Annotated in this window: 60 protein-coding genes, 4 tRNA genes and 1 rRNA gene (1 of these 65 running past the window's edge); 23 read left to right on the top strand and 42 right to left on the bottom strand. The window is 53.2% G+C overall.

The window, feature by feature from the left end; genetic code table 11:
* The 7 genes from MVK60_RS03515 to MVK60_RS03485 all read right to left on the bottom strand — a co-directional run.
* Positions 1–429, bottom strand: the 5' portion of a protein-coding gene (locus tag MVK60_RS03515) for a signal peptidase I (RefSeq protein ID WP_297436486.1). It extends 630 nt beyond the left edge of the window; 429 of the gene's 1,059 nt are visible here — the first part of the coding sequence; its start codon is at positions 427–429; its stop codon lies off the left edge, out of view.
* A gap of 46 nt (positions 430–475) precedes the next feature.
* Positions 476–1,012, bottom strand: a complete 537-nt coding sequence (locus MVK60_RS03510; RefSeq protein WP_297436484.1) for a DUF1102 domain-containing protein — start codon at positions 1,010–1,012, stop codon at positions 476–478.
* A gap of 11 nt (positions 1,013–1,023) precedes the next feature.
* On the bottom strand, positions 1,024–1,617 hold the full coding sequence (locus MVK60_RS03505) for a DUF1102 domain-containing protein (protein ID WP_297436481.1): 594 nt from the start codon (positions 1,615–1,617) through the stop codon (positions 1,024–1,026).
* Positions 1,618–1,838: 221 nt separating this feature from the next.
* Positions 1,839–2,270: a hypothetical protein gene (locus tag MVK60_RS03500; protein WP_297436479.1), complete on the bottom strand. Its 432-nt coding sequence runs from the start codon at positions 2,268–2,270 to the stop codon at positions 1,839–1,841.
* 5 nt (positions 2,271–2,275) lie between these two features.
* Positions 2,276–2,482, bottom strand: coding sequence for a hypothetical protein (locus MVK60_RS03495; RefSeq protein WP_297436477.1), 207 nt, complete (start codon positions 2,480–2,482; stop codon positions 2,276–2,278).
* Between the two features lie 378 nt (positions 2,483–2,860).
* Positions 2,861–2,936, bottom strand: a tRNA-Gln gene (locus MVK60_RS03490).
* Between the two features lie 333 nt (positions 2,937–3,269).
* Positions 3,270–3,347, bottom strand: a tRNA-Pro gene (locus MVK60_RS03485).
* Positions 3,348–3,421: 74 nt separating this feature from the next.
* On the opposite strand from MVK60_RS03485, the gene MVK60_RS03480 reads away from it, so the two are divergent.
* The 4 genes from MVK60_RS03480 (at position 3,422) to MVK60_RS03465 (ending at position 7,507) form a co-directional block, all read left to right on the top strand.
* Positions 3,422–4,480, top strand: a complete 1,059-nt coding sequence (locus tag MVK60_RS03480; RefSeq protein ID WP_297436475.1) for a glycosyltransferase — start codon at positions 3,422–3,424, stop codon at positions 4,478–4,480.
* 127 nt (positions 4,481–4,607) lie between these two features.
* Complete coding sequence (locus tag MVK60_RS03475) at positions 4,608–5,321, top strand: ATPase domain-containing protein (protein ID WP_297436473.1); 714 nt, start codon at positions 4,608–4,610, stop codon at positions 5,319–5,321.
* A 9-nt stretch (positions 5,322–5,330) separates the two neighbouring features.
* The gene (locus MVK60_RS03470) at positions 5,331–5,744 is read left to right on the top strand and encodes a hypothetical protein (RefSeq protein ID WP_297436472.1); all 414 of its coding nucleotides are present in this window, start codon (positions 5,331–5,333) and stop codon (positions 5,742–5,744) included.
* Between the two features lie 65 nt (positions 5,745–5,809).
* On the top strand, positions 5,810–7,507 hold the full coding sequence (locus tag MVK60_RS03465; protein ID WP_297436470.1) for a DUF4910 domain-containing protein: 1,698 nt from the start codon (positions 5,810–5,812) through the stop codon (positions 7,505–7,507).
* Here the strand turns inward: MVK60_RS03465 and MVK60_RS03460 are convergent.
* Positions 7,485–7,832, bottom strand: coding sequence for a transcriptional regulator (locus MVK60_RS03460; RefSeq protein WP_297436531.1), 348 nt, complete (start codon positions 7,830–7,832; stop codon positions 7,485–7,487). The two genes, MVK60_RS03465 and MVK60_RS03460, sit on opposite strands and share 23 nt — an antisense overlap.
* A 643-nt stretch (positions 7,833–8,475) precedes the next feature.
* Positions 8,476–9,195: a metallophosphoesterase gene (locus MVK60_RS03455; RefSeq protein ID WP_297436468.1), complete on the bottom strand. Its 720-nt coding sequence runs from the start codon at positions 9,193–9,195 to the stop codon at positions 8,476–8,478.
* Positions 9,196–9,694: 499 nt separating this feature from the next.
* Between MVK60_RS03455 and MVK60_RS03450 the strand changes: the two genes are divergently transcribed.
* Positions 9,695–10,489 (top strand): nitrilase, encoded by a 795-nt coding sequence (locus MVK60_RS03450; RefSeq protein WP_297436466.1) that lies wholly within the window; start codon positions 9,695–9,697, stop codon positions 10,487–10,489.
* A gap of 210 nt (positions 10,490–10,699) precedes the next feature.
* Here MVK60_RS03450 and MVK60_RS03445 read toward each other — a convergent pair whose 3' ends face one another.
* The 7 genes from MVK60_RS03445 to MVK60_RS03415 all read right to left on the bottom strand — a co-directional run bounded on the left by MVK60_RS03445 (position 10,700) and on the right by MVK60_RS03415 (position 15,467).
* Complete coding sequence (locus MVK60_RS03445) at positions 10,700–11,494, bottom strand: class I SAM-dependent methyltransferase (RefSeq protein WP_297436464.1); 795 nt, start codon at positions 11,492–11,494, stop codon at positions 10,700–10,702.
* 75 nt (positions 11,495–11,569) lie between these two features.
* Positions 11,570–12,160 carry a hypothetical protein gene (locus MVK60_RS03440; protein WP_297436462.1) on the bottom strand — a complete coding sequence of 197 codons (591 nt, stop codon included), beginning with the start codon at positions 12,158–12,160 and terminating at the stop codon, positions 11,570–11,572.
* Between the two features lie 134 nt (positions 12,161–12,294).
* Entirely contained in the window at positions 12,295–12,654 is a 360-nt protein-coding gene (locus tag MVK60_RS03435; RefSeq protein ID WP_297436460.1) for a PadR family transcriptional regulator, read from the bottom strand.
* Between the two features lie 27 nt (positions 12,655–12,681).
* Complete coding sequence (locus tag MVK60_RS03430; RefSeq protein WP_297436458.1) at positions 12,682–13,671, bottom strand: DUF3887 domain-containing protein; 990 nt, start codon at positions 13,669–13,671, stop codon at positions 12,682–12,684.
* Position 13,672: 1 nt separating this feature from the next.
* Positions 13,673–13,990, bottom strand: coding sequence for a heavy metal-binding domain-containing protein (locus tag MVK60_RS03425; RefSeq protein WP_297436456.1), 318 nt, complete (start codon positions 13,988–13,990; stop codon positions 13,673–13,675).
* 173 nt (positions 13,991–14,163) lie between these two features.
* Positions 14,164–14,778: a YiiX/YebB-like N1pC/P60 family cysteine hydrolase gene (locus tag MVK60_RS03420; RefSeq protein WP_297436454.1), complete on the bottom strand. Its 615-nt coding sequence runs from the start codon at positions 14,776–14,778 to the stop codon at positions 14,164–14,166.
* 101 nt (positions 14,779–14,879) lie between these two features.
* Positions 14,880–15,467 (bottom strand): YiiX/YebB-like N1pC/P60 family cysteine hydrolase, encoded by a 588-nt coding sequence (locus MVK60_RS03415; protein WP_297436452.1) that lies wholly within the window; start codon positions 15,465–15,467, stop codon positions 14,880–14,882.
* 202 nt (positions 15,468–15,669) lie between these two features.
* On the opposite strand from MVK60_RS03415, the gene dph2 reads away from it, so the two are divergent.
* The 6 genes from dph2 to MVK60_RS03385 are packed head-to-tail and all read left to right on the top strand — an operon-like array spanning position 15,670 to position 20,834.
* Positions 15,670–16,710: a diphthamide biosynthesis enzyme Dph2 gene (gene dph2, locus MVK60_RS03410; RefSeq protein WP_297436450.1), complete on the top strand. Its 1,041-nt coding sequence runs from the start codon at positions 15,670–15,672 to the stop codon at positions 16,708–16,710.
* Positions 16,688–17,068 (top strand): hypothetical protein, encoded by a 381-nt coding sequence (locus MVK60_RS03405; protein ID WP_297436448.1) that lies wholly within the window; start codon positions 16,688–16,690, stop codon positions 17,066–17,068. Before dph2 ends, MVK60_RS03405 begins: the two co-directional genes overlap by 23 nt.
* A 5-nt stretch (positions 17,069–17,073) precedes the next feature.
* Positions 17,074–17,706 (top strand): METTL5 family protein, encoded by a 633-nt coding sequence (locus MVK60_RS03400; protein WP_297436447.1) that lies wholly within the window; start codon positions 17,074–17,076, stop codon positions 17,704–17,706.
* A gap of 44 nt (positions 17,707–17,750) precedes the next feature.
* Positions 17,751–18,221: a hypothetical protein gene (locus tag MVK60_RS03395; RefSeq protein ID WP_297436445.1), complete on the top strand. Its 471-nt coding sequence runs from the start codon at positions 17,751–17,753 to the stop codon at positions 18,219–18,221.
* Positions 18,222–18,256: 35 nt separating this feature from the next.
* Entirely contained in the window at positions 18,257–19,468 is a 1,212-nt protein-coding gene (locus tag MVK60_RS03390; protein WP_297436443.1) for a hypothetical protein, read from the top strand.
* A gap of 43 nt (positions 19,469–19,511) precedes the next feature.
* Positions 19,512–20,834: an RsmB/NOP family class I SAM-dependent RNA methyltransferase gene (locus tag MVK60_RS03385; RefSeq protein WP_297436441.1), complete on the top strand. Its 1,323-nt coding sequence runs from the start codon at positions 19,512–19,514 to the stop codon at positions 20,832–20,834.
* 84 nt (positions 20,835–20,918) lie between these two features.
* Here the strand turns inward: MVK60_RS03385 and MVK60_RS03380 are convergent, their stop codons facing one another.
* The 9 genes from MVK60_RS03380 to MVK60_RS03340 form a co-directional block, all read right to left on the bottom strand.
* A complete protein-coding gene (locus MVK60_RS03380; protein WP_297436439.1) occupies positions 20,919–22,790 on the bottom strand; it encodes a hypothetical protein in 1,872 nt (623 codons plus the stop codon).
* Positions 22,791–23,001: 211 nt separating this feature from the next.
* Positions 23,002–24,174, bottom strand: coding sequence for a hypothetical protein (locus MVK60_RS03375; RefSeq protein WP_297436437.1), 1,173 nt, complete (start codon positions 24,172–24,174; stop codon positions 23,002–23,004).
* Between the two features lie 153 nt (positions 24,175–24,327).
* Positions 24,328–24,969: a DUF434 domain-containing protein gene (locus MVK60_RS03370; protein WP_297436435.1), complete on the bottom strand. Its 642-nt coding sequence runs from the start codon at positions 24,967–24,969 to the stop codon at positions 24,328–24,330.
* Positions 24,970–25,003: 34 nt separating this feature from the next.
* Positions 25,004–25,774: a metal-dependent phosphohydrolase gene (locus MVK60_RS03365; protein WP_297436529.1), complete on the bottom strand. Its 771-nt coding sequence runs from the start codon at positions 25,772–25,774 to the stop codon at positions 25,004–25,006.
* Positions 25,775–25,846: 72 nt separating this feature from the next.
* Entirely contained in the window at positions 25,847–26,266 is a 420-nt protein-coding gene (locus MVK60_RS03360) for a PIN domain-containing protein (protein ID WP_297436433.1), read from the bottom strand.
* Positions 26,267–26,288: 22 nt separating this feature from the next.
* Positions 26,289–27,521, bottom strand: coding sequence for a translation initiation factor IF-2 subunit gamma (eif2g, locus tag MVK60_RS03355; RefSeq protein WP_297436431.1), 1,233 nt, complete (start codon positions 27,519–27,521; stop codon positions 26,289–26,291).
* A 472-nt stretch (positions 27,522–27,993) separates the two neighbouring features.
* Positions 27,994–28,404 carry a hypothetical protein gene (locus MVK60_RS03350; RefSeq protein WP_297436429.1) on the bottom strand — a complete coding sequence of 137 codons (411 nt, stop codon included), beginning with the start codon at positions 28,402–28,404 and terminating at the stop codon, positions 27,994–27,996.
* A 19-nt stretch (positions 28,405–28,423) separates the two neighbouring features.
* Positions 28,424–28,642 carry a hypothetical protein gene (locus MVK60_RS03345; protein WP_297436427.1) on the bottom strand — a complete coding sequence of 73 codons (219 nt, stop codon included), beginning with the start codon at positions 28,640–28,642 and terminating at the stop codon, positions 28,424–28,426.
* 228 nt (positions 28,643–28,870) lie between these two features.
* Entirely contained in the window at positions 28,871–29,248 is a 378-nt protein-coding gene (locus MVK60_RS03340; RefSeq protein ID WP_297436425.1) for a 30S ribosomal protein S6e, read from the bottom strand.
* Positions 29,249–29,486: 238 nt separating this feature from the next.
* Between MVK60_RS03340 and MVK60_RS03335 the strand changes: the two genes are divergently transcribed.
* The gene (locus MVK60_RS03335; RefSeq protein ID WP_297436423.1) at positions 29,487–29,657 is read left to right on the top strand and encodes a preprotein translocase subunit Sec61beta; all 171 of its coding nucleotides are present in this window, start codon (positions 29,487–29,489) and stop codon (positions 29,655–29,657) included.
* Here MVK60_RS03335 and MVK60_RS03330 read toward each other — a convergent pair.
* Positions 29,654–30,316: a hypothetical protein gene (locus tag MVK60_RS03330; RefSeq protein WP_297436527.1), complete on the bottom strand. Its 663-nt coding sequence runs from the start codon at positions 30,314–30,316 to the stop codon at positions 29,654–29,656. The two genes, MVK60_RS03335 and MVK60_RS03330, sit on opposite strands and share 4 nt — an antisense overlap.
* A gap of 90 nt (positions 30,317–30,406) precedes the next feature.
* Here MVK60_RS03330 and engB point away from each other — a divergent pair, with 90 nt between their 5' ends.
* Positions 30,407–31,015 (top strand): GTP-binding protein EngB, encoded by a 609-nt coding sequence (engB, locus tag MVK60_RS03325; RefSeq protein ID WP_297436421.1) that lies wholly within the window; start codon positions 30,407–30,409, stop codon positions 31,013–31,015.
* Here engB and MVK60_RS03320 read toward each other — a convergent pair.
* Positions 30,962–31,426: an Lrp/AsnC family transcriptional regulator gene (locus MVK60_RS03320; RefSeq protein WP_297436419.1), complete on the bottom strand. Its 465-nt coding sequence runs from the start codon at positions 31,424–31,426 to the stop codon at positions 30,962–30,964. The genes engB and MVK60_RS03320 overlap by 54 nt on opposite strands.
* Before the next feature lie 197 nt (positions 31,427–31,623).
* Between MVK60_RS03320 and MVK60_RS03315 the strand changes: the two genes are divergently transcribed.
* Genes MVK60_RS03315 through MVK60_RS03305 form a run of 3 tightly spaced genes read left to right on the top strand, consistent with a single transcriptional unit; the run spans position 31,624 to position 33,958 of the window.
* Positions 31,624–32,691 (top strand): Clp1/GlmU family protein, encoded by a 1,068-nt coding sequence (locus MVK60_RS03315; protein WP_297436416.1) that lies wholly within the window; start codon positions 31,624–31,626, stop codon positions 32,689–32,691.
* 44 nt (positions 32,692–32,735) lie between these two features.
* Positions 32,736–33,566, top strand: a complete 831-nt coding sequence (locus MVK60_RS03310; RefSeq protein WP_297436525.1) for a geranylgeranylglycerol-phosphate geranylgeranyltransferase — start codon at positions 32,736–32,738, stop codon at positions 33,564–33,566.
* Between the two features lie 11 nt (positions 33,567–33,577).
* A complete protein-coding gene (locus MVK60_RS03305; protein WP_297436414.1) occupies positions 33,578–33,958 on the top strand; it encodes a ribonucleoside-triphosphate reductase in 381 nt (126 codons plus the stop codon).
* 70 nt (positions 33,959–34,028) lie between these two features.
* Here the strand turns inward: MVK60_RS03305 and MVK60_RS03300 are convergent, their stop codons facing one another.
* The 4 genes from MVK60_RS03300 to scpB form a co-directional block, all read right to left on the bottom strand.
* The gene (locus MVK60_RS03300; RefSeq protein ID WP_297436412.1) at positions 34,029–34,832 is read right to left on the bottom strand and encodes an OB-fold nucleic acid binding domain-containing protein; all 804 of its coding nucleotides are present in this window, start codon (positions 34,830–34,832) and stop codon (positions 34,029–34,031) included.
* Positions 34,829–35,197, bottom strand: coding sequence for a replication protein RepA (locus MVK60_RS03295; protein ID WP_297436409.1), 369 nt, complete (start codon positions 35,195–35,197; stop codon positions 34,829–34,831). The genes MVK60_RS03300 and MVK60_RS03295 overlap by 4 nt, the downstream gene beginning before the upstream one ends.
* Positions 35,198–36,262, bottom strand: a complete 1,065-nt coding sequence (locus tag MVK60_RS03290) for an OB-fold nucleic acid binding domain-containing protein (protein WP_297436523.1) — start codon at positions 36,260–36,262, stop codon at positions 35,198–35,200.
* 124 nt (positions 36,263–36,386) lie between these two features.
* Complete coding sequence (gene scpB / locus MVK60_RS03285; RefSeq protein ID WP_297436521.1) at positions 36,387–36,962, bottom strand: SMC-Scp complex subunit ScpB; 576 nt, start codon at positions 36,960–36,962, stop codon at positions 36,387–36,389.
* A gap of 123 nt (positions 36,963–37,085) precedes the next feature.
* Between scpB and rrf the strand changes: the two genes are divergently transcribed.
* The 4 genes from rrf (at position 37,086) to MVK60_RS03265 (ending at position 38,669) form a co-directional block, all read left to right on the top strand.
* Positions 37,086–37,207 (top strand): 5S ribosomal RNA (rrf, locus tag MVK60_RS03280).
* An 11-nt stretch (positions 37,208–37,218) separates the two neighbouring features.
* Positions 37,219–37,296: transfer RNA gene (locus tag MVK60_RS03275), tRNA-Asp, on the top strand.
* A gap of 342 nt (positions 37,297–37,638) precedes the next feature.
* A tRNA-Lys gene (locus MVK60_RS03270) sits at positions 37,639–37,716 on the top strand.
* A 518-nt stretch (positions 37,717–38,234) separates the two neighbouring features.
* Positions 38,235–38,669: a metal-dependent transcriptional regulator gene (locus MVK60_RS03265; RefSeq protein ID WP_297436407.1), complete on the top strand. Its 435-nt coding sequence runs from the start codon at positions 38,235–38,237 to the stop codon at positions 38,667–38,669.
* Between the two features lie 71 nt (positions 38,670–38,740).
* Here MVK60_RS03265 and MVK60_RS03260 read toward each other — a convergent pair whose 3' ends face one another.
* From MVK60_RS03260 to MVK60_RS03250, 3 genes are all read right to left on the bottom strand, one after another.
* Positions 38,741–40,066: an NCS2 family permease gene (locus tag MVK60_RS03260; protein WP_297436405.1), complete on the bottom strand. Its 1,326-nt coding sequence runs from the start codon at positions 40,064–40,066 to the stop codon at positions 38,741–38,743.
* An 88-nt stretch (positions 40,067–40,154) separates the two neighbouring features.
* A complete protein-coding gene (locus tag MVK60_RS03255) occupies positions 40,155–41,156 on the bottom strand; it encodes an ABC transporter ATP-binding protein (protein ID WP_297436403.1) in 1,002 nt (333 codons plus the stop codon).
* Complete coding sequence (locus MVK60_RS03250; protein WP_297436401.1) at positions 41,150–42,775, bottom strand: iron ABC transporter permease; 1,626 nt, start codon at positions 42,773–42,775, stop codon at positions 41,150–41,152. The genes MVK60_RS03255 and MVK60_RS03250 overlap by 7 nt, the downstream gene beginning before the upstream one ends.
* A 413-nt stretch (positions 42,776–43,188) precedes the next feature.
* Between MVK60_RS03250 and MVK60_RS03245 the strand changes: the two genes are divergently transcribed.
* Positions 43,189–44,796 carry a radical SAM protein gene (locus MVK60_RS03245; protein WP_297436520.1) on the top strand — a complete coding sequence of 536 codons (1,608 nt, stop codon included), beginning with the start codon at positions 43,189–43,191 and terminating at the stop codon, positions 44,794–44,796.
* Here the strand turns inward: MVK60_RS03245 and MVK60_RS03240 are convergent.
* Genes MVK60_RS03240 through MVK60_RS03225 form a run of 4 tightly spaced genes read right to left on the bottom strand, consistent with a single transcriptional unit; the run spans position 44,793 to position 48,159 of the window.
* Complete coding sequence (locus MVK60_RS03240) at positions 44,793–45,638, bottom strand: deoxyribonuclease IV (protein WP_297436517.1); 846 nt, start codon at positions 45,636–45,638, stop codon at positions 44,793–44,795. The two genes, MVK60_RS03245 and MVK60_RS03240, sit on opposite strands and share 4 nt — an antisense overlap.
* A 41-nt stretch (positions 45,639–45,679) precedes the next feature.
* Positions 45,680–46,738 (bottom strand): hypothetical protein, encoded by a 1,059-nt coding sequence (locus MVK60_RS03235; RefSeq protein WP_297436399.1) that lies wholly within the window; start codon positions 46,736–46,738, stop codon positions 45,680–45,682.
* Positions 46,716–47,840 carry a DUF373 family protein gene (locus MVK60_RS03230; RefSeq protein WP_297436397.1) on the bottom strand — a complete coding sequence of 375 codons (1,125 nt, stop codon included), beginning with the start codon at positions 47,838–47,840 and terminating at the stop codon, positions 46,716–46,718. The genes MVK60_RS03235 and MVK60_RS03230 overlap by 23 nt, the downstream gene beginning before the upstream one ends.
* A 7-nt stretch (positions 47,841–47,847) precedes the next feature.
* The gene (locus tag MVK60_RS03225; protein WP_297436515.1) at positions 47,848–48,159 is read right to left on the bottom strand and encodes an MTH1187 family thiamine-binding protein; all 312 of its coding nucleotides are present in this window, start codon (positions 48,157–48,159) and stop codon (positions 47,848–47,850) included.
* A 93-nt stretch (positions 48,160–48,252) separates the two neighbouring features.
* Between MVK60_RS03225 and MVK60_RS03220 the strand changes: the two genes are divergently transcribed.
* The gene (locus MVK60_RS03220; RefSeq protein WP_297436395.1) at positions 48,253–48,870 is read left to right on the top strand and encodes a TIGR00296 family protein; all 618 of its coding nucleotides are present in this window, start codon (positions 48,253–48,255) and stop codon (positions 48,868–48,870) included.
* Positions 48,871–48,881: 11 nt separating this feature from the next.
* Here MVK60_RS03220 and MVK60_RS03215 read toward each other — a convergent pair whose 3' ends face one another.
* A complete protein-coding gene (locus MVK60_RS03215; RefSeq protein WP_297436392.1) occupies positions 48,882–49,403 on the bottom strand; it encodes a hypothetical protein in 522 nt (173 codons plus the stop codon).
* A 276-nt stretch (positions 49,404–49,679) separates the two neighbouring features.
* The gene (locus MVK60_RS03210; protein ID WP_297436390.1) at positions 49,680–51,035 is read right to left on the bottom strand and encodes an RsmB/NOP family class I SAM-dependent RNA methyltransferase; all 1,356 of its coding nucleotides are present in this window, start codon (positions 51,033–51,035) and stop codon (positions 49,680–49,682) included.
* Between the two features lie 93 nt (positions 51,036–51,128).
* On the opposite strand from MVK60_RS03210, the gene MVK60_RS03205 reads away from it, so the two are divergent.
* Complete coding sequence (locus MVK60_RS03205) at positions 51,129–53,456, top strand: DNA polymerase (protein WP_297436513.1); 2,328 nt, start codon at positions 51,129–51,131, stop codon at positions 53,454–53,456.
* Positions 53,457–53,459: 3 nt separating this feature from the next.
* Here the strand turns inward: MVK60_RS03205 and MVK60_RS03200 are convergent, their stop codons facing one another.
* Positions 53,460–54,173, bottom strand: a complete 714-nt coding sequence (locus tag MVK60_RS03200) for an HAD family hydrolase (RefSeq protein ID WP_297436511.1) — start codon at positions 54,171–54,173, stop codon at positions 53,460–53,462.
* 41 nt (positions 54,174–54,214) lie between these two features.
* On the bottom strand, positions 54,215–54,950 hold a 736-nt coding region (locus MVK60_RS03195), incomplete at its 5' end, for a DUF3226 domain-containing protein (RefSeq protein WP_297436388.1).

The raw sequence follows: 54,950 nt of genomic DNA, 5'->3' as shown, positions 1-54,950 counted from the left end.
GTAGACGTTGCTTAGCTTTGCCCTGGCGGATTGAATAAACGCTCCACCACCGCGGATGACGAGGGGTTTTCTAAAGAGAACAACGACTTTTCCGGCTATATCCGGTCTCTTAACCGGGGGATAAAGCCCATCCTGCTGATCGGTGGCTACGTTGTTATCTCCCTTGGTTATGAAGCCATCATCGGTGACCGCGAAGATCCTGTGAACGGTCCAGCCCCCGTGCCTGTGAAATACGATGATGTCACCAACGTCGAAGTTTCTGGCTAAGGGATTCATGATGAAGAGGTCGCCCTTATCTATAGTGGGGGTCATGCTCTTGGAATAAGCGTACGACAGAAAAACCGGTCTGTTGAGGAGGAAGCCCGCTAATGAGCCTATAATGAAAACCAAGATGATGACCGCAAGGATGAGTTCGATTAGTTTTTTCATGGGCACCCCCCCTCAAAGGGTTTGGGGCAAAGGCCCCGGAAAGAAATCACTGTTCACAGGCCCCGGCATGGGCTTCTATGCTCATCTGGAACTGATAGTTTCCGAGGGTTGCGTTTGTGTTGTCGAATATCATTCCAATGGGCACGGGGTTTCCGTGGTAGACCGTGAACTCCAGGTTGTTGGCCGGTCCTGCAATCGGGTTGGTGTAGTTCCCGGCGAAGAGCAGGACACCCTCATGGTTGGTCTTTATGTCGACGCATATCGGGTACTCGGTCTGGTTGTTCTCCCAGAGCTCATTGCTTACCTCAAACATCTCCTCAAAGACGTACGTTGTGTTCGGGCTCATGCCCTGGCCTGCACCCTCCGGGTAGTTCGGGTTGTACTGGGTTATGTCCACGTAGAGCTTTCCAGCGTCGTAGGTCACGTAAGGCTGAAGGGCCGTCAGGTCGATGAGCTCGTTGTCATCCGCGACGACGTCGAAGCTCGCCTGCCTGTCGGCGGAGTAGTACCTGAAGTTGGCCCCGGCTCCAACTGCCAGGAGCATTCCAACCATCAGTAAAGCCAGTCCAAATAGCTTGTTCATCTTTCTTCACCTCACTGCCCACACTTTCCGGCCAGTTCTGCGGGTTCGGTGCCGAGCCTGTAGGCCTCTATATGTATGTTGCTGCTCTCTGTGGTGTTCAGAGCTGCGTTGCCAACTGTAAAGTCCATGCCGACCTTAACGGCCTCTCCTGGACCAACGACGAAGCAGACGTCGTTTTTCGCCATGTCACTGGCGTAGACGATGTTGCCGGTGCTGGCATCGTGGATGTCGTGGTCTGCGCCGTAGAACTGTATCGCGGTGTTGGCGTTGGTAATCCTGACAACTATACTCATGTTGTTCTCCCAGAGGTCGTTGCTTACCTCAAAGACCTCGTCGAAGTTGTACTCCGAGTTCGGGCTAAGACCCTGGCCGTAACCTGGGTAGTTCGGATTGTCCGGGCTTATGTCAACCACCAGAACGCCACCCTCGTTTATGTATGCGTAGGGCTGAATGGGCGTCAGGTCGATGAGCTCGTTGTCATCGCTGACGATGTCCCAGTGGACACTCCTGTCAGCGTTGTAGTCCCTGAAGTTGGCTCCGGCCCCCAATACAAGGCCAAAGGCCACCAGCAGGCCAAAAATTCCAAGGGCAATATTCTTTCTCATCTTTTTCGCCTCCGAATCAGGAGGCACTGTGGAGAAGGAAGCGAGCGGTGAAGTGGGGTTCATCCCTAAACCTTGTATACACTCACAACCACTGCAACGGTGAAATCAACGCAGTGCCTCGTGCAACCGCGTGGGTTGCCTGTCCATTACTTGGGCCGTTGGGGTATATATGAAATGGCAGGTTAACGGCCGGTAACGGGGGATTACCCTGGGGATGGCGGTCAGATACGTCTCATCTTTCTGTGGTGGACAACGCCAACGCCGGCGTAGATAATTGAGGCCAGCGCAAGGTGGAGGTTGTTCAGGTAGATTGCCGTTATAAAGAATATCAGGGAGAGACCTATGTAGAAGGAACTCCAGCTTATATCGTTCTTCTTTACGGTCTCCATATAAACTGTAACGTCGTTGGGGACCCTGACAAGGGTTATCACCCCATGCTTCAGGGCTATGACACCCTCCCGTTCCAGCTTGGGGATATGTGTTTGAACGAGGCTCACGTAGACACTCTTTCGGTGCTTTCGGTCGGTGTTACCCTCGTTCTTGGCTATGAACTCGACCACGTCCCTCAGCTCGGCCTTTCCTTCGCAACTGCGGAGGTACTCTATGAGCAGCATCCTCCTGCTGTTGCCAAGTATGACCGAGGAGGCCCCCATGGCGATCACCGTGCCAACCTGTAGTGCTTTCTGCCGTTGTTTCCGATTCTGGCCTCGACGATGCCCGTGTTGACCAGTCGTCTCAGTGTCCTCTCCACCTTCTGTCTGGTGATCTCAAAACCCCTCTCCATCAGAAAGCGGGTGATAAACGCAACTGTGAGTTCTCTCCCTCGAAGCATATCCACAATCTCACTCTCAAAGTCCCTACCCATGACTACGACCTCCCGACTGGAGTAAGGTCCAGTCTTAAACTATGTAATGTAAAGGGGTATTTAAACCTGCTCTAAAAGTTCGAAAACAGGAATCTGGTGGATAACTCCGTTTATAAGGCGTTTTTCGTGTGAACCGGGTTGTATGTTCCATAGCGGCGCCGGGGAACTAGCCTGTCCCCATGCTTAATTTAGCAAGATATTGGATATTTTACAACACAACTCGAGAGAGGAGGATTTAAAATGCACGTCCCAACTAACGTGGGAGCATAACCCGCAAAAATCACATAGCTGGGGCAAGTCCCAAGATCAAATAGTACTAAATGAAGTATAACATGCGGTTTGAAATTCGAGAATGTACATGTTATGAATTTGGGGCTTTGGTAGCCCCGCGGGGATTCGAACCCCGGTCCAGGGATCCAGAGTCCCCGATGCTTGGCCGCTACACCACGGGGCTATACCCGTTGGTAGGTTCAGGGCGGTATTTATAAATTTTATCCCTCGAAACTTTGCGGGGCAAAGTTTTGAAATGAACCCCTAGTTGTATCTGGGACAATATCTGTTAAATTGACTGGAGCTAACGTATGTAAACTCTTGCCCGTATGACGGGCCCCCTGGCTCTGAAAATGCGGTTAAACGGGTTTCGCTTTTTGTTCTGGCATTTTTTCGGACGCCTTGTGGAGAGTGAAACGCTGTAGATGTGCAACTGGGGAGTAAACCACCTAAAAACAAGCATTTTTAGAATCGCACGCGCTCTTCCCGTCACTGCTTTCTTCAGAAAAGGCTGTTATGGTGGGGCCGCCGAGATTCGAACTCGGGTCCCCGGCTCCCGAAGCCGGAAGGATAGGCCAAGCTACCCCACGGCCCCATACCCGCCCTTAGAGAATTTGTAAAACTTATAAAGTTTGCGGCGTTATCAGTCCCACCCTGGGGAGGATAGGCATGAAGGTATCCGTAATCATTCCGACTTACAATGAAAGGGACAACCTTGGAGAACTCTTTGAGAGGATCGACCGGGCACTCAATGGACGTGACTACGAGATCATCGTTGTGGATGATGATTCCCCCGATGGAACCTGGGAGCTGGCCTTGGAACTTGGAGAGAGGTATCCGGTTAGGGTTATCAGAAGGGTTGGTGAGAAGGGCCTTTCCTCTGCGGTGATAAGGGGATTTAAAGAGGCATCTGGAGACGTTTTTGTTGTCATGGACGCCGATCTTCAGCACCCTCCCGAGAAGATTCCCGAACTCGTGGGGGCGATTGAGGGAGGGGCTGATGTGGCCATAGGATCGCGGTACGTTCATGGGGGGCGGGTAAGGAACTGGTACTGGTACCGGAAGCTGATCTCCAAAGGGGCCATCCTCATCGGGAGACTGGCCCTGCCAAAGATAAGGGACGTTAAAGATCCCGTGAGCGGCTTCTTTGCCCTCAGGCGGGAGGTTATCGCGGGGGCCGAGCTCAATCCCGTTGGTTTTAAGATACTGATGGAGGTTCTTATTAAAGGGCACTACCTGGAGGTTGTTGAGGTCCCGTTCACGTTCGGACTCCGGAGGGCGGGCGAGAGCAAGCTGAGCGGCAGAACTATGTGGAACTACCTCCGGCACGTGCTGAGGCTGATGAAATGGGAAGGCGAACTGGACAGGCTCATCAAGTTTTCGGTAGTCGGGGCTTCTGGAATACTGGTCAATGAGGGATTTCTCTGGGCGTTTGTGACGTTCCCGGGCTGGGACAAGATACTGGCCAACGTGGCCGCCACGGAGCTGGCGATACTCAACAACTTCGCCTGGAACGATATCTGGACCTTCAGGGACGTCCGGGGGAAGCCCCTGCCGAATCGGCTTCTGAACTTCCATCTCGCCGCATTTACAGGCGCGGTTGTCCAGTGGATGGTCTACGCCGGATTGATCCTCTTCGGGATGAACTACCTCATCGCGAACCTTGTGGGAATTGGTTTCTCCTTCATCGTCCGCTTCCTCTTCAACCGGCACGTTACGTGGGGTTGATCCAGGTGATATTGCAGTTTTATAACTTTATGTTATATTAATCTCTATTTGGTCCTCCATTGAGATGACCTCATACTGGAGACCACAAACTTAAATACCTCCACTGTATATTCGGGTGGGGGATAGCATGTACGTGGGAGACCTTCTGAGGACATTGGAAAGGGTACCAAGCGGGGTTCCTGGACTCGATGATCTGCTGAATGGCGGGTTCCTTCCAGGTAGGGTCTACCTTGTGGTAGGGCCACCCGGTAGCGGGAAAACCACCCTGGGGATGCAGTTTCTCGTAGAGGGGGCGAAAAACGATGAGAAGGGGGTTTTCATATCACTGATTGAGCACCCGGAGATAATCATCCAGAACATGCTCAAATACAACTTCGGGCTTTTGGACTACGTCAAATCAAAGAGGATAACCCTCCACGACCTCGGGAGGATGATATTTGAATCCGAGTACAAGTTCACGTGGAACGATCTGTTCGGCTCAATACTCCATGTTGTGGAGGCGGAGAATGCCAAACGTGTGGTCGTGGACTCTTTCACGTCCCTTGAGTACTCAACGCGCGACGCCGAGAACAAACGTATAGCCATGGGCAGGTTCGTCAGGAAACTGCAGAAGATGAACGTTACCACGGTCCTTGTCTCCGAAATGCTTAGCTCTGAGACGTACACAGACGAGTACTACCTGGCCGATGGGGTCATCGTAATCCACCACTTCATGCGGAACTACCAGATGATCCGTGCCCTCCAGGTTCTCAAGATGCACGGGATTCCTCACGACAGCAACCTCAAGAGGATACGCTTCACCGATGAAGGGCTTAGGGTCTACCCTGAGGCCCCGTTTTGAGGTGGGAGAATGGGGGACTCCTCCGAGCTCAAACGTCTGGTTGAGGAGGCCTACCGCTTCGGCTACTTCGTGGGTTACGGGGGACACAGCGAATGGGCGGGATGGATACGACGGAAGAAGGTTCAGATGTACTCCCTTGCGGAAGAGCTTGGGGTTCTTGAGCTTGTACGGGATGCATATCGGCGGGGAAAAGCGGAGGGAGCAAAGAAGAAGGAGGAGGACATCAGAAAAGGCCTCGGTAAGGGGGCCCCCATCCTGGATGGACGTGGAGCCCCGGAGGTTTTCCCATTTGAGGAGACTTCGGAGGAGATTGAAGGGGAGTTCATCAGGTTCATTGAAACCACGCGGCTTTATCTTCCCCCCGATCTCCTGGACACACTGAAGAACATAAGGCCACCCAAGATGCTTCGCCTGGGTTTTTGAGTTTTCATTCCTCACCGGGCAACAGCTTAAATATCCCTTCATTCAAATACTCGTTGGGGATGTTCATGAGACGCTTTCTAGACGAAGCCAGACTTTTTGATTCCACGAAGGTTCTCCATTACATCTCGGAGATAAGTCAGTTCCACCGCATTCAGGGTTCGAAGGAACTTGTTGAGGCCGCCAGGTTCCTGCGTGAGGAACTTGAGTTATTGGGCATACAGGCCATTCTCTACGGGGACGTTTACGATGGGTCCGAATGGTACTTGACCCTCAGAAGTCCGATAGCGTGGGACTTGATCAGGGCAGAAATTCGATTCAATGGGAGGGAGCTCGGCTCCTGGGAAACACCCCTCGTCTCGCTGGCCCACTCCCCCGGTGGAAGCTTCAAGGGTGATGTCTTCCCCATACTCAGGGACGAGGACTGGAAACTGGCGAAGGGCAGGGTGGTTCTGGTTGGGAAATCCTGGAGGGAAGCTTACAGAAAGGCCAACGAGTCTGGTGCCGTGGCCTTCATAGCGTACCGTGAAGGAACGGGAAATGCCGTCCCGTACATAGGCCTGTTTCTGACAAAAGAGGACATGGAATGGGCCAGGATACCCGCCTTTGCGGTTCCAGAAACGTGGGCGAGGGAGGCCATCTCGAAGGTTCTCTCCGGTGGGAGAGTGGAGGCCAGTGGTTCAATTGAGGTGGAGGTCAGAGAGCACCAGGTTCTCCCGATCCTCTACGCCGAGATTGGGAAGCCGCCGTTTATTCTGTTCACCGCTCACCTCTGTCATCCGAAGCCGGGGGCCAACGATAACGCGAGCGGGAGTGCAACGCTTGTGGAACTTGCCAGGGTTCTGAATGCCCTTTACAGGGATTCCTTTCGCTTTGGCTTTGCGTTCCTCTGGGTTCCTGAGTACTACGGCACTCAGGCATTCATAGAGCGCCACGCAGACCTGAATAGGTACTACGCAGTTGTGAACCTAGACATGGTTGCTGGAAGCTGGGATCGGGCGGGTTCGACCTTGATGCTGGTTAGAACACCACTCTCCCGGTTCTCTGTAGTCTCCGGTCTGATGGAGTACTTCCTTGGGATGACCAACGCGGTGGGAGAGAGTCTTTCGGGCTCCCCGCTACCGAAGCTCCGGTTTAAATCCTACCCGTACGAGATGGGTAGCGACCACGACGTCTTCAACTTCTTCGGTGTCCCTGCGGTTATGTCGATAACCTGGCCAGACCGGTTCTACCACTCCAGCGAGGACACGGTGGATAAGGTCAGCAAGGAGAGCGTGGAGGTGATAGGGCGTGCGGTCACGGCAGCGGCACTTGCCCTCGCTGAAGCCGGAGAGGATGAACTCGGACGCTTTGCAAGGGGCTACGCAATGAAGTACCTCGGTGAGCTTGGGATGGAGGGAAATACGGAGGTGGCGGAGAAGCTCGTCATGTGGGGTCTCGCCAGGGACTCGAGGTTCCTCGGCATCGAGAGTGGACATGAAATTGGGAGGTACCCGTGGCTCGACTGGGTAATTAAGGGCCTTGTAAACGAAGACGTTGTTAAAAGGGTAGCTCCATCCCTTGTTGGGAAGTTTAAAGAATTGACCAAGGACAGAAAGGTCTTGGTGCAGCTCCATGAACTCCTCATGCTCGGTGAGCTCCTGCCGAGGGAGGAGGCCTTCAAGGCGCTTGAGGAGGAGTACGGGAAAGTGAACCGGGGGGTGTTGGCGGAGCTCGTTGGTCTTCTTGAGGAGGCGGGAATGGTTAGGTCTGTCCATTCTGGCTAGGGGAGTTCTTGAGCTCCCTTTCGATTTCGTTGATTTTCTTTATGATGTTCTCTTTGAGGTTTTCGAGGACCTCGCTGGGGGAGACCGCGGTGTAGACGTACCCGAGCCACCCCTGCTGGATTAGGGTCCTCTTCAGTATCCCCCTTCTGTAGAGACTCAGCACGTGCTCGCGAACGCTCCTCTCACTTATGTTGAGCTCCCGCTGTATCTCGGTTATTCTCATGGGTTCGTTCCTGTTGAGCAGGAGCCGGTATATCCTGAGCTCCGTCTTCTTCACTCCTAGAGAACGCAGTAGCGTCTCAAGCTTCTCGTAGATATCGCTCATCCCCGTCACCTGACCTCTTAATATCGCACCTATGAAACCTTATTTTCATAGGGCCTTAATAAGGTTTGCCCTCTATTAATCCCGTCAATGGAACACCTGGACAAACTAAACTCGATTTTGGGTATTGATAGAACACAAATTTCAAAGCTCTGCTCGTCGCAATATGTTTTTGGATAACCATAATTAGTGAGTTCTATTTTGGTGCACAAAGACAAAAGCATTCTACATTAAGAAATTGAGAGACAAATCGCTAAAACCACGTTGGGGGACGTTAAATGGGCTTACTTCAAAAGTACAGGCTCTTTTACACCCTGATAAGCACGGGCTTCGTCGGAAATATCCTCATCATCTACTACCTGACTAAAGGATTCAACTACGCTCAAATAGGAACCACAACGGCAGTAATGGCCGCCGGATACGTCCTTTTTGAAGTCCCGACAGGAGGAGTAGCAGATAAAATCAGCCGAAAACTAAGCGTCCTCATCGGACTAATCATCCACACCCTCAGCCTCCCCGTCCTAATCCTCCTCGGTGCTGGAGTCTCATTGAAGGTCCTGAGCAGGCCCACTCAAAGACGTTTTGAAGCTAAATCATATGGAAACCCTGCCAAACCCTGTGAAAAAGTGAAATTTGACGTTTTTCTTTATTTTGTCCTTTTTCTTCTTAAGCCTCTCCCCTTAAGGTGTGGGGGTTTCATGATATGGGCGCTGCTCCCTTCAAATCTCACCCTGCCGAGGTACGTCCCGTCGTTCAGGAAGATATCGCCCCATTTGGCGAATTTCAGGAACGGCACCATAAGTATCCCTTCCCTTACATCTAATCCTTCTATAAACGGGTTCACTGAGGGCAGCATCAGGAACCGTCCGACACGCAGTAGCACTTTTACTCTCCTCCTAACACCGTTCGAGTTGAACGTGTAGGTGGGGTGAATATGTCCGAGGTAGGCTTCCTTGAAATCCACATCTGGCAGTTTCGTGTGGCCGTGCAGGAAGAGAAGGTCCCCCAGGAGCAGGTGATCAACAACCTCCACGTCGGGAAATCTCGCCGTTACTTCCTCGATCCTTCCGTCGTGGTTGCCTCTTGTTATTACCGTGGGCACCTCACGTATTTCGGAGAAGAAGCACGTTAAAATGCGTTTCATCGTGAAGCTCAGCCCTATCGGTTCCTTTACATCGCCCAGAATTACGAGGATATCTGGGTCACTCTCTAGGATGAACGCTGCTAGATGCTCTTCGAATCGGGTTCTGACCCTCAGTCCCCTGGAGAGCTCAAAGCCTATGTGAGGATCCGCCATCAGAAGTGCCCTGCCGTTTTCCGTTTCAATCTCAAGGGAGAGCCTTTGGAACTCTCCAGAAAAGTCCATATGATCACCAAAAGAGAACTTTAAAAGGGAGGGCGGAACTCAGAGCCCGCGCTCCTTCCTTCTCTGTCTTTTGAGGCGCCTGATCCTTTTCTTCATCCACTTCCAGCGCATCCTGCCCTTCTTCTTCCACTTCCTCGGTCTCCTCTTCATGAGCATCACCTCACTAGCAAGCTTAGCTGTGGAGGTTGCCTTTTAAGTTTTTCCCTCGTTCTCGCCGCAATAATTTTGTACAGCCCAACGGCATTTTTAACCCCCCCTTTGCCCCGTTAAAGATTAGGAGGTTCCTTTTTAGAATCTGTTTTTTCCCGTACTTTGCAAGGGGTTTCTGTGTTTTTTAGAGGTTTAATGCTATTAATTTGCCTTATGCGTTTTGTATTGTAACACATTGATTGTTTAAATTGTATATAATCCTTGATTTCGATGTTACGGTTGCTCTCGCTACGGAGTTTCGACCCACTACTTTTATCAACCTGGTTGACGTAACTTCTTTGGTGGTATTATGAGGGTGGCCTATGTCCAGATGGAACCCGTTTTTCTTGAGCCTGAGGCGAACTATTCCAGGGCGGGGGAGCTGATACGTGCCGCCGCCGATGAAGGCGCGGAACTCATCGTCCTTCCGGAGCTCTTTGACACGGGCTACAACTTCAGGAGCAGGGAGGAGGTTCTGGAAGTCGCAGGTCAGATACCCGACGGACCCACAACCCAGTTCCTCATGGAGCTCTCCAGAGAGCTCGGTGTCTTCATTGTCGCGGGGACGGCAGAGAGGGACGAGAGGGGAAGGCTGTACAATTCCGCGGTCGTTACCGGCCCAATAGGCAGCGGATACATAGGCAAATACCGCAAGGTTCACCTCTTCTACCGTGAGAAGCTATTCTTTGAACCTGGGGATCTGGGCTTCCATGTTTTCAACCTCGGGATCGCAAAGGTCGGCGTTATGATATGTTTCGACTGGTTCTTCCCGGAGTCCGCGAGAACGCTCGCCCTCAAAGGGGCCGGCATCATAGCCCACCCCAGCAACTTGGTGATGCCCTACGCCCCCAGGGCGATGCCCATACGGGCCCTGGAGAACCGTGTCTACACGATAACCGCCAACAGGATCGGCGAGGAGTTTGGATTGAGGTTCATCGGTAAGAGCACGATAGCATCGCCGAGGGCCGAAGTGCTGGCGGTGGGGAGCGAGGATGAGGAGGAAGTGGCCGTTGTCGAGATAGACCTCGGGATGGCGAGGAACAAGAAGCTCAACGAGATGAACGACGTCTTTAGGGACAGGCGCCCCGAGCACTACGCCCTGTGATTGCATCCCTCCGCCTTTCTTTTGTGTGCTGTCATTATCGCATTACTACGATCACGAAAATCTAATTCCTTTGGAAAGTGGTCAATATCCCATTAGCAGGTTCCGGATTTTCCAGTAATATCGTGGGTTTCTATCCAGCGCATCGTATTGGAAGGCCCCAGTACCTCGTCGTAAAGAATGGGAACACGGGACAGGAGATAGAGATAGCGTTCAGCGCGGACCGCTGAAGTCGTCGAGAACAAGCACGGCGATGTCCTTTCTTGGGCGCTTGAAGTAGAGTACATCCCCCACGCGCGTGAATCCGTGCTCCCCCGGCCGTATCAGCCTAGCTTCCCCGAAGAATATCCGCCCGATCGCCAGCTGTGTCGCCAGGTCCCAGTGGTGGAAGTCGAACTCCCCCACCTTTCTGAAGCCAGGCAGTAGGTAGTAGGCTCTTTTGAACGTCCCCCTTCTGACGTCGTATCCCTCGTGGACGGAGGCGAGGGTGTGGTTTTCTCCCTTACTCTCGACGAAGAATTCCTTGTAGCCGATGCTGTATAATATCCTGTAAACCCTGTCGGTGTCTTCTACAATGAAAACACCGTCCTCGGTCAGTGTCAAGGCTACGTTGGAGAATATCCTGACCGCGTCGAAGGGATCGAAGTGTATCATGGTGTTGCCGAAGAGAAGCGCGACCTCGTGCTCCCCAGTAAGTTTTGCCACTTCCCTCACGTCCCCGCGAACCTTTGTCGGGACAATTCCCAGGCCTGCGAATTCGAGCCATTCTCGGACTCTCTTTAGATCTTCGGCCCTGAGGTCGAGCAGGGTTAGCTTTTTGGCGTTTGTTGCCTTTGCCGCCGCGGTTCCGGCTATTCCCGTGCCAGCGCAGAGGTCAAGGATCCTCCCCTCTCTGGGGAGCTTTAGCTTTTCAAAGAATTCCGACAGTTCTATGAACCTTTTTCTCGCCCCCTCGTTGCCCGGCTCCATATACGCCCTGGCGTAACGGTAGAGCCCTTCAAGGGACATGATATCACCACCTTGAAGAATGCATGAAATTATTTAAACCTATCGGAATATGGATGTCGATAAAATCTTTGGGTGTTAGTAGTAGCCCTCCTCATAGGCTCCCGTTAGGGCGATGAAAGCGGCGTAGAAGATAACGCCGAGCGAGGTCATAAGAAGCAAGACGACGCCAAGCGGCCCGGTTTCATAGCCGAGTGTCGCTAAGGCAACCTCTGTCGTTGTCAGGCCCGAGACTAGAGTTAGTGCCTTCGCAAACCTCTTCGCCATGACTCCCTTGAACTTCGGAGCCAGCTGGAAAACCAGCGGCCGGGAAACTAAAAACGTCAGTGCGAGGAGCAGAATGAGCGCCCCGCCGAGAACGATGGCGGTTTCCCGGGGAACTCTTCCAGTTATACAAAGGCCGGTGAAGATGGCCAGAAAAGCTGTCTGGAGGGTGATGTACTTCTTTAAATCTGGGGGTTTTATCACCTTTCCAGGTTTCTCGGGCGCTTTCTCCGGGAGCTCCTCAAGCTCGTACTCGCGCTTTGCCATGAACAGTCCCGCAGAAACCACGCCCATAACGAGGGAAACCATGAGGAGAACGAAAACGTTGGTGGAAACGCCTTTGATGGCCACCCCGAGCAGGAGGAGAGATATCATCAGCATCGCCGTTCCGGAGAACGTGTTCACCTTCTTCCAAACCCTTTCCTAGTGATAGGTGTAGCCTACGCGGAAGCCTATCAGGATGTTCCGTCTTCCCCTGAATGCCAGAACGAGGAGCGAGGAAAACAGCAGGAAAAGGGAAATCAGGACCTCGAACTCTTTCATTTTTCCACCCCCAGTTTTTCAAGCGTCTCCATTATCGCCCCTATCTCCATCTTCAGCTCGCTCAGGACTTCTCTGCCCAGCTTCGTCAGGGAGTAGTACTTCCTCGGCCTTCCGCCAACTTCAGCCCAGGTGTCCTGAACCAGTTTGTACTTCTTCAGGCTCTTGAGAATGCCGTACAGGGCCCCTTCGCTCGGCACGAGTTTTCCATCGCTCAGCTCGCTAAGTTTTTTTCTTATCGCGTAGCCGTGGAGCTCGCCCTCTTTCTCAAGGAGCAGGAGCACCAGGTACGAGTAGAGCCCGGAGCGGAGGTCCTTTCTCAGTTTTTTTAGGGCCTTTATCTTTGGATCCCTCAGCAAGGCACCGCCTCCGGAAAAATAAATGGGTCACCATTTAACGTTTTCCTCCCTTTCCAGCTTTGCCAGGGGCAGTAGCTTCAGTAGTACGAGAATGGCCAGGACTGCCATTGTCACGTAACTGACGGTCAGTATTAAGTAGCTTGGATTGTACTGCCAGTAGGCTGCCAAGGAATCGATTAACCAGTGGGTTAAAACCATCGCAAGGAGCGCTGTTCTCCCCCAGCCGTTCTTGTATGAGTATGCGAAGAGGGCCGTCGTCGATGAGTGAAAGAGCAGGACCAGAAAACGTTCAAGGACCGCGAGCGGTGAGACGGTGCCCATGAAAATCGAGATGGCCGCAACGTAGAAGCCCTCGCCGAGACCGAGGCCGGCGCCTATGTACAGGGCCTTTCGCAGGGGCTTACCCCTGGCCGCGAAGTACTTGAGGACCTCCTGGACGAGTGCAGCAATAAGGCCGCTCCAGAGTACCGTGAAAGCCGTCCCGTTTACCCCAAGGAACTTTGGGAGGGCCTGTAGCGGGGGCTGAACTACAAGAACTATGAGGAGGAGGACGGCGCCGAAGATCACCTCCGCTATTCCGAGCTTTCTGAGGTAGAACCATAGCAGCAGGAAGGCCAGGAGGGCGCCGGCTACTGGATAGAGGGCCGGGGGGGAGAACCTCAGTGGGAGGCTCGTGAGGTGAAACCCCTCCACTTTTCCGTCTTTTACGGTTACACTGACGGTGTAGTTCCCCCTTTCGGCCGTGACCCGGTAGTAATATACAGTGTAGCCACCCTTTTTCTCGCTCCTGGTTAGTTCGTAGTCCTTTATCTCACCGTGTGAGTGGATTAAACTGTTCCGCGTTAGCTCGAAGACGTCCCTGGAGAAGGCTCTTTCCATAGTTGGACTTAGGTATGGTTCGACGAGGGAGTAGTTGCCGGTCTTCAGAGCCTCCATCATGGCCTCCTGAGGCGTTACGGCCGCCGAGTAACCGACCAGAAGAAGGGTAAAAAAGAGGAGGAGGACCGTCCTCTTCATGCTACCCCCTCTCAACCACGACTGCGGTTCCGAAGGCGTAAACCTCTGCCATTCTCTGGCCAACGTTGGAGGTCATGAAACGCATCCCGACGACCGCGTTGGCGCCCATATCCTTGGCACTCTGAATGAGCCTTTGGAGGGCTATCTCCCTTGCCTTTGCCATCATCTCTGTGTACTCCGTGACCTCCCCGCCCACGAGGTTTCTAAAGCCGGCTATTATATCCCTGCCGAGGTGGGTGGCCATGACCACCCCTCCCCTGGCTAGCCCCTTCACCTCAATGATACGGTACCCGGGGATGCCCTCGGTCGTCACCACCATAATCCCTTCAGCGGCCCCCCATAGCGATCACCCCAATACCTCGAACCTCGATGTATGGTTGGCGGTTATGGTATTTAAAGTTTTTGAGAATCCTTCTGGGAGGACATAAAACGTGCCGTAGAACGTGTCGTCCATCAGTTGGCCTGGTGGGTTAATAAAAAAAGAATTAAGGGTCAAGCGGAGTTGTAGTAGACCGTGTAAGTCATTGGGTCGTCGTAGACTTCCTGCGGGGCGACGGAGTAGAAGTACTTCCAGCTCCAGCCACCGTCGTTCTCATCCAGATTTATCCTGTAGTTGCTGGCCACCATGTATGACGCCCAGACGAGCTGGGAGCAGTAGTACTTGTCGCTGTAGACCTTTGGTTTGCTGAGGTAGTTGTAGTTGTAAGGCTTGCCAAGCTGCGCGTAGGCGAACTGCACCGCCCTCTCCTTAATGGCATCGTCCGTTTTAACGCGCTGGATTGCGACGACATCGTACCTGCTCAGGAACTTCTTAAGGGGAGTCAGAATAACCCCTTTCCCGATTTTGGCCTCGATGACCATCCAATCGTTAATGCTCTCGTTGTACCAGGCGATTATCGCCACGTGTACCCAGTATCCGGGGATTATTGCGCCGAAGAGGTCCGGGCTGTGGCCGTACACTAGATCTCCCACCTGAACGTTGGTTGGGTACGGATGCTGGTAGGTTCTGGTGTCCCAGATATAGTTCAGCAGGTTGCCGGCGCTGGCCGGGGCGGCCGTTGCCGCCACAAACAGAAAGACAAGCACGATGGCACCGAGCTTCTTCATTTCATCACCTCCTGGGTTTTAGCGGAATGATTACCCAATAGAACTTAAAAAAAGTGACGCTCTAAATGTGGATAAAGGATAATAAAAAGTGAACAAAGAGTTCAGGCTGAGTCATAGTATATCACGTATGTGTCGCTGTCGCCGTAAATTTCCTGGGGAGCAACGCCGTCCAGATACTTCCAGCTCCAGCCTGGGTTGGCATCGATGTCCGGTCCACCCGCGGCCATGTATGACGCCCAGACGAGCTGGGAGCAGTAGTAGCTGTCTCCATAAACGTGTTTGCTGTACCAGTGCCAGTCGTACGGCTTGCCAAGTTGCTGGAGGGCAAACTGAACCGCGGCCTGTCTGACGGAGTTGCTGGTGGCGACGCGCAGAACCGCGACCGTATCGTACCTCCTGAGGAAATCTGAGAGGTATACAAGCCTGACCTCACTGGGGTTGTCCCAGGCTTCCACAACGACCCAGTCGTTTGCGGAGTAGTCGTAGTATGCGATTATACCCGTGTGGGTCCAGTAGCCCGGGATTATGATGCTGCTCAGGGAGTTGTGTCCTATGACGATGTCTCCGGGTACTATGCCGGTAGGGTACGGGTGGTAGTAGTTCGAACTGCCAAGACTGCTGGACGCCGCAACGGGGTTCAACACTGTCGCAAGTACCAACAGGGCAACTATTGGAGCAACCTTCTTCATTTAAATTCCCTCCAATGTATTGCGGAAATAACATGATTTTTATTGGTTAATAAAGCTTATGGATGATTTTTGATGCGGACATGCGTGCCTGAATATACCGTATAGTACACCAGCGGGGGTTTATGGTGCAGAATATCACGGTACGGTGAATCCTTCCGATGCCCATTTAAACCGTTCGTCCTAATCATTGACTGGTGGTTCAATGCACGAAGTTTCGAGCCGCGAGATACTGAAAATCCTTCGAGAGCTCAACGCCAAGCGGGTGCTCATCCAGACACCTGAAGGGTTGAAGAGAGAGGCCCGGTCCCTGGCCGATTTCCTTGAGGAGAACGGAATCGAGGCTATAATAAGCGGGGACATCAACTACGGCGCCTGCGACCCTGCAGATAGGGAGGCCAAACTCCTCGGCTGCGATGCTCTTATCCATCTCGGCCACAGCTACATGACGCTCCACCTCGAAGTTCCAACGATATTTGTCCCGGCATTTGCGAACGTTGATGTGGTTCCGGCCTTGGAGAAGAACCTTGGGGAAATCCGAAAGCTCGGAAAGAGGATAGCCCTCGTTACAACCGCCCAGCACATTCACCAGCTCAGAAGGGCAAGAGGGTTTCTGGAAGGGAAAGGCTTTGACGTCCTCGTTGGAGAAGGTGACTCCCGCGTTTCTTGGCCCGGTCAGGTTCTTGGCTGCAACTTTGCCGCGGCTAAGGTCAATGCCGAGGGGGTTCTCTTCATCGGTGCCGGCTACTTCCATCCCCTTGGCGTTGCTGTCGCAACGGGCAAACCGACCTTGGCGGTCAACCCCTATTCCGGCGATGCCATATGGATGGGGGGGGAAGCGGAGCGTCTCATAAGGAAGCGCTGGGCGCAGATAGCAAAGGCCATGGATGCTCAAAGGTTTGGAGTGGTAGTCAGCACCAAGAAGGGCCAGCTTCGCTTGGCCGAGGCAAGGAAGATAGTCAGCCTCCTCCGGGAGCACGGGAAATACGCGGGGCTCATAGCCATGAACCACATCAACTACCCGGCTTTGGAGGGCTTCGACTTCGATGCTTACGTCGTCGTCGCCTGTCCGAGGGTTCCGATGGACGACTACGAGAACTGGAGGAAGCCCGTGCTGACACCGACTGAGGTCGAAATAATTCTGGGCCTCCGCGAGGACTACGCTTTCGATGAGATCCTCGGCGCTGGAAGAGAGGAGGATGAACCCGTGGGGGTATCGTTCCATGGAGCTGGAGGTTCCCTTTGAGGTATTGAACTGGATAGCGATATTTGGAATCTACTACTGGGCCCTCACCTTGGTTCTTGAGCTTATGACTTACATACAGCCCAGACGTTCCACCGCCGCCGTTCTCTCCGTCGTTAGCGCGGTGATCTTCATAAAGGTGAACTTCCTGGCGAGCTTTTTGCTCCTCCTCACGTACCTCCTCTGGAAGAAAACCGGTGTCAAACTGGCCCTCTCGGTCTCTGTCTTCGTGTCCGTGTTCTTCCTTATAGGCGCGGTGTCGGTTACGATACTGTCCGGAATAATTGGCACTGCCCTGCACGTCCCCGGATACGAGATGCATGGAACCCTCAGGGATCTGTTGGAGATGGCCTACAGGTGAGTGACATGAGAAAAAGGTACCTTGCAATGATGCTCTCCCGTTTGGAGGGGTTTTCCTCCCCAAAACCCGAACTGGAGCAGTACCGAACCCCCGGAGATGTTGCTGCGGAGATGCTTTGGCTGGCCGGTTCCATTGGGGACATCCAGGGAAAGATCGTGGCGGACTTAGGTGCGGGAACCGGGGTGCTGGCGATCGGGGCATGCGTTATGGGAGCGGGAAGGGTTTACGCAGTTGAGATCGATGAGAGTGCCCTTGCCCTTGCGGAGGAGAACGCGGGGGCGTTGGGCCTGGGGGATTGCATTGAATTCCTGAACATGGACGTATCGGGGTTCAGCGAAGCGGTTGACACTGTCGTTATGAATCCCCCCTTTGGGAGCCAGAGCCCCCACGCAGACAGGCCATTTCTCCTCAAGGCCTTTGAGGTAGCGGAGGTTGTTTACTCAATTCACCTTGCCAAGCCTGAGGTGAGACGCTTCATCGAAGCCTTTGTGAGAGACTTCGGTTTTTCGATAACGCATAGGGTTACCCTTCCCTTTGAGCTCCCGGCCCAGTTTTTCTTTCACAGAAAATCCGTTGAGCGGATTCTTGTGGACGTGTATCGGTTTGAGCGGTTAACCGTTGATGGGACACCGGTTTAAAAGCGAAACCGATATATGTCCCCAGCTTCGTAGTTATAACTGGAATGAGTGCCGAGGGCAATTTAAGTGAGGAGGAGATCAGGAATCTCATCCTGTCCTGGAGGATAGTGGATGCTGTGGAGCTCGCCCTCCGGGACACCGGGGTACTCCGTATACTCCTGAAGCTTTTGGAGGACCGGGATGGAACCACCAGGACGCGTGCGTTTATGGCCCTCAACGAGGTTGTGAAGAGGGGGGATGAGAGGGTTAGGTTCACGGTGGCCACGGAGGGTTTCGATGCCATCCTTGAGGGGCTCAGCAGTGGTGACTCAAAGGTGGCCATGAAGGCGGTGAGGGTCCTCAAAAACCTGGTTGAAGGGTTCCCTCTTTCGGATGAGGCCCTTCTGAGACTGGTCCATACGATAGTCCCCCTCGTCAAGAAATATGGCGATGACGTCATTTCCGGCGAACTCTCCGACGTTGTGGCTCATCTAAATATCCTCTACCCTCCCCCATGCTGCGCTCTGAGATTTTGAGGTTGATATCCTCACGGAACCCCCGTATCCGGGCTATGGGGCTCAGGCTTCTACTCAACGTCTTCGTTTTTACAGGGGATGTTAAAACTCTGAAGCTCCTGCTGGGTTCCATCCGGGAGCTCCTATCCGAGAAGGATCCCCTCCTGCTGGATTTTGTTTTGGGCATTCTGGTGGACGTATTCGGCTGCCCCGTACCTGCTGAGATCATCGGGGACCTCCCTCCCCTGCTTGATAGGGTTAAATCCCTGGCAACTGGCTCTGAAGACTTCCTCGTGAAGTCCAAGGCCAGGGAGGTTGCCCACGCCATTGAAGATTTTCTCTACTCATACTACTCATCGAGGCCCGAGGAAGCAAGGGAGGTCCTACACGAGCTCATAGTTAGGGGTGAGGTGAACGCCGCCATTGACCTTGCCGTGGCCATCGCCGATGAGTTCATCCTGAAGTGGTTGGGAAGCGTGTTGAAGACCAGAGGAGTGCGGATGGATGTTCCCGCCCGAATGATCCCAGGTCCCTTTAGGACCCCTCAAAAGCGCAAGGTGGTGTTCATGTCCCCGCCCCTTACCCAGCTGGCCCCTCCAAGGAAGACACGTATACGCGTGAAGGAGACTGTGTTCGGCGGTAGCGATGATATCCGGTCTACCAAGAGGGCCGTAGATGTGTCGAGGGCGGTTGAAGAAGGGGACGCCGAGGCTCTGCTGGCCGCTCTTAGATCCGATCCTTCATCCGTTGAAGAGATTAAAGCACTGCTCAGGAACCCCAGAACACGGGCGGACACGTTGTGGACCCTGCAGGCAGTTTCATCCCGTGTTAAGGGGAAGGATGCCCTAGTTCTGGAACCCCTTGTGGATGAGTTAATTGGGATACTGTTGAGTGGTACCCCCTGGGGGAGTTCAAAGGCCGCCAGGGTTCTTGCGGTTGTATCCGCTGAAGGTGGTAGAAGGAGAATAGCGGAGAGAGTCCTCAGCTTTATGGAGTCGCATCCAGTTGCGGCATTCCAGTTCTTCAGCTATTACCTCCTCCGGGACTGCGACCCAAAGATCGCCCGCACCGTCGTGGATTTTGCGGGTAAGTCCCTCTCGAGTAGGGAGCTTCAGTTCGATGCACTACTTGTGCTTGAGGCAGTCTCCATAAAGTGCCCGGAGGTGTTAGGAGAGATCCTCCTCTCAAAGCTTGGGGAGGTTGCGACTTCGGCGGAGGAGGAGAACTCGAAGATAGCCCGCCGCATCCTAGACAGGTTGGGACGATGACGGCAGGTTTTTAAGAGCTTTTGAAATTTAGCGTGGGAGGAACATGGGGAAACTCAAACTCTCGGATAGGCAGCTGTATACACTGGTTGAGGCCGTGAAGCTCGGCGAGGAGGTAAAGCCGAGCCAGCAGGCGAGGAGGAAGGCCTTTGCGAGGTACAGGGTGGAGGGATGGGAGAACTCCAAACTGACGGGGATATTCTACTCCGTCCAGAGGAGGCTCGGGCTTATAGATGAGGTTATCGAGGAGCTTGTTGGGGTTTCCCCGCTGATACTCGACCCGTGGCTGAGGGCGACACTCAGGGTGGCAGTTGAGATCGCGGTTTTCAGGGATCCGAGTGAAAAAACCCGGGGGCACCTTAGGGGCCTTGCCCAGTTTCTGTCGAAGAGGACGCATCCCTACGTGGGCTATTATTACTACGACCTTCTTCCGGAGGTTTTCGAATACGTCCCGGTTATCGATACGGAGGAAAAGCGGCTGAAATGGGACTACCTGTTCCCGGAGTGGTTCATAGTGAAGATGAGGGGGCTGGTGGGGGACGAGGCAGGGGAGCTCCTCAAGGCACTCAACGAGACCCTGCCCACGAGCATCAGGGTCAACCTCCTGAAGGCAAGCGTTGAGGACGTTGAGCACTATCTGAGAAAAAAGAGCGTCCGCTTCGAGAGGAGCGGGAGAGTTGAGACCGTCATCAGGATTCTTGACCCCTTCAACCCGGAATGGCTCTTCAACAAGGGCTTCGCCATAGCGCAGGAGGAAGCTGCTGCCGTCGCATCGCTTGTACTGGATCCGAAGCCCGGCGAGACCGTCGTCGACCTGGCAGCTGCTCCCGGTGGCAAGACAGCCCACATGGCGGAGCTGATGAAAAACGAGGGGAAAATCTACGCCTTCGATGTTGATAAAGCCAGAATAAAGCGCATGAATGAGGTTCTCAGGCGTACTGGCGTTGAAATTGCCGAGATAGTCAGGGCGGACGGAAGGAAGGCACCGGATATTCTTGGGGAGGGGATCGCCGATGGGGTGATGCTCGATGCGCCGTGCACGAGCGACGGGACGATAGCCAAGAACCCGGAGCTGAGGTGGCGTCTCCGCGAGAAGAACATCCCAAAGGTTGTCTCCCTCCAGAAAGAACTCCTTGAGAGCGCGTGGAAGCTCCTGAGGCCGGAGGGAAGGTTACTCTACTCGACATGCTCGATGTTTCACGAGGAGAACGAGGGCGTTGTGGAGTGGTTCCTGGGCAGGCACCCCGATGCGGGGCTTGTCCCCCTGACCGGCCCCTACGATGAGGGCCTTTTGCTGGGGACGATGAGGGCATGGCCTCACAGTCACGGGACGATAGGGTTCTTCTACGCGTTGCTGGAAAAGGGGTGAGGGCGACCTCCCACCCGGTAGTATTCAACCCCGTTCCATATGTGCCCAGAACATAAGCAAAAATTGTGTTGGGGCTTGGGGTTTTCAACCGACCCCCTCTAACCCTACGTTGATGAGCTTTGCGTGGACGTATATGGCTCCACCCCCGGGCATGGCGAGCGAGGCGGTTACCTCGACCGGAAACGGAAGTTCGGGTGCAACTATCGTGCCTCCGTTGGCTTGGGCTAGCCCACCCTGGACGATGCCGTTCCAGGTTACCCGGTACGTCTTGAAGTTCATACCTGCCAAGGATACCTCTTCTCCCGGTCCAACTGTGTAGCCCTGCCCGTTCCCGGTCAGGGTCACGTAGCTGAGCACGTCTCCATAGATACCGCCGTAGAAGCCCGTTGGATAGCTCCACACCATGTTGTACCGCTGGAAGTCCTCGCTTATCATCCCGCAGTTCGTGTCGCCCTCCATGTTCCCAGAATCGTCCATTGAATAGTGACAGCTCGGTCCAGTAACCACGATCTTAACCCAATCCGGGCCGTTGATCATGTCATAAACCGCCGGAACCCACAGAATCCCGGAGGTGTACTCGTCGAGGTAGTCCGGCTCAACGTAGACACTGTAGTTGTAGGTCTCCCCACTGATGTTGAGGATTGCGTAGAGGTCATAAACGTCCTTCCCGTTGAGTTTGGTTTCGTAGTATCCTTTTCTGATGATCATACGGACGTGAGAGCCTCCGGAGACGCGGTAGTTAGCTTCAAAGGTTACCTCCCTCACAACGTAGTCCCTGCCGTTTATGGTTATGGGTTTACTCGCGTCCCAGGCGAGCTGCCAGTTGTCCGATAAACTCTCGCTCGGTGTTCCGGTTGAGGTTGAGGTCTCCGTTTGGGTTTCCGTGGGGGTTCCACTTTCCCCGGGGGAAGCGCCATGCCCTACCTCGACGCTAATCCCCTCGAACTCCTTTGATAACCTTAAGTCCTCCAGCATCAGCTTTGAGTGGTAACTCTCGCCGCCCATCTGACTGAATGTCCCCTCCGTCTCCACTGGTATCGGTAGCTCCGGTGCTATCCTGGCCTTTCCCTGTCCCTTAACGTTTCCAAAGGTCCAGCTCCATTCGACGTTGCTCACTTTGAAGCTCTTCCCGCTGAGGCTCACACTTCCGTCTGGTTTGATCTTGTAGTTGTATCCCATGCCCATGAACGAGAAGCTGTACTCGCCCGGCTTTGAGAGGTCGTGGTTCTCAAGTCCATTCCAGACGGCGGAGCTTACCATCGCCATCCATCCTTGGATTGTGGAGCTAGGTACGCCTCCCATGACGGTTTCGAGATTCCCCTCCGTGTAAGGTAGCTCCGAGTAGTTACCTACCGCCGCGGGGTTGCTCCAGTAAAAGTAGTCGTCACCGTACGATGCCTCAATGACCGTGGTCGTTCCGGAGGTCATGGCTCCAAAGTCCGGAAACGGGGTGAGGAAGTAAGAGTCGCTGTCCTTGGTTCTCTCCTTTATAAGTATAAGGTACTCGAGCGGCCCCTTCATGTCGGGGTCGTTCAGGGGGGTTATCTTCCCGTAGTAAGCAAAGAGGTTGTACTCGCCGAGGTCCTTCTTGTTGCCGTTGTCGTCGGAGTAGATGTGGGCCCTCACGTATCCCCTCTGTTTTATTACCTTGTAGGAGCGCTCTCCCTCCGAGGTTTTGACAGTGAATGTGTACTTTATGTAGGTTATATAATAACTCTGACCGTTAACCCTAACCGGGTTGTAGGCATCCCAGGGAGTTTTCCAGGTTGAAACCCCGGATTCTCCTCCCCCGCTTTGGCTGTTGATCTCCTGGGTTTCTCCCCCACCCTCCTGGTACGTTTCGCTGGTGGATGACTCCCCCCCGTTACCGCCGCCGAGACAGCCGCTGGCCGCTACACTCAATAGGACAACAATAATCAAGAGCAATGCCAAACCTTCACTCCTCATGCGCACCATCTCCATACCCCCTTCATTGTGATTTCACCCCTGAACTTGATATCGTAGAGTGCAGAACCGAAAATCCCCCATTGGGTTCCCCGGTTCCAGTCGATGGCCGCCGGGAGACTCCCGTCGGATGCGGGGTCCATATAGGGTGTTCCCCAACACCGGCGCTTCAGACTATTTTCCTCCTGAGGGGAAGGAGGACGGCAAAAAAGAAACACCTCTCTCAGTCCACCTTCTCCAGTTTGAGGTCTTCAATCTTCATATAACCGTAGATCGTCGTGCTTTCTCCAGTCTTTTCATCCAGGTAGCTGACGTGTCCATCGACCTCGACCGGCATGAACAGGTACGGTGAGAGTTTGCCTTTGCCGCTTATCGCGCTCAGGTCCCCGGAAGCGCTGCTGTACTTCCACTGAAAATCCACGAGCTTGAATGCCACCTCCGAAAACGTCACTGTTCCGTCGGGGTTTGAGCTCCACTCGAGCTTGTGGCCAAATGAATCGGCAATGGCACCGCTCTGGGGGGCCATCATGTTGTGGGCCCCAACGTCGTTCCATATTGCAACGTGTACAACCGCGAACCACCCCATGTAGAGGTTGTTCAGGTCTGTCTTTACCTCGTTCATCCAGTCACTGCTGCCTTCGAGGTGGGGGAACAGGCCTGTTTTGAACGCCGCACCGTTGGTCATGACCATCTTTTGACCTTCGTAGTCCATCTCCATGCCGACGAAGTTGTTCACCTGTGTGCTTCCGTAGGGATTGAAGTACGTTGCCCACACCGCGTCCCACGGGTATATGAACGCCTCCCCAACCGGTTCCTTGTACCAGACCTTCAGGACGAGTTTGCCCCTAAGCTCGGCGGCTTTGATTGGTGTGACCACGGTGGTGTACTCGTAGACCCCGTGCTCTCCAAGATCGACGGTGCCTCCGGTTAGATCTGTCCCGTAAACGTGAACTTTCGTCTTCTCAACGCTTTTCTCGACAATGTACTCGTACACTGGGGAGCTCTGGTTGGGCTGGACTTTGTAGTGGATCTTGTAGTACGTTACGAGGTACTTCTTCCCGTTGATGGTTACAGGTGCGTATTCCCATGGGTGCTCCCAGTAGGCCTCTTCCGCTGGGGTCTGCGTCGTGGTCGTCGTTGGGTTTTCGCCCGGTGTTTCGGTTGAAGTTGGAGTTTCCGGGCTGCTGGTTGTTGTACCCGTCGCCTGGCCGGATGTAGTCGTCGTGCCGGGAGGGGTGGTGGTTGGACTCCCCGTGGTGCCCGTTGGGGAGCTCCCCCCAGTCGTGTGGGTAGGGGGTGTGGTTGAGGTTGCGCCTCTACCACCACCTAGGCAACCGCTGGCAACGACTAACCCCAAGAGAATTAGGCTCAACACCACTCCTGCAATTTTCTTCATATTCTCCCCTCCAACCGGCTAAAACGGAAAAGCCGGATAGTGTGCAATCTTCTTATAGACTACGGTGTTATACTATTAAACATTTGCTAAAACTTTAATTTGAGTTGCAACAATTCGAATATGATCTGAGTGTTATGATTCTTTTGTAAATCTTTAAATGACACTTCTAAACGAGGGGATCTCAATACCCCACATCTCTCCAATTAGACGGGGCACATCGAAAACATGGGGCACCTTGGAGATTATCCCCACGTCCGCCGTCGCAACAGTTCCGTATTCCTTCAGCTTAAAATCCGGGTTTTTCACCAGCTCAACCTTTCCAGGGAGGTGGAACTCTTCCAGGGCCTCTTCGGTGAGTTTTCTGACGATGCCGCTCTTCGGAACGGCCCTCCCGTAAAAGACCAACAGTTCTGAAACATCTAGTTCCGCAAGGGCTTTTATCATCTCCCTAATAATGGGTCCAGTTCGTTTGCTGACCCTGTACTTACCCTGGTGCTTCAGGTCCCGCACGAGACCGTCCTCGCAGAGTATTGCCTTCCCGTCGATGAGCGATTCAATGGTTATGAGCACGTTGAAGCCGTCGATTGCGAGGCTCCTCCCCCTGAGTTCATTGGGTCTCAGGAGCTTCCCTTGAACCTCCGCGATCCACGCGTCTGGGAAGACGCATCGGGCTAGGAGGTGGCGTTCTTCAAGAGTTAGGCGGTAGTGGTCGGAGACAACCCTGAGGGCGTAGCTCTTTCTGTAACCACGGTTGAGAAGGTATTTGAGGTCGGTACAGGCATCCTCAACTCTCATACCATTACCTCGGACCGGGGGCCGGAGTGGTGGCTCATGCGACCTTCTCCAGTACCTCCCCCATGGTGTGTATCCTCAGCTTTACCCTGCCACTCAGGAGGGAACTCTTGACCTTCTTCGTGAGGATTTCGTCCACCTGAAAGACTCCCGCGGGGTGTTTCATCCATATTTCAATCATTATTGGCTCCTCTCCGTCTCCTCTCCGTATCTCGACGCGTTCGATGGCCAGGGCCGAGACCGCGTGGATGTCCACCTTGTCCTTTTTGTGCACCAGTCTGCTCCTTCCGGCCTCCATGTCGCATCCATCCGCTATCGTTACGAGACTCCCCTCGATCGTCGTGCATGGCACGTGCTCATCGTGCGTGTATATCGAGTTGAGAGTCAGGGCCTTCAGTAGGAGGGGATCTTCCCCATCAAACTCCCTCGCCAGCCCCTCGATTATCGGCTCGGCCAGGAGAACGCTGAACTGGTAGTGATTTATCCTGTGGATCATGTTGCCGAGATCGTGAAACAGCGCGCTGAAGGCTACGATGAACTTGCTCCACCGTATCGGCTTTCCAAGCTTTTCGGCCGTTGTTTTTATGCCGGCCTCCTTTATTATCCGCAGGAGCTCAAGCGCGCGTCTCGTTGTGAGCAGAACGTGAATCGGTCCGTGGTCGTTGAACTGGTAGACGTTCAGAACGATGTAGTTCGTGGTTTCGAAATACTCCCTGTGCTCCCTGAACGCCTTCTCATACATAGCGTAGAGTTCTTCATCTCCCATCAACTCCCGGATCTCCCTCAGGAGCTCCTCCTCTGTGTACATGGTTCCCACCCAAGGATGTGGAAGAGAGGGTGTTTTAAGGGTTTTGAACGGTTTAACGTCTTGGCCTGTGCTCTACTCCAGCACGCCTTCAAATTCCAGTATCCTCTTCGAGCGCAGGTAGACGACGGGTATTCCCATTGCGCGGAGCCTTTTTTTGAGCCCCTTATCGTTCGTGCATACTATAATGCGTTCGTTGTTCATCGCGAAGTCAAGAATCTGGTCGTCTATTGGTCTTTCACCAAAACGGCCGATTTCAATGACTTCAAACCTCTCCGCGAGCTTCCTAGCCATCTTTATGGCCATAAGGTCCCTTCCACGCGACTTCCTCTCTATAACCTCCAGCTCCTGGAGGACGACGTTCGGGACGATCACGCGAAACCTGACGTCCAGGATCCGGTTCAACTCCCCCAGAATGTCCACTCCAAACTGTCCCGGTACCAGTAGGAAGTTTGTGTCAGGCAGAACGAGCCACTCCCGTTTTTTAGGGGCCATAAAAATCACCAAAAAAAGAAGGTCAGTCTCTGATGAGACCGTAGCCTATGAGGCGCCATCTTGAGCCGACCTGCCTGCTTATGGCCACCCTGTCGCCGTTCTCGGCGCAGATTGGTATCTGGAGCTTCATCTCGACTTCATCCTTTCCAAGTCCCGTGACGAGCCCCATGGTTCTTGCGGTGCCCACGTTGAGCAGGAGAACCTCGCGTTTCTTGATGGGGTCGACCCGCAGTTCTTCCTCAGTCCCAACGACTCTATCAAGGAGGTGCACCTCTATCCGCAGGTCCCCCCTGACGGGCGGCAGTTTGCCGGGTTTTCCAACGACGTTTCCGGCCATCAGGTCGCCCTTTGTTAGGAACGGGTCAAGAGTCGTTCCAACGCCAACCAATCCGCCGGGGTAAGCCTTGTCGACGAACCTTCCGCCGGCCTGGAGGGAGACTATCTCGGTGGTTATCGGCTCGTACTTTATCCTGCCGTGATCCTCGTAGGGGACACCTGGCCTTATCTCGATCTCGTCCCCGACCTTGAGTTTTCCCTGAACTATTGACCCCCCTATGACACCTCCAATGAGCTTTTCTGGGGGTGTTCCGGGTTTGTTTACATCAAAGCTCCTCAGAACCAACATTTTGGGGGCCTTCCGGAGGTCGTGCTTTGGCGTGGGTATGATCTCCTCTATGGCCGAGAGGAGGACGTCTACGTTTGCACCATGGAGCGCTGATATTGGGATTATCGGCGCATTTTCCGCCACGGTTCCGCTTATGAACTCTTTTATCTCCCTGTATCTTTGCAGTATGGTCTCCCTCTCCACTAGTTCGATTTTGTTGAGTGCTATGACAACGTTTCTGTTCCCGACTATCTGCAGGGCCATGAGGTGTTCCCTCGTCTGGGGCATGACGCCCTCATTGGCGGCTATGACGAGAACCGCACCATCCATGAGGGAGGCACCGGCGAGCATCGTTGTCATGAGCGCCTCGTGGCCGGGCGCGTCTATGAAGGAAACGCGCCTCTCGAACTCAGTCTCGGCGCCACAGTACGGGCAGACCGGTGAGTTGGAGTACCTGCCGCAGCTCGGACACTTCCTTATCTCCGCATCGGCGAACCCGATCTTTATTGTGATGCCCCTTCTCATCTCTTCACTGTGCGTGTCAGTCCATATCCCGGTGAGCGCCCTCGTTAATGTGGTTTTACCGTGATCAACGTGACCTACCATCCCTATGTTAACCTCAGCCTGTCTGAACTCTTTCTTCTTTGCCATTTTCTCTCACCCCTCTATGAGTAAGAAGAAGGTGCACTTATTAAGGTTACCTTGATGGGGAGAACTGTAAATTCGTTCTGATTTTGCTCGCTATCTGAATTGTTTTTGGTTGTTGAAAACCTCATCTTTCAACCCTCAACCTATGTCGTCGTGAACACTTGGAAGATGATCGACCCATAAACGTAGCGTGTCCAACGATAGGCTAAAATTAAAGATCACCGGGGCAGTGTCACATTCCCCTCAACCTGAATCACATTAACTGGCGGGTTACTTCCCACGGGAAATCAAAGGCGAAGGCCAGCAGGAAAAGGAATAGAAAGTAGAAGTAGATGATAGGTAATATCGGCCCCCAGCGTTTCACAGTCTCACCTTAAAATGGGATTGGTATGAGTACTCAAAACGCTACGCAACAACGTTGCAGAGGCTATACCAGCATGCTTTAATCTCCCCCTCCTAAAGTCAAAATTAAACGTCACGAGGAAGAGCTCTGATCTCCTCCCCAAAATGATAGCTCAAAGAGACTCCCGAGGAGTCCAAGCAGGAACGCGGGAAGCAAAAGGAAGAGGAGTAGGATGACTAGGCCGTCGCCCTCGGTTGGACCGGATGCCGGCGCTTCAAAGAGGGGGGCCACGATCCTTATCAGCCCCAGGACAGCCGCGAGAACGACCGGGACGATTATTAAGGTGGTCTTTGCAAGGTCCCTGGGCCCAACGCCGAGCCTGAAGGCAACGAACGCCACCGCAATGGAGCCCAATAGCAGACCCACGAGATAGAGTGCAAGAGGGAATATCCCTCCTGCGTTGACTCCGAGGAGAACGCCTGCCAAAAAAGAAAGAGAGACTATGAGGGCGGAGACTCCCACATTTCTTATTATCCCCCCCATGATAATCACCTGTTTTAGATTACGTTTTCCAAATATAAGTAGCTTTCCCATCTTCATCTTTCTTAGGGTTATTAAGATTGTAATAATCGTACTCTTTGTTCCGTGTTGAGTTTGTTAGAGGGTTAACACTAGGGGTTCCAGCGATAGGATTTCCAGAAGTCTGTGCGTTGGTAATCTCTGCCGTCACTCCAAGCAGGAGCATTCCCAGCAGGACTGCGAACAGCGGCTTCCACCTCACGTGGTTCACCTCCATTGGTTGTCTGCAATCAATACTGTGCGACTTTCTCTTATAAGCTTTTCCTCTTATTTAAAGTAAAGACTATTCCTTTTTTTTTCGAGTATGAATTTATTCTAACACATGTTTTCCTTTTAGAATTGTTCAAAAGAAACCTGAGTAAAAGAGTTGCATGGCGATACAACCTTGAGTATTTAACGACTGCAGAAAGGGGAACAAAGAGGGAGAAGCTCAGAAAACGAGCTTCATGTTGATCTGAACTATTTCGGGGCTGATGGTGTTGCCCCTAACAGTCTTCTTTCTCCTTTCTCCCCGCTCCTTGGGCCTGAAGCCGGGTCCCTTTGAGACGAGAATTTTGACCCTTCTCGGACCGTGGACATCCGGACGCATGGCGAAGCCGTCCTTGTCAGTACCCCCGGTTATCCTGAGCTTTGCGCCGGCGGGAATCTCCTCACCGAACACCTCAGTGAGGTTGAGTCCGAGCTCGCTCGCGGGAATTTCCTCTCCTATGCGCTTCCCGAGGAGCTTTTCAGCAGTGTCGCCGCTTATCTCGACCTGCTTGGCTATGCCGTTCTCTGGGTTGGATATTACAAGCTTGAAAGTAGCCATTTCCTCCCACCTCCTGTGTCATTAGCGGGATTCATTGGGATAGTCCCTTATCCAGTGAGCGCTGTGGTTCGATCTTTAAAAAGTTTCCCCTGGAATTGTATGGAGGTTGACCTCCGCTCGGGTGGTACAGCAGTTCTGGGTCTGATGGTGCACTCAACCTGTGGGCGGCGACAGGCCCGTGCATCAATCACAACTTTTTTATACACAACAGGTTTAACCTTCACAAGAGGTGAGAGAGATGGCAAGGGAGAAGACCACACTTCCACCCACGGGCGCTGGATTGATGAGGTTCTTTGATGAGGACACAAAAGCAATAAAGGTGGGCCCAAAGGGTGTTATAGCCCTGACCCTTATATTGATCGCTGCGGAGGTTCTCCTCTACGCCTTTGGATCGCAGATATTCGGCTAAATAAAGCTGGTTTTCTTTAACCCTCTCGCGTTTAATTCTTCGTTTATGATTCCCCTTACAACCTCTTCCAGCTGCCCCTGGAGGAGCTTATCAACATCGTCCTTTATCTTGTCGATGTCGTGCCTGAGGCCCTCAAGCAGCTTTATGTACTCCCTCGCCATCTCCAGCTGGCCTTCCTGTCTCACGAGTTGCTCTTTAAGGTGCTCGAAGTCCTCTTTCATGACTTGGAACTTCCTGAGCTCATGCTGAAGTTCATCGAGTTTCTTGTTCAGTTCGTAGTTCTCCTCCTTGAGCTTTTCGATGAGCCGTTCCTTGGTTTCAAGCTCCCTCACCAGGCTGTTGTACTCCTCGGCTATCTGGCTGAGCCGTTCTATCTCCCTTAATGGCGGTACTTTCCCGTTACCGAGGATTATAACATCTGGGCCAACGTTGACTATGTCCTGGGGCCGTATCTTCAGCTTTTTCTCGTTGGAGAACATCCCTGGGTGTGTTCCCTTGCCGAGGTTCTCCACGAGTTTCATCTTGAGGATGAAGTAGAACTGGTCCCCCTCAACTTCAACGTTTATATCGGTTATGTATCCCAGTATCCTGCCCTCCGTCAGTGAGATGACGAACTTGTTAATGAGCTGATTCGCCTTGGCCTCCGTAGCCTCCACCATGAACCTCACCACCATTAGTTGTGTCCCCAACTACTTAACCTTTCCGCCAAGTCTTATAAACGGGAGGGACTACGTGGGAGGGGTGAGACCATGATAATCTTTGTGGGACGTTCGAACGTGGGTAAGAGCACCCTCATATTCAGACTCACGGGGAAGCTGGTGAGGAGGGGTAAGAGACCGGGAGTGACGAGAAAACCGGTTGAGGTCAACTGGCGCAACCGGAAGGTCATCGACATGCCCGGCTTTGGGTTTATGAGCGGTGTTCCAAAGGCGAAAATGGAGAGGATAAAGGATGATATAGTCCGTTTCGTAGAAGAGAACGCCGCGGATATAGAGCTGGCGGTTCTGGTGATCGATGGGAAGGCGGCGCCGGAGATAATAGAGCGATGGGAAAAGAGGGGGGAGATCCCAATAGATGTGGAGTTCTACGCTTTCCTCAGAGAACTTGGGATCCCAACGGTAGTCGCCGTCAATAAGATCGACAAAGTCCGCAACGTGGGGGAGAGGTTGAACTTCCTCGCTGGGAAGTTTGAGGTTCCCTACCAAGAGATATCCGAGGTCTTCGTTCCGATATCGGCGAAGTTTGGCAAGAACCTCGATGTACTCAGACTGATGATTGAGAAAAATCTGGGAAAAAGAAGGGTCTCAGAGGACCTCCAGGACAACGTGGGTGATGGTCTCGCGGACACCATCCAGTGAGGCTATCTCCTCAAGTATCTCGTCGAGCTTTGTCTTGTCCGCCTCTATTATGAGGTCTATGTCGCCGGTGACCCTATAAATCCTCTTTATGTTAAGGTTCTTGACACTATCGTAAACCTTCTTCCTCTTCGTTGGCTCTATCCTCACAAAGACAAAGACGTCGCCCTTCTTCTCTCCTAAGAGGTCGAGGGCCTTGTCGGTCAGGTCTATGAATCCCCTGCCTGTTCTGATGTATCCGAGCTCCTTGAGCACCTTCAGGTGGTTGCTCAGAGCCTGCCTCGTTATTCCCAGCTCCTGTGCCAGTTCGTCCTGGGTCTTCTCAACGGTGTGAACCTCTATGGTTTTTCCTTCACCGTAGAGCTTCTTCAGAAGTCTGACCTGCCGTGAGGTAAGTGTTGATCCCTCTCTCATTTTTAACCCTCCTTTACACTTTCTTGGATCAGGTGTTTATTAAGCCAACCGTCGTTTTGGGTTAATGTCAAAGTTTTGATTCATTGAGATAACAGGTTGACATTTTATAAGGCTTTCTCTGAAATAAAGCGCTGAGCTCATCTCACCGGTTGCGGTGCGGGGACAAGTTTTTAATTTAACGGACGGTACCTTGAACCATGAACAAAGCTACTTACACCGTTGATGTGCCCGGCGATAGGTTTGATGTACTAGAGGTCATCGTGGAACACGAAAAGCCGCTGAAGCTCATGCTGGTCGGGGGCGTCGACAGCGGGAAGACGACCCTCTTGACCTTTCTGGTCAACTCCCTAGTTGAGAGAGGACTCGATGTTGCAGTCGTAGACAGCGATGTCGGTCAGAAGGGTATCCTGCCCCCGGCCACGATCAGTCTGGCGTTTCCCTCTGGGAAGGTCTCAACAGTCAGTGATCTGGAGCCCTTTGCTCACTATTTCATAGGAACGACGTCTCCGGCCCAGTACGTTGGTGAGATGGCAATAGGGGTTAAAAAGCTCGCTGACCTGGCCTTTGGGCAGGCGGACGTCGTCTTGGTGGATACCACGGGTTTCGTGACCGGTGAGGGGATCGATATGAAACGTCTTAAGGCGGAACTCCTGAGGCCCGATTTCACCATTGTGCTGGAGCGTTCGGGCGAGATGGGGGGCCTAAAACGTATTTTATCTCCTTACACTCGGGTATTAACGCTTTCTGTGAGTGATAGGGTCCGGCCCCATTCCCCGGAAGAACGCAGGCTTATTCGGGCCGCCAAATGGGGAGAATACTTCTCCGGGGCCGGTACCGTTGATGTTGATCTCAGGGAGGTCGTGCCGACCGGCACGGAGCTTTTCCACGGTAGTCCTCTTGGTGTGGAAGAGAAGGGGCTCCTTGAATCCGTCTTCGGTTGGGTGGTTTTCGCCGGATGGAAGGGGAGGGGCTACGTCGTTGTCAAGGCCGACTCGGGAAAGCTTCCACGTCACTTCAACAGGTCTGCCCTTCACGCGGTGGACTTCGAAAAGCTCAGCAACCTGCTTGTTGGCTTTATTGATGAAAGTGGCCTCTGCCTGGGTCTTGGAATTCTGAAGTGGCTCAACTTCCATGAGATGAAGGCTCAGGTTCTCACGCCCCTCAGTGATGAGGACCTGTCTGAATCGGTTGAGATGCGCTTTGGCCGCATAAGGCTGCTGGAGAGTGGGGAGGAGCTTGGCCTTCTCAGACGGGAGGAAATCTAGCAAAGGTTTTTAAGGCAACGACCTAACTGAATTAGGTGGCCCTAATGGAAATCAAGGCGTTCCTTGAGATAACCCGGCCGCACAACTGTTTCCTTGCGGGGTTAGTTGGTTTGCTGGGTTCAATAGTGGCGGCGGGGCACTTCCCTGACTTGAAAATCAGCGTTCTCGTATTCCTAGTCGTTACCCTCGGTTGCTCCGGGGGAAACACGATAAATGATTACTTTGACTACGAAATCGACAGGATAAACCGTCCTGAAAGACCCCTCCCCCGGGGAGCAATGACTAGGGAAGCTGCGTTCCGGTACGCGCTTCTGCTGTTCGCCCTGGGGCTTGGGCTTGCCACACTGGTGAATCGTTACGCGTTTGTATTGGCTTTAGCGGCTTATACTGCAATGTTCCTCTATGCATGGAAGCTCAAGCCAATGCCGTTCGTGGGCAACCTTGTGGTTGCAAGTCTGACCGGAGCGACGCCGCTTTACGGTGCGGTTGCCGTTGGGGAGATTGGACTGGCGGGCTACCTTGCTCTCTGTGCCTTTCTAGTCAACGTTGCCCGCGAGGTTATCAAGGACATCGAGGACGTGGAGGGTGACCTGGCTAAGGGTGCCAGGACCCTTCCGATAATCTGGGGGAAGAAACGGGCCGCGTACGTCGGCGTCTTATTTGCGCTACTAACCGTGGTCTCCTCGTTCTTGCCAGTCAGGATGGGTGTGGGCGTTGGGTACTGGGCGATGGTTCCGGTTGATGCCGTGATAATCTACGCCGCATGGCTAATACTTAAAAGCCAGGATACAGGGAGTGCTCACAGGGCCCAGGTACTGCTCAAAGCGAGCATATTCCTGGCGGTAGCGGCATTCCTAATCGCGGCGCTCGTTTAGGGGGTGATACTGTGGAGTTCAAAGCCAAAATCCTTGAAAATCTTGAGACGGAGGATCCCTGGACCATAATCACTTTTAGGACACCTCACGGACCGGGTGTAACGATGGCCGAGATGGTCGAGGCGGTGGAGGGTTCAGGATGGCGGGTTACGTTTAAAGCCAACTGGTGGACGGCTGATATTCCTTACGGTCTTATACGTCTCGACCTGAAGCGGGACGGACGTGAGAAGATACTGCTGGGTAAATGGATACTCGGCAACGGATATCAGCTCATCAGGGTAGACAACCTTCCTTTGGAGGCCGGGAAGGAGGAGTTCTTCCGCATGGTTGATAGCATAACTTCAACGCTCATCTACGACCCTGTGATAAGGACAATGAGGGAGCAGTACTGATTTCCCTTTTTACACTGGAGTCTGTGTCGTTGATTTGGAGCAGAGGGAAAAGAACTGTTAAAAAGAAAGCTCACAGGGGCTCGTAGTAGCCTATCTCCGGTTCGTATATCTCTCCCTCCGCCAACAGCTGGGTTATGGCCTCTTCTATTGTCTCCTCACTGAACTCCTGCGAGAGCTTCTTGATAACGAACTTGTGAGATAGGGCTTTCCCCTTTTCTTTTAAAAGCTTCATCACGGATTTTTTGGCTTTTTCAAGTTCGGGACTTAACTCTTTCTCCTCCCCTGTTGCAGCCTCCTCTTCAAAGAGCTCCTCTTCCATGCTCCTCTGTTCGAGCATGAGGGTGTACAGTTCGTCTATCGTCATAAGGAGCTCCTCACTGATGCCCTTGTTCTTGGCTATCACCTTGGCCTTTGCGGTTATCCCGTACTTGTCATAGATTTCAAACGCGTCCTTGGCCTTTTTCGAGTGTTCTACTTTCTCCCTGAGGGTCTCGAAGCGGTGGAGTATCCACATGTTCGGGTGAACCTGGGTTACACCTTCGATGAGCACCTGTTTGTCATCGCGCCACTCGCCGACTTTCCCGATTATCTGAACCAGGTCGCCTTTTTTGACGAGCCGGATAAACCGTGTGTCGTCGCGGAATCCAAGAACCCAGATGGTTCCTGTCCCATCATCAACCTGAAGCTTTCCATAGGTTTCGTCTTCGCTTATAACCGGGTCCCTAACGACGGTTGCCACCAGCTTGACACGGTAGACCTTACGGGCATCCTTTGTTATCACGTAGTTGGGTTCGAAATCACCCTCGCTTTTGACGTAGTACCCTTCAAGGATGTCTTTTATGTAAATCCTGCTGGCAGGTAGGCGCTTCCTCATTCTGACCACCACATTAACGCGCTTTCAACTTTGGGCAGGACCTTTTTCTCCAGCCCTCTAATCTCCTCCAGCGCGTCTAGATCGGCGTCGCTGAAGTCCTGTACGACCTCCCCGTAGATGTGGACACCCTCGTCGTTCCGGATTACCCTTCCGATGACCCTAACGACCTGTCCCGCCTCGGGAAGTATGTTCTCCTCGCTCTCCACGAGAATCACTCCCGTTCCATCGTCAAGCCAGAACGTGTAGTCCATCTTGTCTATCTTGAAAGCTTTGCCTATGAGTGCGACACGGGTGTCCTCCTCTTTGATACCGGATATCTCCCTCTCAACTGCGGGTTTTCTTCGCCTGAACCGAACCTCTTCCATTTAGAGCACCCCCTTCAGAGTCTCTTTGAGCTCGGTCCGTATCCGTGCTATCTCCCTGCGGTAATCCACGTCATCCCATCCGAAGGCCTTTAGGAGAAGACCCAGAAACTTGTCGTCCACAACGTTGCCTCTGACGATGACCTCCTTTCCTATGAGGTAGTAGTACTCCTCCTCTGCCAGCTTCCTCCCCGCCTCCTTGGGGGTGAGTCCGTCTTCTGTGAGAGCCTTGAACTTCTCTCCGATCTCATCAACGTCCTTTCCAATTAGATCCGCCGCGTCGTCTCCAAAGAGGGTTGCCCTTATGTAACCGCTTCCATCGTCCAGGCCGAAGTCCAGAATGACGACCTTAACCGGTTTTACTTCCCCGTGCTCCGGACAGATCCAGGTGTCCGTTGTGGGGTTGTGATCCACCTTTCTCCTGCACTGGGGGCATGCGTCGTAAACGGTTACGCGGTACAGCTTCGCGATTGTTCCCCTCACCTCTACGAAGCGCTCTCCTCCCAGTAACTCCCCTATCTTAACGCGCCTGTAGTTGTAGCTTCTGACCTCCTCCACGGGGGGTATCTCCTTCACGCGTGGATCATCCGGGTTCTTGATGATCCTGCTTCTGAAGTTTACGTGGAGTTCCACTCCGTTTCTCCCTTCCCTGACGGAGGGGTCTATGATCTTGATCACGTCTCCCACACTGAGCTCATTGTAGTACTTGGTCATTCCCCCGTCCCAGAGGACCAACCTTGCCTTTCCAGTTGAGTCGTAGATTACGAGGTTGGCAACATGTCCTTTAGAACCGTCTTTTCTTGTGTACTCCCTGGATGGATACTTTCTCAGGACGCCTGCCACCACGTTGACTCCACTCATTCCGGGAACCAGATCTCCAATATGGAGGAGTTCCTCCTCACCCTCGATGTTAACGTTCAACTCCTCCGCCAGCATTAAGGCGGCCGCGTGTTCGGATATCCCCTCGCGAGAAGCGATTTCCGATATCCTCCTTTCTATTTCATCCTTTGAGAGGCCTTTCTGCCTCTCTATGACATCCACGATTTGTGCCTTCGTCAGCACTGCCATAGAACTCACCTTAATGGTAATAATGGGTCTGACTATTTAAGCTTTTCTCTGGGAAGAGAGTTTCAAAAAACCTGCCTGCGTTTCTTTTTTACCTGAGAAATAAGAGGATTGAGGCTCGGAGAAATCAGGCACTCTCCTCCGCACTCCCTTCCTTCTCCTCCAGCTTATCCATGAGGTCGCTGTACTCCGCGTGCACGACTCTTTTGAAAGCCTCCTTTATTATCATGGGGTCGTTTTCGGGAAAGCCGTAGAGTTCTGCGAACTTCTGCGTTGTCCCGAGGAGCTTTGTCCTCTCGTAAGGTTCGGCGTATACCAACCCCATGTTGATGAGGTTCTTTACGTGCTCGTACGCCTGGCTCCCCCTGAGTTTGACGAGCTTGCTCTGCTCTATTGGCTGGAGATACGCTATAATGGCGAGCGTTTTCAGCTCCCCGGTCCGGAGGTCGGGTCTCGGCATCAGATGGATGACCCGCTGGGAGTACTCCTGCTTTACCTGCATTACGTACTTGTCCCCCAAAACGCGAACCACCTCTATTGCACTCTTTCTTTCAGCGTACTCGGCGGCGATCAGTTCTATTAGCTTCTCCAGGTAGTCAAGTGATCTTATCCCCAGTGCCTTTGAGAGTTCCTTCACACTGAGCGGTCGTCCAGAAACGAAGAGTGCCGCCTCGACGAGGGCTTTGTCTTCAATGAGTCCCACAACCATCACCTCTCTTTTAGAACTCTCCTTCTTGGCTATAATCTTTTTCCCCCGTTCCACTGGGGCAGTATCATTTACAACTACCGCAATCTTTATAAACCCAACTCTGGAGGTCAATAGCGGTACGGCGGTCATAGCGGTGGGGTCACACCCGGTCTCGTTTCGACCCCGGAAGTTAAGCCCGCCTGCGTTCCTGGGTGTACTGCCCTCCGGGAGGGGGCGGGAAACCAGGAACGCCGCCGGCCGCTATTCACGCGCCCGGGTGGTGTAGCCCGGCCCATCATACGGGACTGTCACTCCCGTGACCCGGGTTCAAATCCCGGCCCGGGCGCCATAGAAACTTTTGTCAAGCAAAAGTTTCATCAAATTCAGTATCTACTTTCTAATGGCTCAGTTCTGTGTGATTTCTTATCAATTGGCTGTTTTAGAGTTGAGAACTTTGCAAGTTACTCTTTGGTGAGTGTTTCAGTCCAAAAAGCACCCAAAGGGCACCAATAAAAATGAAACTGCATGAAGAGGTCTGTTTTGAGAGTTAAACCCAAGCTTAAGGATGCAATTTGCGAGTGCACGATTGATTCTTGCCCTCTTGATGAGGAAGACATTCTTTTCGCCAGCCTTTCTCAAAGGCTGTAGGGCAAAGCTTATAAAACCTCCCTGCAGTTATCCCATCGGAAGTGGGCCGGTAGCTCAGCCTGGTTAGAGCGCGGGGCTTTTAACCCCGTGGCCGCGGGTTCGAATCCCGTCCGGCCCGCCATAGAAACTTTGTGCAAGCAAAGTTTCATCAAAGTTCATGGCTCTTTTCTGAAAAGTTAATTTTCGGGTGATTTTCACCAAATGACTAATTTAAGAGCGAGAACTTTTCAAGTTGCTCTTTGAGTGTGGATTTAACTTTAAAATTGACGCCCGGAGGGCGTCAGGATAGAACAAACCCAAATTTCGGTGGGCTTTTTCAGAGGTTCTCTCTTGAAAAATAGGGCTTAAAGAGTGAAAATCTACTGTGCACTCGCAAATGCATGAGCATTTCTTATTAGGAGCTACGAACTTTTGGTCAAGCTTTTTCCAAAGGCTTGCTGGTGGAAAGTTCCATCAAAATCCAGTGATTCCTCTTGGGTAAGCGGTTTTTGGTGGATTTTCTTGTTTTACTCGGAGAACTCTTCCGGACGGTTCATACACAAAGAATCACGAGCTTTGGTAGAACTTTGCACTGGCAAAGGTTCCTGTGGTACGAAAACTACTTAAATATTTTTGGGTAACCTAACCAAGGTGAGGTCTGTGACCGTAAGCAAAAGAGAGGAGGAGTACCTTGAAACCATGTACATCCTCCACAAAAACAAGGGTGTAATACGGATTAAGGACATTGCCAGAACGATGCGCGTTAAACCACCGAGCGTTGTGGATGCCCTGAAGAGACTCGCCGAGAAGGGTTTTGTGGAGTACGAGAAATACGATAGGATTCTCCTGACCGAGGAGGGAAAGGGGCTCGCGGAAACTATCTATTCAAAGCACCTCTTGCTGACCCAGTTCTTCATCGATATACTGGGTATCCCGCCCGAGGTGGCGGAGCAGGACGCGTGTCAGTTCGAGCACTACGTCCACGAGATAACGGTCAGGAGGATGAGGGAATTCGCCCGTTTTATTCAGGAGCAGTGCCCCTACGTCCTCAAGCAGTTCTTAAAGGAAAAACAAGGGGATGAACCTTCCGAGTGAAGTCCGTTTGCTTCTCTGACTTTCTCTGCTTTCATTATTTTACGCCTCATAACAAACGTCAAAAGAATAAATCAGGCGAGATAGGCAAAATACGCGGCAAATATCACCGCCAAGGCGTACATGATTGGATGTACCTCCTTCCAGCGCCCGCTGAAAACTTTTAGCACCGTGTAGCTTATGAACCCCAGGCCGATTCCTATGGATATTGAGTACGTGAAGGGTATGGCCATCAGCACGAGGAACGCGGGCAGTGCTTCGGTGTGGTCGCCGAAGTCAACCTCCTTCAGCGCACTGAGCATGTAGTATCCGACTATCACCAGTGCGGGTGCCGTCGCGAACGCCGGAATAGCTCCGGCCAGGGGAGCTATGAAGAGCCCTATGCCGAGGAAGAGGGCGCCCGTGATCAATGCGGTCATTCCGCTTCTTCCGCCTTCCTCGATTCCGGCGGCGCTCTCGATGTATGTGGTGACCGTTGAGGTTCCCAGAACCGCACCCAATGTGGTGCCTATAGCATCCGTTAGGAGGATTTTCTCCGCATCCGGGATCTTCCCCTCCTCCGTGAGATAGCCGGCTTTGGCACTTAGACCCGTCACGGTCCCTATGGTGTCAAAGAAATCGACCATAAAGAAGGCAAATATGACCCCCAGGGCCCCTACGTTCAGAAGGCCGTGGATGTCCATTTTCATGAACGTGTAACTGAGGGTTGGCGTCGAGAACAACGTATGGGGCCAGGGGGCTGCTTTTGTAATCCAACCCAATACACTGGTGCTTAGTATCGAGATTAGAAGTGCTCCCTTTACGCGCATGGAGATCAGTACCCCCGTTAAGAACAACCCGAAGAAGAAAAGAAGCCCCGCTCTGGTGGAGAGGACCTGCGCATGTAGCCCCGTGAATTGAAGGACTCCGCCTGAAGTCGTGGCGCTTATGAGTCCAATATCATTGAGCCCTATGAACGTCAGAAAGAGACCTATTCCAGCACCGACCGCGTATTTCTGACTTAGGGGGATCGCGTGGATTATCGCGCTCCTGACCTTGGTCACGCTCAGGATCATGAACACTATGCCCTCCACGAAAACCGCCGCAAGTGCCACCTGCCAGCTGTATCCCATTCCTTTAACGACGCTGTAGGCGAAGTAGCCGTTCAGGCCCATTCCGGGGGCAAGGGCGAAAGGTTTTTTGGCGTAAAGGGCCATTATTATCGTGGTTATCCCCGCCGAGAGAGCGGTTACCGTCACAAGGCTGTCAAATGCGCCCTTTCCCATAGCGACGCTCAGTATCTGAGGGTTGACGAATAGGATGTACGCCATCGTCATGAAGGTTGTTATACCCGCCAAAACCTCCGTTCTCATGTTAGTGTCGTAGCGTTCAAATTCAAAGTAGTTCTCCAGCCATCCCATCTTGTTCCCTCCGGTTTATTGACTGATATCTGCTAATAAACGTGTTTTTTAAAGCTTTTTTATACAATTTTTTGTAAAAACATGGGAGTTAAATCGTGGAGAAAGAGAGTACCTCCAGGTCAACATCCTTCGGCGGTTCATCTATTGAAAATGGCAGTTCATGTAGGAACCGTTCCGCCAGTATTGTGTTCCCCTCCACGTCAATCTTCAGGCGCACCCTACCTGGTAGAAGCTCGTAGTCGATTATCCTCCCCGTTTTTCCGGGTTTTATGTACACGCTCTCTGGTCTGAAGAAGAGGCGAACACTTCCCTCCTTTTCAACTTTGAAGCACAGTCTCCCCAGGCAAGCCCTTCCGTTCTCAGCTTCGAGCTTCAGTATGTTGCTGAGGCCGAGAAAACGGGCCACGAACTCAGTCTTTGGGCGATAGTAAAGCTCCAGAGGTTTTCCGACCTGTTCGACGGTTCCGACGTTCATGACGGCGATCCTGTCGCTTATAGCCATCGCCTCCTCCTGATCGTGGGTGACGTATATCGTCGTTATCCCGAGCTCCCGCTGGATCCTCCTTACCTCTCCCCTGAGCTTCTCACGGATCTTTGCGTCGAGGTTGCTTAGAGGCTCATCCAGAAGGAGAACCTCAGGCTCGACTACAAGGGCCCTCGCGAGTGCAACGCGCTGCTGCTGACCGCCGGAGAGCTGCTCTGGATATCTGTTCTCCATCCCCCTCAAACCGACTAGCTCAAGTGCCCGCTTCACACGCTCCTCCGTTTCCCTCCTGGGGACCCTTCTCATCTCCAGTCCGAAGGAGACGTTTTTAAAAACGGTCATATGTGGAAAGAGGGCGTAGTCCTGGAATACTATTCCTATCCCGCGCTCGTAGGGGGGAACTTCGTTCATCCGTATTCCATCAAAGAGTATTTCTCCCCCCTCCGGCCTATCAAACCCTGCTATTATTCTCAGTGTCGTGGTCTTCCCACATCCGCTTGGCCCGAGCAGGGTGAGGAATTCCCCATCCCGAGCCCCCAGGTGGTTTATCCTGAGCCTGAAGTCTTCCCACTTCTTCTCGACGTTTCGAAGTTCGACCGTTACCATACCTCTTCCCCTACCCTCTCTATAACCACGAAGCTTAGCGCCGAGAGCACCATCAGCATGACGGATAACGCGGAGGCGCTTCCAAACTGGCGGGAGCCCAGGAACCTGTAGACCGCTACCGCCATGGTCGTGTACTCCGGTTTGGCCAGCATGTAGGTGGCACCGAGCTCGGCTATGCTCATGGCGAAGGCGAATATGGCGCCGACTATCACTCCGCCAATGGCGATGGGCAGCTCAACCTTCAGGAACGCCCTCCACTCCCTTGCTCCGAGGCTCAGCGCCGCCTCAAACAGGTTGGGTTTTATCTTCCTCAGCGCCATTGAGACGGAGCGCAGCACGAAGGGATACGCGATCACCGTATGGGCTATGGCCACTATGGCCGCCGTGTAATAAAGGGGAGTTGAATGGAAAACTTTGATGTACCCGAGGGCCAACGTCACCGGCGAGCTAGCAAGGGGCAACATGACCAGTACATCGAACAGCCTTTTTCCGCGGAAGTTCCAGCGGTGGAGGATGTAAGCTACCGGAAGGACCACCAGTGTTGAGAGGAGCACGGTTGAGATGCCAAAGGCCAGGGAATTCCTTATCGTTACCATCGTGCTGGCCCCAAACATGGGGTTGTACTCTGGTGAGAAGACCCTCCTGTACCACTCCAGAGACCAGCTCCCCTGGAACCGGAGCGAGTCGTAGAGGACTGCCAGGAGAGGCGCAACTATAAAGAGGAACACGATGAGGGAATACGCAGCCATCAAGAGCCCTTTGATGCTCAGAAGGTCTTTCCATCTAAAACCAGCGGGTTTCTGGAATATCCTTTGCTCCTCCCGTTTGGAATACGCCTCCAGACTCCTCAGGTAGAGGTACATAAAAACCGCGCTCAGTGTTATCTGAATAAGTGCCAGGGCCGCCCCCGTCTTGAAGTCGAGGAGGGTCATCACCTGCGTGAATATATCCACCTCCATCGTAGCGTACTGGTAGCCGCCGATTATCAGGGGAATTGAAAAGCTCAAGAAGCAGAACACGAAAGTGAGCATGGCCGAGGCAAAGATCGCGGGGGAGATCATCGGCAGGGTCACCCTCCAGAACAGCCTCCATCCCCTTGCCCCAAGCGCCATGGCCGCCTCCTCGTAGTGGGGGTTGATGCGTTGCCAGAGGGAGGAAACCATCCTGATAACTATGGGGAAGTTGTAGAACGCGTGGGCTAGGAGTATGGCCTTCCACGAGTACAGGATACCAAGATCACGGCCCAAAAGTTCGGTTACGAAGCCGTTCTTTCCAAAGAGAAGGATGTAGCCCAGGGCCACCATTACGCTGGGCATCACGAACGGAACGGTCAGGAAAGCTTTTATTGTGCGTTTTCCTGGAAAATCATACTTTGCGAAGATGTACGCTCCGGGGAGGCCGAGGGCAAGTGTCAGGAGGGTGGAGGCGATTGCCTGCTCCACGGTGAAGGCTATGACGTGCCTGTGGTACCCGTTGGAGAGAACCTCACCGAGATACCGCAGGGTTGGCTCCCCATCCCACAGACCGGTTTTTACTATGCTGACTAACGGGATGTAGAAGAAAATCAGCAGGAACACCAGTGGCATCAGGAGGAGTACCTTGAAAGGCTTTAACCCCATGCTCACAACTCGGTTGTGATGGTTTATAAGCCTTGATTGAGCAAAGGTGTTGCTCCTGTGGTGTCATGAGGGCTCCATAATAGGGGATAACCTATGTGTAAATCGGTGTTGCGGGTGCTTAATAAGATTTTATGGGGAAGGCCGGCAGGGTGGAGGATACAGTTGTTGTTGGGTCGTTGAAATTGAAGGCGAACACGGATCCGGCCCCTGTTTAGCGGACTAACGCGGGAAACAGCTTACGTTGGATACATCCCTTCTCCGAGGTGCTCTCAAAGTTCCTCATCGTTAGTTCATGCTTCTTATTACATTAGTTAAAGGTTAAAACGAAAAGAATTCATGATGCAACTGTGTATAGCCTGCAGATGAGAAATTCTTAAATATGCAATTTTTACTTCATGTCTATGGTGATTGAGATGGCGAGGGTGGTCCTGACGACGGACGAGACCCTGACGAGCACGTACCACGACGTCCCCCTGCTGGACTTCCTTGGCTGTGCACCCTATGACAAACTTCCCCGATGGGTTTTCAGGCTCATGGACACCCAGCTCCCGGACGAGGACGGCGTTTTAACGCAGGCTCCTTACGGGCTGAGGAAAATAGAGGCAGCCCTGCTGAGGGACGGCTTCCTGAGGGATGAAGTGATAGTCGCCCACCCGAGGAAGGTTGAGCGCTTCATAGGTGAGGACACCACGGTGGTTTCCCTCTACGAGATGGACCCCCTCGGTCTTGGCCCGGTGAGCATGATGTTCACCAACGGCGGCCAGTGGAGGAACTACACGAGCGTCAAGTTCAGGGGGCTCGTCGAGAGGATTAACCGCGTGAGGGAAAGGAAGGGCTTGAAGTTCAAACTCGTCGTGGGGGGTCCTGGGGCTTGGCAGCTCGACTTTAGGAGGGAGGAGTGCGAGAGGCTCAATATAGACCACGTAATTATTGGGGAAGGTGACCACATCGCTGGAAAGCTCTTTAGGGAAATAGAGAGTGGGAGCGCCGACGAGACGATAGTGGTAAAGACTTGGCCGAGGGTTGAGCAGATTCCAACCATCGTCGCCCCCTCCTACAAGGGGCTGGTGGAGGTCATGCGGGGCTGTGGGCGTGGTTGTCGCTTCTGCGAACCAAATCTGAGGGTCGCACGCTTTATCCCGCTGCAGAAAATCGGGGAGGAAATAGCGCTCAACGTCAGTGCAGGGATAGACCACGCATGGCTCCACAGCGAGGACATCTTTCTTTACAAGGTAGAGGACAGGAAGAACTTCTACCCCAACGCGGATGCTGTGGTTGAGCTGTTTGCGACCGCGAGGAAGTACACGAGGAACGTCAATCCAACACACGGGACCGTTGCGGCGGCTTTAGCTGCTCCGGGCATGGTAGAAGCAATCTCGGAGATGGTTGACGCCGGTCCAAACCACTGGATAGGCATACAGGCCGGCTTCGAAACCGCCGCCCCGGAACTCATTGGAAAGTATATGAACAACAAGATGAAGCCGTTCTCCCCCGAGGAGTGGCCCTGGGTTCTCCTCAACGGAACCTACGTCTTCAACAGGAACTACTGGTTCCCGGCTTACACGACGATACTTGGTCTCCCGGGAGATACCGACGAATACGAGATAGAAACGGCCCGGCTGATTGTCACGATGGAGAGGGAACTCGAGGAGAAGCTCGGCAACAGGGCGCACTTCACCGTGACTCCCCTTGCATTCGTGCCCATGGGCCTTCTGAGGGGCGAGGAATTCTACCGCATCGAGGACATGATAACCTACGGACAGTTCCTACACCTCTACTACGCCTGGAAACACCTGGCGAAGGAAGTCATAAGGGGCCTGCCGCACATCCTCAGAGGTAATCCCTTCCTCATACCCTTTTACCCCCTCGCGCGCTTCGGTGTGAGGGTCGTCCTCAGGCAGATAGAAAAGTGGGGTAAGAGAAAAGGCTATGAGGTCAGGCCCCTCGAACCACTCGATTTGCACATCGAGGTCGAGGAGCACCGATGGTACAGCCAGCCGAGTCTAGCTGAGGCCTATTAGGCCTTTGTCTTCTCATACTTCCTCTTCATCAGGAGGGCGTCCTCCTCGATGTTGGGGCTCTCGCTTATGACGACGCCCTTGACCCCGAACTCCTTTAGGACTTTTAAAAGGTTCTCCCACTCCATGTCGCTCTCCCTGAGGGGGAGGTGCCTCCTCTCGCCCTTCTCGGTGTACTCTATGCCGGACATGTGGATGTGCATGCTATCCAGGGCCTCCCTTCCGAGCCGATCCTCCATAAGGGAGAGCATCTCGCGCCACTCCTCAATGGAGTTGCATTTGCCCCTGTTCCTTGCGTGGGCATGTGCGAAGTCTATCGTCGGCAGAACCATCTCAAGCTCCTCGCTGAGCTTCACTATCTCCTCTAGGTCTCCGAACTGGGTGGGTTTTCCAGTGAGCTCCGGCCTCAACCAGACCTTCACCCCTCTGTCCATGAGTTTCTTTTCGATGTCCCGAAGGGCCTCAAGTATCCTCTGGTAAACAATTCCGGGGGGTTGCTTGAGGTAGTACCCGGCGTGGAAGACGACGCTCCAGCCACCGGCGTCGTGGAGCCTTTCGGCGCTCTGGATTATCCTGTTCTTGCTCGCCTCGATCTTGGCCTTTTCCGCCGCGTTGAGGTTTATGTAGTAGGGCGCGTGGGCGGTGAGCAGAACATCGTGCTTCTTCGCTACGTAATTTATCTTCTTGGCGAGCTCTGACTTGAGGTTTACTCCCCTGACGAACTCCATCTCCATCGCATCAAGCCCTAGGTCCCTCACACGGGCTATTCCGTCAACGGTTGAGCGTTTTGGCGTTGAGATTGGTATCCCAGCTGTTCCGAAGCGAAGGCGGTCAACCCTGAACATCTCCACCACCTAATTCAATTAGGGAAGCCTAATTTATAAGCCTACCGTTCGATTTTCTCTCCCAGTACTACCTCCAGTCTGGCCAGCACCCCTTCGAGCTGGGTCTCTAGGTGCTCCAGCTGGTGTCTGAGCTTTCTGATCTCAGCCTCTTTCTCCTCTATCTTCCTCTCGAGTTCCCAGATCTCCTTTTCTCTGGTGGCCCCCTCTTCGAGAATCCGGTCCTTTCTTTCCTGGAGCGTTTCAAGTTTCCTACGTCTCTCTTTTATGGCCTCCGCTTTCTCGGGTAGATGTTTGAGCAGCCAGTTTGCGGTTTTCCTGTGCTTGTCATCCAGATCGTTCAGGATTTTCTTTATCAGGCTGATGAATTCGTCCGGGTTTTCGATGGCCGTTCCGCTGTTCTTCAGGAACTCGTCTGCGAACCCACCCAAGCGCATCCGTTTTAGGGGTTTATGAAGTTTGGACGCTTTTGACCGCACTTCCAGCTCTATCCGTCTTGCGTCCGCATTGAGGGACGCTATTTCCTCTTCCAATTTGTCAAGTCCCTTCTCACGATAGAAGTTCCGCAGTTCGTTTCTTTTCCTCTCTACAACTTCCCTCAGCTGGTCCCTATCCCTCCTGGCTTCCTCAAGGAGCTCCTGTATCCCCCTCTCCTCCTCCAGAAGCAGTTCCGGTTCAACATCCCCAAGGCCTCCCGCCATGACCTCCCCATAGTACTCTGCGTAATCCTCGCTGAGCTCCTTTAAGAGCCTGTTTATGGTGTATATGTCCTTTTCGAACACTATGAGGAGATATTTGCCGTGCCCGACGTGGAGCTTTGCCAGGTCGGGCAGACGTTTTCCAAGGTCGTCTATGTCTCCAACGCTTTCAAGGGCATGTCTCAAGGCCCTGACGTAGTTCCGCCGGTCGTTCTCCACCAGTCTCGCGACCTGCTCATCAACGTCCTTGGGAAGCCGCTTCTTCTCCAGTTTATCGATCCTTTTGAGTATCTCTTTTATCTTTTTCTTTATCCGTTTGTTGTGTTTTTCCTTCAATTTTTGAATCCTGCGTTCTTCTTCCTCCTTCATCCTCCGGTACTCGTTAAGTGCCTGTTCCAGCTTCAACTTTCTCCCATCCCCTAACTTTTCCTCTCAGGTACATCCCAACCAAAACGCTGAACCCAATATCCACAACGGCTATTATAACCTTTGTGAACACGTTTATATCCGAGAAAGTGAGTATTGCCATCGCGTACCTCGTCGTTAGGTCTATAGTTACCCACAGTGCCGGCATCGTGAGAAGCGCGGAGACGTAGTACCAGATGTGAGCATCCTTCTTCAGGTACGCCTGTATAATGCGCCCCGTGATCACGACGGAGATTCCGACCACGAGCGAGGCTCCCAGGGCGTTTATGTATATCAGAACCTGTAACAGGGGTGTTCCGGGTAGCCTGCCAAGGATCCCCTCTGCGTAAGTTTCCAGGCTGAAATAAGCGTTTATTGCGCCGCCGGTTATTATAAGGAGCCCGGCCACAACCGAGACCACGAATATAAACTGCTTTGACAGGACCTCCCGGACGTTAAACCGGAATCCCTTGACGAAGAAGTACCCCCCAACTAGAAGTAGAATCGCCCCCGTAACAGCCGCCGAGACCAGTTTCACACTGTTCGGATACCACACTCCCACCAGACGGGCTATGCCATACAGGAGAAGCACCATGCCCGGTATTCCCAGGACTACCTTGGCCACCTCTGGATCGCTCAGTATCTCCTTCAGATAGCGGTAGAGTATGTAGTAGGTTGTCTCGATGCTCTCACTCTGCTTGACGACCACGCGGTGCGAGCTGATTATCGGGATTTTGGACGTGATTATCGGGAATATTTGTTCGTCTTCGGCGCCATCTGTGACGGGGATAACTCCGTCGGCTGAGAACTCCGTTAGAACCTTATCCAACTGCTTCGACAGTTCAACGTCGCTCTTGACACCTACCTTGGGGTGACCGGTTATGAGTGCCACCTCAACCTCATCGAAATCCCCCTTCTCCCTCAGCTCATCGGCGAGCTTAACGGCTGCGTAAACGACGTTGGCGTCGCTGTCCTCGGGATCGGCCAGACTCAGCTTTAGGGCGGCATCTACACATGCATCCCTGCCTATCACCGGCCCTTTAACGCCCGCCTTCTTCCCAAAGTCATCGTCTCGGTCTATGGCAAGCACGAGCGTTTTCATACCCCACTCATCCTCCTCCCTCTCCGGAGAGCTTTTCGAGTACGGACTTCACCTTGTCCTCCATGTGCCTCTCCCTGTCCCGTCTATCATCTATCCGGACGGTTGTTGAGACCCGCCTAGCACCCAACCGGAACATTACCTCGTGGGCTTCTCGGATCACATCAAACGCTTCCTCCACGGTTGGGACTTCCATCACGGTTGACATGGGAGTCAGTTGGTATTTAACACCCTTCCTCTCTAAAAGCTTTACTACCTCCGCCACGTATCCACTGAGGCTCTCCTCTCCCAGAGGGACTATAACGAACTCAACTATCACCACTTTCGACACCCGACTTAACTTTTTTCGGCAATTTTTTAAGCTTTGCGGGAAAGATAGATAACCTTTGAGGTGAATTGTAGTAGGGGTGAGCCGATGAACGTGATCAGGGATGAGTGGGGGGAGTTCCTCGTTAGGCTCGCGAGGAGGGCTGTAGAGGAGTACGTTAGAAGCGGCAGGACGATAAAACCGCCAGGAGATACTCCTCCAGAGTTATGGGAGAAGATGGGCGTCTTCGTGACTCTCAACAAGCGCCATGCACCGCCCCAGATGGCCCTTAGGGGATGCATAGGTTTTCCCCTGCCGATTTACCCACTGGTGGAAGCAACTATTAAAGCCGCCATATACGCCGCCGTTGACGACCCGCGCTTCCCACCGGTGAGGGAGAGCGAACTGGACGACTTAACGGTGGAGGTCAGCGTTCTGACGCCCCCTGAGTCAATTGAGGGGCCGCCGGAGGAAAGGCCGAAGAAGATTAAGGTTGGCAGGGACGGGTTGATAATCGAAAAGGGCATTTACTCCGGTTTACTGCTCCCACAGGTTCCGATAGAGTGGGGCTGGGACGAGGAGGAGTTTCTGGCCCAGACCTGCTGGAAGGCCGGATTGCCTCCCGACTGCTGGCTCGATGAGGACACGAAGGTCTACAAATTTACTGCAGAGATTTTTGAAGAAGAGTATCCACACGGCCCTGTGAAGAGGAAGCCGCTGGTTTAGAAAGAAAAAAGTCAAACGGGATACCTGTTGAAGGGCCTGTAGTGAACTTTCCGCCCTATCATGAGGAAGAGGGTAGCAAAAACCAAAATTAGCCCTATCAGTCCCAAAGCCCTAGCAACGTCCCCCATGTGAGTATGGGGGAATACAATCACTGCTATGACGAATCCAACTATTGCACCGAGCCAGGCGTACATGAAGGCTGACATGCTCGGAAGGAGTTCCTCGCGGTAAATCAGAGCGAGAGCTCCCACTGTAAACGTTACGAACGTGTTAACGGCGAGGGGAACGCTAAGAGGTGCTATGATCAGGGAGAGGATTGCTATAAGACCAACTAGAACGAGTGCCCTCCTAGTTCTCTCGTTGCTCTTCTTCCTTGCAAGCCAGAGTGCCAAAAACACAGCAAAGGCAACCACCGAGATGCCAAGGACGTGTATCTTTGAAGCTTTTAAGATCCTGATGAAATACACGGATAACAGCGCTGAAAGTATTCCAGAGTACACCACTCCTTTAATGGCCTCGTTCATTTTTATCATCCCCTTTGTTGTTTTTAGGTTTTAAAAAATAATGAAAATTTCGCATTGTCTCCCCAAAGTTTCTCGCTATATACTCAGAATTTAGATTATAAAGAGTTTTCGTAAACAATAGGGTTATAAGAAACTAAACACTCACGGAGTTCCCTCTAAATCCTTTTAATTTCTTTTTCCTCTTTTTTGGGAAGGCGATGTGTCCTAAATAAAGTTGTCTAGTGCAAACACCTCATTTAACCGCGAAACCACGCTTTCCATGTGTTGATGTTGGGGAGAGCAGTTTTACCCCTTCCCCATCTTCGCTATGAAGAAGCTGTTGCAGTCGTGCCTGTGCGTCCACGCTCTAAAGACCCTATCGCCGATTTCAAGGAAGCCCCTATCGCCCCAGCCGAAAGGATAGTCCATCAGCTCAAGCCCGACCCTCTCAACGGCAAACAGAACGTTCTCCTCGTCCTCGTCGATCCTGACCGAGCACGTGGAGTAGGTCATCTCACCGCCTTCTCTGAGGTTCTCGTAGGCGTTCCTCAGCATGTTTCGCTGGACGTTTATGATGCGCTTGATTTTCTCCTCGTTGAAGCGCCACTTCACCTCGGGGAACTGCCGATAGGTTCCGGAGCTTGAGCACGGCGCATCGAGGATGATTTTGTCGAACTTGCTCTTATCCCTAAAGCTCTGGCCGTCCGCATGAGCCAGCCTGACGTTTTTGATTTCGAGGAGTTTCATCTTCTCCCTCATGCGCATGAGCCTGTCGTAGGAGTAGTCAACGGCGATTATCTCTCCTTTGTTCTCCATTAGAGCAGCGACGTGGAAGGTCTTGCTCCCCGGTGCGGCCGCTAAATCGAGGACCTTCTCACCGGGTTCAGGGGCCAAAACGTGGGCGACGTAGGCAGAAGCCAAATCCTGGATAACGAACTTCCCTTCCTTATACCAGTCGAGCCTCGTTACCGGAGTCCTGTATTCGAGGACCTTCAGCACGTCCGGAACGGGAGTTAAGGCCGTCCTCACGCCGTTCTCCTCAAGGTAGTCCCTCAGGGAGTCCACGTCGGTCTTGAAGGTGTTTGCCCTGACGTAATAGCACTGCGGCCTGTTGTTGCTCAGGAGCAACCTAACTGCCTCATCGTAGCCCAAAAGCTCCACCGCGTACTCGACGTACCACCGGGGGTGCGAGAAGCGGACTGAGAGCCACTCGATTCTGTCACGCTCCTTGAGTTTCTTAAGTGCCCTCTCAACGTCGAACTTCTCTATCGAGTGCATCAGCGCGTTAACGAACTTCGCCCTTGAGAAATCAAAGCGCTCCTTAACGACGCGGATTATAGAGTCTGTGGCTATAGCGGGCGGAACCTTTCGGAAGTGGATTTCGAAGGTACCTATGCGGAGGAGATTAGCGAGATAGGGGTCGAGGTCTTCTAAGCTTGAGCCTTTGAGGACGGAGTTTATTATGAAGTCTATCTTTTTTCTCCACTTCTCTATCTCGAAGACGTAGGCATGAGCCAGTCCGCGTGCCTTCCCACGGTCTTTCCCGGCTACCCGCTTAAAGACCTTCTCAAGGGCGTGCTTCGATGAGAGCTCGCGCTCCTCAACTAAGCTTAAAGCGTCTGCCACCACTTCCTGAAAGCTCACGCGGTAAAACAGCTCCATGGCTGGGGCTTTGAAGGGGAGTTTAAAAAGGTGGTGGTGTTGTCTAGGTGAGGTTTATTAGTCCTTAAGTCGAGAGTTCATCAGGTGTTCCTCATGATCCTCGATACGGACTACTTCACCGAGGATGGAAAGCCCGTTATAAGGATATTCAAGAAGGAGAACGGTGAGTTCAGTATAGACTACGACCGGGATTTCGAACCTTACATCTACGCCCTTCTGAGGGACGATTCTGCCATAGAGGACGTTAAGAAGGTAACGGCCGAGAGGCATGGGGTTGCAGTGAGAGTCAAGCGCGCTGAGAAGTTGGAGAAGAAGTTCCTCGGCAGACCGATAGAGGTCTGGAAGCTCTACTTCACTCATCCACAGGACGTTCCAGCGATAAGGGACAGAATACGGGAGCACCCCGCGGTTGTGGAAATCTACGAGTACGATGTGCCCTTTGCCAAGCGCTACCTCATAGACAAGGGACTGATCCCGATGGAGGGCGACGAGGAGCTCAAGATGATGTCCTTCGACATCGAGACGCTCTACCACGAGGGTGAGGAGTTCGCAGAGGGGCCGATCCTCATGATAAGCTACGCCGACGAGAACGAGGCGAGGGTCATAACGTGGAAGAAGATAGACCTGCCCTACGTTGACGTCGTCTCCACCGAGAAGGAGATGATTAAGCGCTTCCTCAAGGTCGTGAAGGATAAGGATTCCGATGTTCTCATAACCTACAACGGCGACAATTTTGACTTTGCCTATCTCAAGAAGCGGTGCGAGAAGCTCGGGATAAAGTTCGTCCTCGGGAGGGACGGGAGCGAGCCCAAAATCCAGCGCATGGGGGACAGGTTTGCCGTCGAGGTGAAGGGAAGAATTCACTTCGATCTCTACCCGGTGATAAGGCACACCGTCAATCTGCCAACATACACCCTTGAGGCGGTTTACGAGGCTATATTCGGAAAGCCCAAGGAAAAGGTCTACGCCGAGGAAATCGCGGCGGCGTGGGAAAGTGGGGAAGGGCTTGAGCGCGTCGCCAAGTATTCTATGGAGGATGCCAGGGCGACCTTTGAACTCGGCAGGGAGTTCCTTCCAATGGAAGCCCAGCTTTCGAGGTTGGTTGGTCAAAGCCTGTGGGACGTCTCTCGCTCAAGCACCGGCAACCTCGTTGAGTGGTTTCTCCTTCGGGCCGCATACCGGAGGAACGAACTGGCCCCCAACAAACCAGACGGCAGAGAACTCGCCCGGAGAAGGGGGGGCTACGCGGGGGGATACGTTAAAGAGCCTGAGAAAGGTCTTTGGACAAACATTGTCTATCTAGATTTTAGGGCTCTCTACCCCTCGATCATAATCACCCACAACGTCTCTCCGGACACGCTAAACCGCGAGGGCTGTAGGGGGTACGACACTGCCCCGCAGGTCGGTCACCGCTTTTGTAAAGACGTCCCGGGATTCATCCCGAGCCTTCTCGGCGACCTTTTGGAGGAGAGGCAGAAGATTAAGCGCAAAATGAAGGCCAGCATAGACCCACTGGAGAAGAAGCTCCTTGATTACAGGCAACACGCCATCAAGATCCTGGCCAATTCTTATTACGGCTACTACGGCTACGCTAAGGCCCGTTGGTACTGCAGGGAATGCGCCGAGAGTGTTACGGCATGGGGACGGCAGTACATCGAGACCACCATTCGGGAGATAGGGGAGAAGTTCGGCTTTAAAGTGCTCTACGCGGACACAGACGGCTTCTTCGCGACTATACCCGGGGCGGACGCTGAGACAGTCAAAAAGAAAGCCAGAGAGTTTCTTAAATACATCAACGCTAAGCTTCCCGGCCTCCTCGAACTCGAATACGAGGGCTTCTACGTCAGGGGGTTCTTCGTGACGAAGAAGAAATACGCGGTCATAGACGAGGAGGGCAAGATAACCACGCGCGGGCTTGAGATCGTCCGGCGCGACTGGAGTGAGATAGCCAAAGAGACCCAAGCGAGGGTTCTGGAGGCCCTCCTCCGGGACGGTAATGTGAAGGAGGCTGTGGAGATAGTTAAGGCCGTTACGGAAGACCTGACGAAATATCGCGTCCCCCTAGAAAGGCTCGTCATCCACGAGCAGATAACCAGAGAGCTGAAGGACTACAAAGCCACAGGCCCGCACGTGGCGATAGCGAAGCGGCTCCAGGCGCGGGGAATCAAGGTGAAGCCGGGCACGATAATAAGTTACGTGGTCCTGAAGGGCTCGGGGAAGATAAGCGACCGCGCCATCTTGGTCAGCGAGTACGACCCGAAAAGGCACAGGTACGATCCGGACTACTACATCGAGAACCAGGTTCTGCCGGCGGTTCTGAGGATTCTTGAGGCCTTCAACTACCGGGGGGAGGATCTGAGGTACCAGAAGACCAGGCAGACGGGTTTAGGGGCGTGGCTGAAGCCCAAGGGGAAGAAATGAGCGTCAAGCTCCTTCGCTAGCCCTCTTTTCTATCCTTTCCAGCACCTCTAAAATCCCCTCAACGGCCGGAACCTCAAAGCCCCTCTCGTGGATTCTCCTGGCCCCATCTGTCTCGGGATTTATCCAGACCGCCCAGAGGCCTGCTCTCAGCGCCCCCTCAAAGTCCTCCGCGTAGGTGTCGCCGATGTGAATTGCCTCTTCAGGTTCTATACCGAAGGTTTCGAGCGGTTTTCTGAAGGTTTCCGGCATCGGCTTGTAAGCCAGAACCTCGTCGGCGAAGAAGGTTTTGTCAATGTAGTCCATAAGCCCAAACCTTTCGAGCAAAAGGCGCGTGTAGGAGCCGGGCCAGAACATCACGTTGCCGGTCACTGTGGCCTTCAGGCCCTTTCTCTTAACGCCTTCAAGGGCTTCCTTTGCCCCGGGGAGGACTATCCCCTCATCGACCTTCAGAACTGCCCTGGCGGCGGCCCTCTTGACGAGCTCAACGTCCGTGCCCAAAAGCTCGGCGAGCATCTCCTGGCTATCTTCAAGTGCCCTCGAGGGATCACCCACTGTCCGGGCCCTCATTCGTTTTATCCTTTCACGCGTCAGCACCATTCCGTCGGCTACGTCGAGTATGCACGCCCCCATCAGCTTCGAGAGCTCAACGGCTAAGGAGTCGAGCATGACGTCGATGTCAAGGAGGGTGTTCCAGACGTCGAATGATACGAGTTTCATCTTCACCACCATCTGGAGGGGGTGTTGAGGTGAATAAAAACTCAACGCTCCTGAAATGCCAGGAAGCTCAGCCCCTCCATGAGCCCTGCCTCCCTAAGGACCGCTTTAAGGTTCCTGAAGCGGGAGCGCATGACGAAGAGCTCGTAGAAGCCCTCCAGGTTTCCCCAGTGTCCATAAACTGCCAGCGCCAGGTACATCGTCTCCTTGGGCTTCAATTTCTTTCCCATGCTCCTGTAGAGCGCCTCAAGGGCGGGTTTTATCCTGTCCAGAAGCCCCTCCCTCTCTATCAGGTGCAGCATCAGGTCTTCGACGGTGGGTTTTTTCCACTCAACCAGCTTATCCTCAAAGGGCAATCCTATCACGAGTGGAACCACTTCGGTTCCGCTGGTACGGTAGCCCCTGCCGCCCTTCACGGTTCTGAACTCTGACAGTTTTCCCAGTATCGACGCTAGTGCCGCCTCTCTATCCTCATCGACGTCCACTGCAGTTCCTATTCTATGCACCTGGAAATTGAAGGTCTCCATTGCCCTGAGGAAGTTTCCTAGGTTCCGTATAACCCCGGAGTTGCCTTCACTGGGTATTATTGCCAGGTAAACGTCTCCCCTCCTCATGAGGTCGAAGTTATCCCTCTCAAAGACGCGTTCGATGAACTTCAGCTTCCTGGGGGCGTTCCGGCTCTCCTTGAACTCGAAGAGCTTTTTAAACACGCCCTTGAAGAACTTCGCATCGGTCTTGCCCTCCACAAAAAGAACCGACACTGGCGCATCTCCTCCACTG

The organism is Thermococcus sp. (assembly GCF_026988555.1).
Classification (GTDB): Archaea; Methanobacteriota_B; Thermococci; order Thermococcales; family Thermococcaceae; genus Thermococcus.
The sequence above is the reverse complement of the archived record's forward strand: the minus strand, read 5'-3'. Positions and strand labels throughout refer to the sequence as shown.

Coding starts and splice junctions, on each gene's coding strand:
- MVK60_RS03510 (WP_297436484.1), bottom strand. CDS start 1,012: ATGAACAAGCTATTTGGACTGGCTTTACTGATGGTTGGAATGCTCCTG.
- MVK60_RS03505 (WP_297436481.1), bottom strand. CDS start 1,617: ATGAGAAAGAATATTGCCCTTGGAATTTTTGGCCTGCTGGTGGCCTTT.
- MVK60_RS03500 (WP_297436479.1), bottom strand. CDS start 2,270: ATGGGGGCCTCCTCGGTCATACTTGGCAACAGCAGGAGGATGCTGCTC.
- MVK60_RS03495 (WP_297436477.1), bottom strand. CDS start 2,482: ATGGGTAGGGACTTTGAGAGTGAGATTGTGGATATGCTTCGAGGGAGA.
- MVK60_RS03480 (WP_297436475.1), top strand. CDS start 3,422: ATGAAGGTATCCGTAATCATTCCGACTTACAATGAAAGGGACAACCTT.
- MVK60_RS03475 (WP_297436473.1), top strand. CDS start 4,608: ATGTACGTGGGAGACCTTCTGAGGACATTGGAAAGGGTACCAAGCGGG.
- MVK60_RS03470 (WP_297436472.1), top strand. CDS start 5,331: ATGGGGGACTCCTCCGAGCTCAAACGTCTGGTTGAGGAGGCCTACCGC.
- MVK60_RS03465 (WP_297436470.1), top strand. CDS start 5,810: ATGAGACGCTTTCTAGACGAAGCCAGACTTTTTGATTCCACGAAGGTT.
- MVK60_RS03460 (WP_297436531.1), bottom strand. CDS start 7,832: ATGAGCGATATCTACGAGAAGCTTGAGACGCTACTGCGTTCTCTAGGA.
- MVK60_RS03455 (WP_297436468.1), bottom strand. CDS start 9,195: ATGGACTTTTCTGGAGAGTTCCAAAGGCTCTCCCTTGAGATTGAAACG.
- MVK60_RS03450 (WP_297436466.1), top strand. CDS start 9,695: ATGAGGGTGGCCTATGTCCAGATGGAACCCGTTTTTCTTGAGCCTGAG.
- MVK60_RS03445 (WP_297436464.1), bottom strand. CDS start 11,494: ATGTCCCTTGAAGGGCTCTACCGTTACGCCAGGGCGTATATGGAGCCG.
- MVK60_RS03430 (WP_297436458.1), bottom strand. CDS start 13,671: ATGAAGAGGACGGTCCTCCTCCTCTTTTTTACCCTTCTTCTGGTCGGT.
- MVK60_RS03425 (WP_297436456.1), bottom strand. CDS start 13,990: ATGGTGGTGACGACCGAGGGCATCCCCGGGTACCGTATCATTGAGGTG.
- MVK60_RS03420 (WP_297436454.1), bottom strand. CDS start 14,778: ATGAAGAAGCTCGGTGCCATCGTGCTTGTCTTTCTGTTTGTGGCGGCA.
- MVK60_RS03415 (WP_297436452.1), bottom strand. CDS start 15,467: ATGAAGAAGGTTGCTCCAATAGTTGCCCTGTTGGTACTTGCGACAGTG.
- dph2 (WP_297436450.1), top strand. CDS start 15,670: ATGCACGAAGTTTCGAGCCGCGAGATACTGAAAATCCTTCGAGAGCTC.
- MVK60_RS03405 (WP_297436448.1), top strand. CDS start 16,688: ATGGAGCTGGAGGTTCCCTTTGAGGTATTGAACTGGATAGCGATATTT.
- MVK60_RS03400 (WP_297436447.1), top strand. CDS start 17,074: ATGAGAAAAAGGTACCTTGCAATGATGCTCTCCCGTTTGGAGGGGTTT.
- MVK60_RS03395 (WP_297436445.1), top strand. CDS start 17,751: ATGAGTGCCGAGGGCAATTTAAGTGAGGAGGAGATCAGGAATCTCATC.
- MVK60_RS03390 (WP_297436443.1), top strand. CDS start 18,257: ATGGGGCTCAGGCTTCTACTCAACGTCTTCGTTTTTACAGGGGATGTT.
- MVK60_RS03385 (WP_297436441.1), top strand. CDS start 19,512: ATGGGGAAACTCAAACTCTCGGATAGGCAGCTGTATACACTGGTTGAG.
- MVK60_RS03380 (WP_297436439.1), bottom strand. CDS start 22,790: ATGGTGCGCATGAGGAGTGAAGGTTTGGCATTGCTCTTGATTATTGTT.
- MVK60_RS03375 (WP_297436437.1), bottom strand. CDS start 24,174: ATGAAGAAAATTGCAGGAGTGGTGTTGAGCCTAATTCTCTTGGGGTTA.
- MVK60_RS03370 (WP_297436435.1), bottom strand. CDS start 24,969: ATGAGAGTTGAGGATGCCTGTACCGACCTCAAATACCTTCTCAACCGT.
- MVK60_RS03365 (WP_297436529.1), bottom strand. CDS start 25,774: ATGTACACAGAGGAGGAGCTCCTGAGGGAGATCCGGGAGTTGATGGGA.
- MVK60_RS03360 (WP_297436433.1), bottom strand. CDS start 26,266: ATGGCCCCTAAAAAACGGGAGTGGCTCGTTCTGCCTGACACAAACTTC.
- eif2g (WP_297436431.1), bottom strand. CDS start 27,521: ATGGCAAAGAAGAAAGAGTTCAGACAGGCTGAGGTTAACATAGGGATG.
- MVK60_RS03350 (WP_297436429.1), bottom strand. CDS start 28,404: ATGGGGGGGATAATAAGAAATGTGGGAGTCTCCGCCCTCATAGTCTCT.
- MVK60_RS03340 (WP_297436425.1), bottom strand. CDS start 29,248: ATGGCTACTTTCAAGCTTGTAATATCCAACCCAGAGAACGGCATAGCC.
- MVK60_RS03335 (WP_297436423.1), top strand. CDS start 29,487: ATGGCAAGGGAGAAGACCACACTTCCACCCACGGGCGCTGGATTGATG.
- MVK60_RS03330 (WP_297436527.1), bottom strand. CDS start 30,316: ATGGTGGAGGCTACGGAGGCCAAGGCGAATCAGCTCATTAACAAGTTC.
- engB (WP_297436421.1), top strand. CDS start 30,407: ATGATAATCTTTGTGGGACGTTCGAACGTGGGTAAGAGCACCCTCATA.
- MVK60_RS03320 (WP_297436419.1), bottom strand. CDS start 31,426: ATGAGAGAGGGATCAACACTTACCTCACGGCAGGTCAGACTTCTGAAG.
- MVK60_RS03315 (WP_297436416.1), top strand. CDS start 31,624: ATGAACAAAGCTACTTACACCGTTGATGTGCCCGGCGATAGGTTTGAT.
- MVK60_RS03310 (WP_297436525.1), top strand. CDS start 32,736: ATGGAAATCAAGGCGTTCCTTGAGATAACCCGGCCGCACAACTGTTTC.
- MVK60_RS03300 (WP_297436412.1), bottom strand. CDS start 34,832: ATGAGGAAGCGCCTACCTGCCAGCAGGATTTACATAAAAGACATCCTT.
- MVK60_RS03295 (WP_297436409.1), bottom strand. CDS start 35,197: ATGGAAGAGGTTCGGTTCAGGCGAAGAAAACCCGCAGTTGAGAGGGAG.
- MVK60_RS03290 (WP_297436523.1), bottom strand. CDS start 36,262: ATGGCAGTGCTGACGAAGGCACAAATCGTGGATGTCATAGAGAGGCAG.
- MVK60_RS03260 (WP_297436405.1), bottom strand. CDS start 40,066: ATGGGATGGCTGGAGAACTACTTTGAATTTGAACGCTACGACACTAAC.
- MVK60_RS03255 (WP_297436403.1), bottom strand. CDS start 41,156: ATGGTAACGGTCGAACTTCGAAACGTCGAGAAGAAGTGGGAAGACTTC.
- MVK60_RS03250 (WP_297436401.1), bottom strand. CDS start 42,775: ATGGGGTTAAAGCCTTTCAAGGTACTCCTCCTGATGCCACTGGTGTTC.
- MVK60_RS03245 (WP_297436520.1), top strand. CDS start 43,189: ATGGCGAGGGTGGTCCTGACGACGGACGAGACCCTGACGAGCACGTAC.
- MVK60_RS03240 (WP_297436517.1), bottom strand. CDS start 45,638: ATGTTCAGGGTTGACCGCCTTCGCTTCGGAACAGCTGGGATACCAATC.
- MVK60_RS03230 (WP_297436397.1), bottom strand. CDS start 47,840: ATGAAAACGCTCGTGCTTGCCATAGACCGAGACGATGACTTTGGGAAG.
- MVK60_RS03220 (WP_297436395.1), top strand. CDS start 48,253: ATGAACGTGATCAGGGATGAGTGGGGGGAGTTCCTCGTTAGGCTCGCG.
- MVK60_RS03215 (WP_297436392.1), bottom strand. CDS start 49,403: ATGATAAAAATGAACGAGGCCATTAAAGGAGTGGTGTACTCTGGAATA.
- MVK60_RS03210 (WP_297436390.1), bottom strand. CDS start 51,035: ATGGAGCTGTTTTACCGCGTGAGCTTTCAGGAAGTGGTGGCAGACGCT.
- MVK60_RS03205 (WP_297436513.1), top strand. CDS start 51,129: ATGATCCTCGATACGGACTACTTCACCGAGGATGGAAAGCCCGTTATA.
- MVK60_RS03200 (WP_297436511.1), bottom strand. CDS start 54,173: ATGAAACTCGTATCATTCGACGTCTGGAACACCCTCCTTGACATCGAC.